This window comes from Rhizobium sp. BK529, from assembly GCF_014194105.1.
In the GTDB taxonomy this organism is placed as follows: domain Bacteria; phylum Pseudomonadota; class Alphaproteobacteria; order Rhizobiales; family Rhizobiaceae; genus Rhizobium.
On record NZ_JACIAU010000001.1, the window covers coordinates 225,866 to 280,729 of the forward strand.

At 60.0% G+C, this 54,864-nt stretch carries 57 protein-coding genes, 1 tRNA gene and 1 pseudogene (2 of these 59 only partly in view); 27 read left to right on the forward strand and 32 right to left on the reverse strand.

All coding sequences use genetic code 11. From position 1 onward, the window contains the following. Window positions 1-123, reverse strand: the 5' end (the start) of a protein-coding gene (locus tag FHX08_RS01100) for a DUF423 domain-containing protein (RefSeq protein ID WP_184326786.1). It extends 249 nt beyond the left edge of the window; only the first 123 of its 372 coding nucleotides appear in the window; its start codon is at window positions 121-123; the stop codon falls past the left edge of the window. A gap of 2 nt (window positions 124-125) precedes the next feature. Beyond that, window positions 126-515 (reverse strand): group II truncated hemoglobin, encoded by a 390-nt coding sequence (locus tag FHX08_RS01105; protein ID WP_184326787.1) that lies wholly within the window; start codon window positions 513-515, stop codon window positions 126-128. A gap of 158 nt (window positions 516-673) precedes the next feature. Here FHX08_RS01105 and FHX08_RS01110 point away from each other — a divergent pair, with 158 nt between their 5' ends. From FHX08_RS01110 to FHX08_RS01130, 5 genes and pseudogenes are all read left to right on the forward strand, one after another. Next, entirely contained in the window at window positions 674-1,237 is a 564-nt protein-coding gene (locus FHX08_RS01110) for a TetR/AcrR family transcriptional regulator (RefSeq protein ID WP_184326788.1), read from the forward strand. A 148-nt stretch (window positions 1,238-1,385) separates the two neighbouring features. Further along, window positions 1,386-1,727 carry a DMT family transporter gene (locus FHX08_RS01115; protein WP_132653447.1) on the forward strand — a complete coding sequence of 114 codons (342 nt, stop codon included), beginning with the start codon at window positions 1,386-1,388 and terminating at the stop codon, window positions 1,725-1,727. 92 nt (window positions 1,728-1,819) lie between these two features. After that, window positions 1,820-2,067: pseudogene (locus tag FHX08_RS01120) on the forward strand (trehalose utilization protein ThuA); the annotation flags it as partial. Window positions 2,068-2,076: 9 nt separating this feature from the next. Next, on the forward strand, window positions 2,077-3,120 hold the full coding sequence (locus FHX08_RS01125) for a Gfo/Idh/MocA family protein (protein WP_132653448.1): 1,044 nt from the start codon (window positions 2,077-2,079) through the stop codon (window positions 3,118-3,120). A gap of 272 nt (window positions 3,121-3,392) precedes the next feature. Next, entirely contained in the window at window positions 3,393-4,232 is an 840-nt protein-coding gene (locus tag FHX08_RS01130) for an aspartyl/asparaginyl beta-hydroxylase domain-containing protein (protein WP_132653449.1), read from the forward strand. A 33-nt stretch (window positions 4,233-4,265) separates the two neighbouring features. On the opposite strand, the gene FHX08_RS01135 is transcribed toward FHX08_RS01130, so the two are convergent. From FHX08_RS01135 to FHX08_RS01190, 12 genes are all read right to left on the reverse strand, one after another. Continuing rightward, the gene (locus FHX08_RS01135; RefSeq protein WP_132653450.1) at window positions 4,266-4,661 is read right to left on the reverse strand and encodes a DUF1236 domain-containing protein; all 396 of its coding nucleotides are present in this window, start codon (window positions 4,659-4,661) and stop codon (window positions 4,266-4,268) included. Window positions 4,662-4,833: 172 nt separating this feature from the next. Then, the gene (locus FHX08_RS01140) at window positions 4,834-5,946 is read right to left on the reverse strand and encodes an ABC transporter permease (protein WP_132653451.1); all 1,113 of its coding nucleotides are present in this window, start codon (window positions 5,944-5,946) and stop codon (window positions 4,834-4,836) included. Window position 5,947: 1 nt separating this feature from the next. After that, window positions 5,948-7,072 (reverse strand): ABC transporter permease, encoded by a 1,125-nt coding sequence (locus tag FHX08_RS01145; protein ID WP_132653452.1) that lies wholly within the window; start codon window positions 7,070-7,072, stop codon window positions 5,948-5,950. Further along, window positions 7,069-8,811 (reverse strand): ATP-binding cassette domain-containing protein, encoded by a 1,743-nt coding sequence (locus tag FHX08_RS01150; RefSeq protein ID WP_132653453.1) that lies wholly within the window; start codon window positions 8,809-8,811, stop codon window positions 7,069-7,071. Before FHX08_RS01150 ends, FHX08_RS01145 begins: the two co-directional genes overlap by 4 nt. Further along, the gene (gene hlyD / locus FHX08_RS01155; RefSeq protein WP_132653454.1) at window positions 8,808-9,815 is read right to left on the reverse strand and encodes a secretion protein HlyD; all 1,008 of its coding nucleotides are present in this window, start codon (window positions 9,813-9,815) and stop codon (window positions 8,808-8,810) included. The genes FHX08_RS01150 and hlyD overlap by 4 nt, the downstream gene beginning before the upstream one ends. Then, window positions 9,812-10,501 (reverse strand): CerR family C-terminal domain-containing protein, encoded by a 690-nt coding sequence (locus tag FHX08_RS01160; RefSeq protein WP_132653455.1) that lies wholly within the window; start codon window positions 10,499-10,501, stop codon window positions 9,812-9,814. The genes hlyD and FHX08_RS01160 overlap by 4 nt, the downstream gene beginning before the upstream one ends. A 523-nt stretch (window positions 10,502-11,024) precedes the next feature. After that, window positions 11,025-11,858 (reverse strand): SDR family oxidoreductase, encoded by an 834-nt coding sequence (locus tag FHX08_RS01165; RefSeq protein ID WP_132653456.1) that lies wholly within the window; start codon window positions 11,856-11,858, stop codon window positions 11,025-11,027. Beyond that, window positions 11,855-12,640 (reverse strand): hypothetical protein, encoded by a 786-nt coding sequence (locus FHX08_RS01170; protein ID WP_132653457.1) that lies wholly within the window; start codon window positions 12,638-12,640, stop codon window positions 11,855-11,857. The genes FHX08_RS01165 and FHX08_RS01170 overlap by 4 nt, the downstream gene beginning before the upstream one ends. A 218-nt stretch (window positions 12,641-12,858) precedes the next feature. Next, entirely contained in the window at window positions 12,859-13,446 is a 588-nt protein-coding gene (locus FHX08_RS01175; protein ID WP_132653458.1) for a protein-S-isoprenylcysteine O-methyltransferase, read from the reverse strand. Between the two features lie 58 nt (window positions 13,447-13,504). Further along, window positions 13,505-14,089: a hypothetical protein gene (locus FHX08_RS01180; RefSeq protein WP_132653459.1), complete on the reverse strand. Its 585-nt coding sequence runs from the start codon at window positions 14,087-14,089 to the stop codon at window positions 13,505-13,507. Between the two features lie 159 nt (window positions 14,090-14,248). Further along, window positions 14,249-14,371, reverse strand: a complete 123-nt coding sequence (locus tag FHX08_RS01185; RefSeq protein WP_132653460.1) for an ABC transporter — start codon at window positions 14,369-14,371, stop codon at window positions 14,249-14,251. Between the two features lie 163 nt (window positions 14,372-14,534). Next, window positions 14,535-15,131: a L,D-transpeptidase gene (locus FHX08_RS01190; protein WP_132653461.1), complete on the reverse strand. Its 597-nt coding sequence runs from the start codon at window positions 15,129-15,131 to the stop codon at window positions 14,535-14,537. Between the two features lie 210 nt (window positions 15,132-15,341). Between FHX08_RS01190 and FHX08_RS01195 the strand changes: the two genes are divergently transcribed. Next, on the forward strand, window positions 15,342-16,097 hold the full coding sequence (locus tag FHX08_RS01195) for an SDR family NAD(P)-dependent oxidoreductase (RefSeq protein WP_132654276.1): 756 nt from the start codon (window positions 15,342-15,344) through the stop codon (window positions 16,095-16,097). Between the two features lie 21 nt (window positions 16,098-16,118). On the opposite strand, the gene FHX08_RS01200 is transcribed toward FHX08_RS01195, so the two are convergent. From FHX08_RS01200 to FHX08_RS32000, 3 genes are all read right to left on the reverse strand, one after another. Beyond that, on the reverse strand, window positions 16,119-16,931 hold the full coding sequence (locus tag FHX08_RS01200) for a class I SAM-dependent methyltransferase (RefSeq protein WP_132653462.1): 813 nt from the start codon (window positions 16,929-16,931) through the stop codon (window positions 16,119-16,121). 258 nt (window positions 16,932-17,189) lie between these two features. Further along, entirely contained in the window at window positions 17,190-17,486 is a 297-nt protein-coding gene (locus tag FHX08_RS01205) for a hypothetical protein (RefSeq protein WP_132653463.1), read from the reverse strand. A gap of 10 nt (window positions 17,487-17,496) precedes the next feature. Beyond that, the gene (locus FHX08_RS32000) at window positions 17,497-18,075 is read right to left on the reverse strand and encodes a hypothetical protein (protein ID WP_409527385.1); all 579 of its coding nucleotides are present in this window, start codon (window positions 18,073-18,075) and stop codon (window positions 17,497-17,499) included. On the opposite strand from FHX08_RS32000, the gene FHX08_RS01215 reads away from it, so the two are divergent. The 3 genes from FHX08_RS01215 to FHX08_RS01225 all read left to right on the forward strand — a co-directional run bounded on the left by FHX08_RS01215 (window position 18,074) and on the right by FHX08_RS01225 (window position 20,051). Then, the gene (locus FHX08_RS01215; protein WP_132653464.1) at window positions 18,074-18,547 is read left to right on the forward strand and encodes an Hsp20 family protein; all 474 of its coding nucleotides are present in this window, start codon (window positions 18,074-18,076) and stop codon (window positions 18,545-18,547) included. The two genes, FHX08_RS32000 and FHX08_RS01215, sit on opposite strands and share 2 nt — an antisense overlap. A 58-nt stretch (window positions 18,548-18,605) precedes the next feature. After that, window positions 18,606-18,854 (forward strand): hypothetical protein, encoded by a 249-nt coding sequence (locus FHX08_RS01220; RefSeq protein WP_132653465.1) that lies wholly within the window; start codon window positions 18,606-18,608, stop codon window positions 18,852-18,854. A gap of 294 nt (window positions 18,855-19,148) precedes the next feature. Continuing rightward, on the forward strand, window positions 19,149-20,051 hold the full coding sequence (locus FHX08_RS01225) for a GNAT family N-acetyltransferase (protein ID WP_132653466.1): 903 nt from the start codon (window positions 19,149-19,151) through the stop codon (window positions 20,049-20,051). A 50-nt stretch (window positions 20,052-20,101) separates the two neighbouring features. Here FHX08_RS01225 and FHX08_RS01230 read toward each other — a convergent pair whose 3' ends face one another. Both FHX08_RS01230 and FHX08_RS01235 read right to left on the reverse strand, forming a co-directional pair. Continuing rightward, window positions 20,102-20,536 (reverse strand): DUF2721 domain-containing protein, encoded by a 435-nt coding sequence (locus FHX08_RS01230; protein WP_132653467.1) that lies wholly within the window; start codon window positions 20,534-20,536, stop codon window positions 20,102-20,104. 49 nt (window positions 20,537-20,585) lie between these two features. After that, window positions 20,586-22,310, reverse strand: coding sequence for a hypothetical protein (locus FHX08_RS01235; RefSeq protein WP_132653468.1), 1,725 nt, complete (start codon window positions 22,308-22,310; stop codon window positions 20,586-20,588). Between the two features lie 135 nt (window positions 22,311-22,445). Here FHX08_RS01235 and FHX08_RS01240 point away from each other — a divergent pair, with 135 nt between their 5' ends. From FHX08_RS01240 to FHX08_RS01260, 5 genes are all read left to right on the forward strand, one after another. Continuing rightward, window positions 22,446-22,718, forward strand: a complete 273-nt coding sequence (locus tag FHX08_RS01240) for a hypothetical protein (protein WP_132653469.1) — start codon at window positions 22,446-22,448, stop codon at window positions 22,716-22,718. 277 nt (window positions 22,719-22,995) lie between these two features. Then, the gene (locus FHX08_RS01245) at window positions 22,996-24,426 is read left to right on the forward strand and encodes a DUF1254 domain-containing protein (RefSeq protein WP_132654280.1); all 1,431 of its coding nucleotides are present in this window, start codon (window positions 22,996-22,998) and stop codon (window positions 24,424-24,426) included. Window positions 24,427-24,500: 74 nt separating this feature from the next. Continuing rightward, window positions 24,501-25,142, forward strand: a complete 642-nt coding sequence (locus FHX08_RS01250; RefSeq protein ID WP_132653470.1) for a hypothetical protein — start codon at window positions 24,501-24,503, stop codon at window positions 25,140-25,142. A 65-nt stretch (window positions 25,143-25,207) separates the two neighbouring features. Next, window positions 25,208-25,996, forward strand: a complete 789-nt coding sequence (locus FHX08_RS01255) for a hypothetical protein (protein ID WP_132653471.1) — start codon at window positions 25,208-25,210, stop codon at window positions 25,994-25,996. 107 nt (window positions 25,997-26,103) lie between these two features. After that, window positions 26,104-27,345, forward strand: coding sequence for an alpha/beta hydrolase (locus FHX08_RS01260; protein WP_132654282.1), 1,242 nt, complete (start codon window positions 26,104-26,106; stop codon window positions 27,343-27,345). 145 nt (window positions 27,346-27,490) lie between these two features. On the opposite strand, the gene FHX08_RS01265 is transcribed toward FHX08_RS01260, so the two are convergent. Beyond that, window positions 27,491-27,925: a MarR family winged helix-turn-helix transcriptional regulator gene (locus tag FHX08_RS01265; protein ID WP_132653472.1), complete on the reverse strand. Its 435-nt coding sequence runs from the start codon at window positions 27,923-27,925 to the stop codon at window positions 27,491-27,493. A 140-nt stretch (window positions 27,926-28,065) separates the two neighbouring features. Between FHX08_RS01265 and FHX08_RS01270 the strand changes: the two genes are divergently transcribed. Continuing rightward, window positions 28,066-29,670: an FAD-dependent monooxygenase gene (locus FHX08_RS01270; RefSeq protein WP_132653473.1), complete on the forward strand. Its 1,605-nt coding sequence runs from the start codon at window positions 28,066-28,068 to the stop codon at window positions 29,668-29,670. A gap of 197 nt (window positions 29,671-29,867) precedes the next feature. Here the strand turns inward: FHX08_RS01270 and FHX08_RS01275 are convergent, their stop codons facing one another. From FHX08_RS01275 to FHX08_RS31255, 3 genes are all read right to left on the reverse strand, one after another. Continuing rightward, entirely contained in the window at window positions 29,868-30,020 is a 153-nt protein-coding gene (locus FHX08_RS01275; RefSeq protein ID WP_165911884.1) for a hypothetical protein, read from the reverse strand. Between the two features lie 140 nt (window positions 30,021-30,160). After that, window positions 30,161-30,715 (reverse strand): alpha/beta fold hydrolase, encoded by a 555-nt coding sequence (locus FHX08_RS31250; RefSeq protein ID WP_210288164.1) that lies wholly within the window; start codon window positions 30,713-30,715, stop codon window positions 30,161-30,163. Then, window positions 30,712-31,023, reverse strand: coding sequence for an alpha/beta fold hydrolase (locus FHX08_RS31255; protein ID WP_210288165.1), 312 nt, complete (start codon window positions 31,021-31,023; stop codon window positions 30,712-30,714). Before FHX08_RS31255 ends, FHX08_RS31250 begins: the two co-directional genes overlap by 4 nt. A 352-nt stretch (window positions 31,024-31,375) precedes the next feature. On the opposite strand from FHX08_RS31255, the gene FHX08_RS01285 reads away from it, so the two are divergent. Continuing rightward, the gene (locus tag FHX08_RS01285) at window positions 31,376-32,569 is read left to right on the forward strand and encodes a succinylglutamate desuccinylase/aspartoacylase family protein (protein WP_184326789.1); all 1,194 of its coding nucleotides are present in this window, start codon (window positions 31,376-31,378) and stop codon (window positions 32,567-32,569) included. Window positions 32,570-32,591: 22 nt separating this feature from the next. On the opposite strand, the gene FHX08_RS01290 is transcribed toward FHX08_RS01285, so the two are convergent. Beyond that, window positions 32,592-33,275, reverse strand: a complete 684-nt coding sequence (locus tag FHX08_RS01290) for a hypothetical protein (RefSeq protein ID WP_184326790.1) — start codon at window positions 33,273-33,275, stop codon at window positions 32,592-32,594. A gap of 257 nt (window positions 33,276-33,532) precedes the next feature. On the opposite strand from FHX08_RS01290, the gene FHX08_RS32005 reads away from it, so the two are divergent. Beyond that, window positions 33,533-33,784 carry a helix-turn-helix transcriptional regulator gene (locus tag FHX08_RS32005; RefSeq protein WP_184326791.1) on the forward strand — a complete coding sequence of 84 codons (252 nt, stop codon included), beginning with the start codon at window positions 33,533-33,535 and terminating at the stop codon, window positions 33,782-33,784. After that, complete coding sequence (locus FHX08_RS01300) at window positions 33,772-35,094, forward strand: virulence-associated E family protein (protein WP_184326792.1); 1,323 nt, start codon at window positions 33,772-33,774, stop codon at window positions 35,092-35,094. The genes FHX08_RS32005 and FHX08_RS01300 overlap by 13 nt, the downstream gene beginning before the upstream one ends. Before the next feature lie 367 nt (window positions 35,095-35,461). On the opposite strand, the gene FHX08_RS01305 is transcribed toward FHX08_RS01300, so the two are convergent. Further along, a complete protein-coding gene (locus FHX08_RS01305; RefSeq protein ID WP_132653479.1) occupies window positions 35,462-35,725 on the reverse strand; it encodes a DUF982 domain-containing protein in 264 nt (87 codons plus the stop codon). A 954-nt stretch (window positions 35,726-36,679) separates the two neighbouring features. Here FHX08_RS01305 and FHX08_RS32010 point away from each other — a divergent pair. From FHX08_RS32010 to FHX08_RS01320, 3 genes are read left to right on the forward strand one after another with little or no spacing between them, the layout of a single operon-like run. Further along, window positions 36,680-37,213, forward strand: a complete 534-nt coding sequence (locus tag FHX08_RS32010) for a MerR family transcriptional regulator (RefSeq protein WP_184327344.1) — start codon at window positions 36,680-36,682, stop codon at window positions 37,211-37,213. After that, entirely contained in the window at window positions 37,210-40,296 is a 3,087-nt protein-coding gene (locus tag FHX08_RS01315) for a class I SAM-dependent DNA methyltransferase (protein WP_184326793.1), read from the forward strand. The genes FHX08_RS32010 and FHX08_RS01315 overlap by 4 nt, the downstream gene beginning before the upstream one ends. Further along, window positions 40,280-40,942, forward strand: coding sequence for a hypothetical protein (locus FHX08_RS01320; RefSeq protein ID WP_184326794.1), 663 nt, complete (start codon window positions 40,280-40,282; stop codon window positions 40,940-40,942). Before FHX08_RS01315 ends, FHX08_RS01320 begins: the two co-directional genes overlap by 17 nt. A 782-nt stretch (window positions 40,943-41,724) precedes the next feature. Here the strand turns inward: FHX08_RS01320 and FHX08_RS01325 are convergent. From FHX08_RS01325 to xylF, 4 genes are all read right to left on the reverse strand, one after another. Beyond that, window positions 41,725-41,801 (reverse strand) — tRNA-Arg (locus FHX08_RS01325). 190 nt (window positions 41,802-41,991) lie between these two features. Next, window positions 41,992-42,774: an ATP-binding cassette domain-containing protein gene (locus FHX08_RS01330; protein ID WP_132653514.1), complete on the reverse strand. Its 783-nt coding sequence runs from the start codon at window positions 42,772-42,774 to the stop codon at window positions 41,992-41,994. 14 nt (window positions 42,775-42,788) lie between these two features. After that, entirely contained in the window at window positions 42,789-44,099 is a 1,311-nt protein-coding gene (locus FHX08_RS01335) for a sugar ABC transporter permease (protein WP_184326795.1), read from the reverse strand. Window positions 44,100-44,352: 253 nt separating this feature from the next. After that, complete coding sequence (gene xylF, locus FHX08_RS01340) at window positions 44,353-45,393, reverse strand: D-xylose ABC transporter substrate-binding protein (RefSeq protein ID WP_132653516.1); 1,041 nt, start codon at window positions 45,391-45,393, stop codon at window positions 44,353-44,355. A 226-nt stretch (window positions 45,394-45,619) separates the two neighbouring features. On the opposite strand from xylF, the gene FHX08_RS01345 reads away from it, so the two are divergent. Next, window positions 45,620-46,843 carry an ROK family transcriptional regulator gene (locus FHX08_RS01345; RefSeq protein ID WP_184326796.1) on the forward strand — a complete coding sequence of 408 codons (1,224 nt, stop codon included), beginning with the start codon at window positions 45,620-45,622 and terminating at the stop codon, window positions 46,841-46,843. 259 nt (window positions 46,844-47,102) lie between these two features. Here the strand turns inward: FHX08_RS01345 and iolG are convergent, their stop codons facing one another. Further along, window positions 47,103-48,095: an inositol 2-dehydrogenase gene (gene iolG, locus FHX08_RS01350; protein WP_184326797.1), complete on the reverse strand. Its 993-nt coding sequence runs from the start codon at window positions 48,093-48,095 to the stop codon at window positions 47,103-47,105. 154 nt (window positions 48,096-48,249) lie between these two features. Here iolG and FHX08_RS01355 point away from each other — a divergent pair, with 154 nt between their 5' ends. Then, window positions 48,250-48,522: a hypothetical protein gene (locus FHX08_RS01355; RefSeq protein WP_184326798.1), complete on the forward strand. Its 273-nt coding sequence runs from the start codon at window positions 48,250-48,252 to the stop codon at window positions 48,520-48,522. A gap of 80 nt (window positions 48,523-48,602) precedes the next feature. Here FHX08_RS01355 and FHX08_RS01360 read toward each other — a convergent pair whose 3' ends face one another. Together FHX08_RS01360 and FHX08_RS01365 are read right to left on the reverse strand one after the other, a co-directional pair. Continuing rightward, window positions 48,603-49,067 (reverse strand): hypothetical protein, encoded by a 465-nt coding sequence (locus FHX08_RS01360; RefSeq protein ID WP_184326799.1) that lies wholly within the window; start codon window positions 49,065-49,067, stop codon window positions 48,603-48,605. Window positions 49,068-49,125: 58 nt separating this feature from the next. Further along, complete coding sequence (locus FHX08_RS01365; protein ID WP_184326800.1) at window positions 49,126-50,139, reverse strand: LysR substrate-binding domain-containing protein; 1,014 nt, start codon at window positions 50,137-50,139, stop codon at window positions 49,126-49,128. Window positions 50,140-50,409: 270 nt separating this feature from the next. Between FHX08_RS01365 and chvE the strand changes: the two genes are divergently transcribed. The 4 genes from chvE to araD1 form a co-directional block, all read left to right on the forward strand. Continuing rightward, the gene (chvE, locus tag FHX08_RS01370; RefSeq protein WP_132653522.1) at window positions 50,410-51,474 is read left to right on the forward strand and encodes a multiple monosaccharide ABC transporter substrate-binding protein; all 1,065 of its coding nucleotides are present in this window, start codon (window positions 50,410-50,412) and stop codon (window positions 51,472-51,474) included. A 96-nt stretch (window positions 51,475-51,570) separates the two neighbouring features. Beyond that, entirely contained in the window at window positions 51,571-53,109 is a 1,539-nt protein-coding gene (mmsA, locus tag FHX08_RS01375) for a multiple monosaccharide ABC transporter ATP-binding protein (RefSeq protein ID WP_132653523.1), read from the forward strand. Continuing rightward, the gene (mmsB, locus tag FHX08_RS01380; protein ID WP_132653524.1) at window positions 53,106-54,317 is read left to right on the forward strand and encodes a multiple monosaccharide ABC transporter permease; all 1,212 of its coding nucleotides are present in this window, start codon (window positions 53,106-53,108) and stop codon (window positions 54,315-54,317) included. The genes mmsA and mmsB overlap by 4 nt, the downstream gene beginning before the upstream one ends. A 107-nt stretch (window positions 54,318-54,424) precedes the next feature. Then, window positions 54,425-54,864: the start of an AraD1 family protein gene (gene araD1, locus FHX08_RS01385; RefSeq protein ID WP_165911910.1), read on the forward strand. It continues 556 nt past the right edge of the window; the window shows 440 of its 996 coding nt (coding positions 1-440); the start codon lies at window positions 54,425-54,427; its stop codon lies off the right edge, out of view.

Consider the following 54,864-nt stretch of genomic DNA (forward strand, 5'->3'; position numbering starts at 1 on the left):
CGAGGCGGCGAGATGCGCGTCGCCGCCGCCATGGGCGGCAAGCGCGGCGAGGGCAACGCCCGCAAGACCGAAAAGACCAGCAAAAAGGAAGAGCACGGGCTCGATACGCGCGTTCAGGCTCATGACTATTCCTTGTTCTGCATGTGATGGGCGAGCCGTTCCACCGGCGCCCAGATAAGGTCGCGCAGCGACTGGCTGACGATGGTCTCATCCATTGCCTGGCGGAAGCAGAGCAGCCATTCGTCGCGCTCGACGGGGCCGATCTCGGCAACGAAATGACGGCTGCGCAAGCGGGGATGGCCGCGCTTGTCGGTGTATAGCGGCGGGCCGCCCAGATAGCCGGTCATATATTCGTAGAATTTCTCTTCGCTGCCTTCAAGGCTAGGCGGGTGCACGGCGCGCACGTTTCTCGCCTCCGGCAGCGTATCCATCAGTTCGTAGAAACGATGCGTGAGCGCCCGAACGGTCGGATCGCCGCCGATCGCCTCGTATAGTGTAATGACCTCTTCAGGCACGAAACCATCCCTTAATACCCGTTCCTACATGCACCCGATCAAAAAGGATCGCAACTGTCATCAAAACACCGCGGCATTTCGCGCATAATCCCTTGTGGAGCAGGGGCTCCAGCAGAATATCCTTGACAAAAACGTCCAGACGGTATCTTTATAACTCCATGTCAGACGCTCATCATCGCAAGAAACAACCCGTGCTCGTGCGCCAGCAGTTGCTGGAGGTGGCGGCGCGTCTTGCCGGTGAGCAGGGCATGAGCGCTGTCACGCTCGATGCGGTCTCGGCTGCGTCAGGTGTGAGCAAGGGCGGCCTGCTGCATCACTTCCCCACGAAGAATGCGCTGCTGGACGCCTTGTTCGAAAGCCTGCTGGAGAAGTTCGACGCCGATATAGACGAGCTGATGCGCAGCGATCCGCTGCCGCAAGGCCGGTTCTCCCGCGCCTACCTCCAGGCGGTGTCCGGGCTGAAGGATCGTCCCGACGATTCCAGAAGCTGGACGCAGGTGACGATCGCTCTGCTGGCCGAACCCCGGCTGCGCCACCGCTGGCGCGAATGGGTGGCGGCGAGGGCTGAGGAATATATCGGCACCGACTCCGCGCTCGACACATTGATCGTGCGTTTTGCCGCCGACGGTCTGTGGTTCGCGGATACGTTGGAAAGCCATGATATCAGCAGCACTCTCAGGCGGGACCTGATCGCCCGCCTCATCGAGCTGACCCACAAGTAAGCCCGGAGCATCCCCGTTTTTCTGGAATGCTCGATCTCTTTGTTTCGTGGAACTCCGCATGCAAAACCACCTCCCAGTTTTGCCGGAGTTCAATTTACGCAATTCCACACCAGACTTTTGCTGGAGTTGCTCGAGAAGGAATACCGCGATGAATCCAGCTGCCGTATATGGGTTGCTCATTGCAGCCATCGTGCTCGAAGTTATCGGCACGACCGCACTTCAACTCTCCCAGCAGTTCACCCGTCTCGGGCCGACGGCGCTCGTCGTCGCCTGCTACGCGGCGGCTTTCTATTGCCTGTCGCTGACGCTGAAGCATATTCCCGTCGGCATTGCCTATGCGATTTGGAGCGCTTTGGGAATCGTGCTGATTTCCTCTGTCGGCCTCGTGTTTTTCAAGCAGCGGCTGGATACGCCCGCCATCATCGGCCTCGGTCTGATCATATCGGGCGTGGTCGTCGTCAACCTGTTCTCCAAATCCGTTTCCCATTGATGTGAAAAGCGATTTTTGCCCGCCAAGAGGGCCTGGAAAATCCCTTTTGTCAAAGGGCCGGTAAAAGTCTATGTCTTCGTAGAACACGGGAGAGAAACGGCTTCGCTGGCATTTTCCATGGTGGTTTGCATTCTGCTTTTCGCCCCGGCCACGAAACCTACCCGACCTACGCGGCTAACCTGCAGAAGGTGCTGATCGATGGCGTGGATTGGACGTATAACCCCGAGCGTGCGTTGACTGATATCACCGATGCCCCAAATGTGCCGATAGAAAAAAACCTGGAGCCGATGTCGAACGCGGCCCGAGACTGCACCAGGCCGGCGAAGCCGGTTACCGTTGAGGAGCATCCATGCGACTACTCGTTCTTGGTACGGGCGTGATGGCCAGAAACCAGCTCGCCCATTTCGCGAATATGGACGGTGTGACCGTGGTCGGCGCCGTCGACACGGATAGGGACCGGCTTGCCGCCTTTGCCGATAAGTTCAATATCGAGAAGCGGTTTCTGACGCTGGAGGAGGCGATCACCTGGGGCGAGTTCGATGCGGCGACCAATATCACGCCCGACCGGATCCATCACCCCACGACCATGGCGCTGATCGCGGCCGGCAAGCATGTGCTTTGTGAGAAGCCGCTCGCGGAAAACTATCCGAAAGCGCTGGAGATGACGGAAGCGGCTGAAGCTGCCGGCGTCATCAATATGGTCAACCTCACCTATCGCAATGTCGCGCCGCTGCAGCGTGCACGCGAGATGGTGCTGGCGGGCGAACTCGGTACGATCAAGCACGTTGAGGCCTCCTATCTTCAGAGCTGGCTCGTTTCGCGCGCCTGGGGCGACTGGCGCACGGAGTCGACATGGCTGTGGCGTTTGTCTACTGGTCACGGGTCGAACGGCGTGCTCGGCGATGTCGGCATCCATATCCTCGATTTCGCAGCCTACGGCGCCGCAACCGATATCGATCATGTCTTTGCGCGGCTCAAGACCTTCAACAAGGCGCCGGGCGGCCAGATCGGCGAGTATATGCTCGACGCCAATGACAGCTTCACGATGTCGGTCGATTTTGCCAATGGTGCGCTCGGCGTCATTCATGCCAGCCGCTGGGCGACCGGGCACCTGAACGAGCTGAAGCTGCGCATCTATGGCGAGAAGGGCAGCCTTGAGGTCATCCACCGCCCAAGCGGTTCGGAACTGCATGGCTGCCTCGGTGAGGACGTGGAAACGGCGACTTGGCGGCCGGTCGAGGTGCCGCCGGTTCCGACCAACTATCAGCGTTTTGCCGAGGCCGTCGCGAATGGCGCGCAGCATGATCCGAATTTCCGCCATGCGGCGAACCTGCAGAAGGTGCTCGACCTTGCCATGGTAACTGAACGCGAACGTCGCGAATTGAAGGTCTAATCCATTCGAAAAGGTGCCGCCGTGTTGTTGCAAGGCGGTATCCTGCGGCATTTGATCACTAAGCCTGCACTTGAGATGCCATTGGGACTATCCATATTTATTCAATGGCCTACGCGGGGGCTCCTGCGCGGAAGGCCGTATCGTTTCCAAGAGCATTTTCGTTTTTCTTCGAAACACGGAAGCGCTCTATTTTCTTCGTTTTGACGCAATTCCGGAGGCAAAACTGCTATGCACTTTTTGCTGGAATCGCCCTAATCCGCAATGGAAGACTCATGACTGACGGTATCGCCAATACGCCCCTTCCCCAAAAACCGGCATCCGCTCCTGAGACGCAGCAGTTCGAAACTGCCGGGATCGCCTCCTTAAATCGGCCGAGCGCGATCACGCGCTTTTTCATGAGCATCGTCGCCTGGGCCGAAGGCCTGAATTTCAAATATGCGAAACTCGGCAATCCGCCCGTCTATGACAACTCCGTTTTCCCCTGGGCCAGCGATGTCGAAAAGGCCTGGCCGCAGATCCGCGCGGAACTCGACCGCGTGCTGGTGCGCCAGAGCGAATTGCCGAGCTTCCAGGAAATCTCCACCGACGTGCAGACCATTTCCAAGGATAACCGCTGGAAAACCTTCTTCCTCGTCGGCTTCGGTGTGAAGTCGGAACAGAATATCCAGGCCTGCCCGGAAACCTGGAAGGCAGTGCAGAAGATCCCAGGTTTGAAGACGGCAATGTTTTCGATCTTCGAACCCGGCAAACATCTGCCGGCGCATCGCGGCCCCTATAATGGCGTGCTGCGCCTGCATCTCGGTATGATCGTGCCGGAACCCGCCGACAAGCTCGCCATTCGCGTCAAGGACCAGATCTGCCACTGGCAGGAAGGCAAGGCGCTGATCTTCGATGACGCCTATGAACATGAGGCCTGGAACCATACCGACAAGACACGCGTCGTTCTCTTTGTCGATTTCGTCAAACCGCTGAAACTCCCGGCGCGGCTGATCAACTGGATACTGCTCAATCTTGCAATTTTCACGCCGTTCATCCGCGAAGGGCTCGATAATCACAAGGAGTGGGAAAAGAAGTTTTATGCGCAGGCGGAAGCCTTGCGGAATCGCGCATAAGGAAAGGCCCCGCCGCAGCGGGGCCTCTTGCCTTTATTCGATCACCTGAACCACACGATGGGTCTGCGGCTCGACGATCACATGGCGGTTGTTGACGACGGTATAGGCATAGCGCGGATTATCCGGCACCGGAATTACCTGGACATCTGCGGGCAGCGGCTTGCCGACCACGATCGGCTGCTGCACCACCACTGATGACGGCGGGGCCGGCTGCTGTTCGACATAGGTCACGACCTCGCGTGGCGGCGGATCGACCACCGCACCGGCTACACCGCCGGCCACGCCGCCAATTGCAGCGCCTACCGGGCCGCCGACGATAGCCCCGGTGATAGCGCCGCCCGCAGCACCGGTCACGGCTCCATCAGCCATCGCATTCGTAGCCAGGGATGAGAGCGCAAGCGCACTCGATACGAGGATGATCTTGTACATTTTGCTTCTCCTTAATTCCATATCCTTGTTTTTCCAGAAATTTCGGCGCGAAAGTCACTTCACGCTCTTGCTGGAATTTGCATAGGAGTAACGAGCCGATCCTGTCGATGTTCCGGCCGGAGAAGCGTTAGGGAGTCACGGTTTGGGAGCTCGGTTCATATAATGTGACGCGCTATTCCAGCCTTAGGCGGAACAACCAGGCGGCAGCGCCAAGTGTCGCCGAGGCAATCAGCGCCAGCGGGACGGTCTGGTTCAATACCTCGTCCGCAGGGATATCCTTGAGGAACACGCCTTTGACGATGATGAGGAAATAACGCAGCGGATTGATGATCGTCACCGGCTGCAGCCAGTCCGGCATGTTCTCGATCGGCGTCGCGAAACCGGAAAGCAGCATGGCCGGCACCATGAACAGAAAAGCGCCGAGGATCGCCTGCTGCTGTGTCATCGACAGCGCCGAGATGAAGAGACCGAGGCCCGCTACCGAACCCAGGTAGAAGATCGAACTGCCGTACAGAAGCAAGAGCGAACCGCGCAGCGGCACTCCGAAGATGAAGACCGCCGCCAAGATATAGAGCGTCATGTGGAAGAGGCCGATCATCATGGGCGGAATGAGCTTTCCGATCAGGATTTCATGGACGCGCAGCGGCGAAACCATCAGTTGGTCGAACGTGCCGAGTTCCCGTTCGCGGGCGATGGAGAGCGCGGTGACGATGAGGCCGATCAGGAGGGCTATGCTGGCGATCAGGTTCGGCACCATGAACCATTGATAGGTGAGGTTGGCGTTGAACCAGTTTCGAGGTACGGTCGCCACCGTTTTTGCCATGGCGCGTTGGCCGGCAGGTGTTTCCGCCGAGAGCGTCATGCCGATCTGGGTGAGATAGCCGGAAACGATCTGCGAAGCATTGGAGCGGCGGCCGTCAAGGATGATCTGCAGAGGGACGGATATGCCTGCCTCGATATTGCGCGAGAAATCAGGGCCGATCTCGATTGCCGCAATGACCGACTGGCCATCGATCGCCTCGCGGATATCGGTCTGGTTATCGGCGGTCTCGATGCGGCGGAATGTCGGCGAGCCCTGGATGCGCTGGATCAGCTCCTGCCCCCAATGGCCGCTGTCGCGGTTCAGCACCATGACATCGACGTTGCGCACCTCGAGTGTCGCGGCATAGGAAAAGACGAGCAGTTGCATGACCGGCGGCACAATGAGCACGAAACGCCCTTTGGGATCGCGCAGGACGGCGAGCAGTTCCTTTGTCATGAGGGCTTTCAGGCGAGTCCACCACATCTCAACCGATCCTCTTCCTGTTAGCGCGGGCGGCCAGCACGAACATGACGCCGCCGATCGTGAGCATGACGGCGATGGAGCGAGCGAACATCGGCCAGATATCGCCGGCCAGGAATACCGTCTGCAGGCTGGGGATGAGATAGCGCGCCGGCACGATGACGGTGATCCACTGGATGATCTCGGGCATGGAATTGATCTCGAAGATGAAGCCTGACAGCAGGAAAGCCGGCAGGAAGGCAGAGATCAGCGCGATCTGCGAGGCGAGGAACTGGTTCTTCGTCGCCGTTGAGATCAGCAGGCCCTGGCCGAGCGCGGGGATCAGGAAGGCGGCCGACAGCGCATAGAGCGCGAGAATGGAGCCACGGAACGGCACGTGGAAGAGGAAGACGGCCAGGAGCACGCAAAGCGTCATGGAGGCAAGGCCGAGCAGGAAGTAAGGTAGGATCTTGCCGGCCAGCAGTTCGGCTGATGTGACAGGTGTCGCCATCATCGCCTCCATCGTGCCGCGTTCCCATTCGCGGGCGACGACGAGCGAGGTCAGCAAGGTTCCGACCAGCGTCATGACGATGGCGATGGAGCCGGGAACGAGAAAGTTACGGCTCGTAAGTTCCGGATTGAACCAGAAGCGCTGCTCTATCGAGATCGGTGGACCGGCGGCGACCGCTTCGGACCGCCGCTGGCGTTCCCAGTTGGCGACGGCGCCCTGCGCGTAGTTCTGAACGAAATTGGCGGTGTTCGGATCAGAGCCATCGACGAGAACCTGGATCTGCGGATGGTTGCCGGCGGCATAATCGGTGGTGAAATCGGCGGGAATGACGACGATACCGCGCACGGTGCCGCGCACGAGATCCTCTTCGAACATGCGCCGATCGCGCCCGACCGTGACGGAGAAATAGCGGGAAGCCTGGAAACTTGCGGCGAGATCCTGCGTGAGCGGCGTTGCCTGTTCGAGCACGAGACCGATACGGGTGCGGGTCGTATCCAGCGATACACCGTAGCCGAAGAGGAAAAGCAGGATCAGCGGCAGCACGAAAGCGATGAGGATGGTGCTGGGATCGCGGATCGCCTGATAGCTTTCCTTGCGCACGAGGGCAGCGAAGCGGCGGGCTCTGGAGGAGGTGCTCATGCGGCCTTCTCCGTTTCCGATTCCTGAATGAGCGCGACGAAGGCATCCTCCATCGTCGGATCCGGCTGCTCTTTCGTCGCCACGCGCGCCTTCAGTTCATCGGGCGAGCCAAGGGCGATAGAACGGCCGCGATAGATCAGCGAGATTCGATCGCAATATTCCGCCTCGTCCATGAAATGCGTCGTCACCAGCACAGTGACGCCCTTTTCGACGAGCGCGTTGATATGCGTCCAGAATTCGCGCCGGGTGATCGGATCGACGCCTGACGTGGGCTCGTCGAGAAAAAGCGCGCGCGGCTCGTGCATGACGGCGCAGGCAAGCGCCAGCCGCTGTTTCAGGCCGAGCGGCAGGTCTTTTGCCGAATGGCGCGCATAGCGGCCGAAATCGAAGATCTCGGTCATCAGTTCGATGCGCTTGCGCCGGCGGCCGCCGGAAAGACCGTAGACGCCGGCGAAGAATTCGAGATTCTGCATGACGGTGAGATCGCCGTAGAGCGAGAATTTCTGTGCCATATAGCCGAGCTGGTTGCGCGCCTCGGCGGCATCCTTGCGCAGGTCGAAGCCGGCGACGCGGCCTTCGCCGCCGGTTGGCTTCAGGAGGCCGCAGAGCATCTTGAAGGTGGTGGACTTGCCAGCGCCGTTGGGTCCAAGGAGTCCGAAGATCTCGCCGCGGCTTATATCGAAAGTGATGTTATCGGCGGCGGTGAAATCCCCGAAACGCTTGGTCAGGCCGTGGGCTTCGATGACGGGACGCTCGCCTGTCTCGCTCGGTGGCGCCTGCGCTTCGGCGAGTTTCGAACGTCCGCCGGGGCCGCCGCCGAGCATGTCGATGAAGGCATCTTCGAAACGGGGAGGGGTGGGTATCAGCTTCGCTTTTGCGCCGGCGCTGCCGATGTCAGGGGGCTCATCCCGCGATGTCACGAGACGGATGGCATCACCCTGGATGACGCCGTCGATGACGCCTTTCGTCTGCAAGAGTTCGGCCAGCACCTGTCGCCTGCGGCCCGTCACGCCCGAGACCTTGAAGACCCGGTCTTCCACGCGGCCGGTCAGATCATGCGGCTTGCCGGAAAAGAGCAGCTTGCCCTGATTGAGCAGCAGCACGTGATCGCAAGCCTCGGCCTCGTCCAGATAGGCCGTCGACCAGAGCACGCCGATGCCTTCCTGCGTCAGGTTCTCGACCATTTTCCAGAGATCGCGGCGCGAGATCGGGTCAACGCCGACACCCGGCTCATCGAGCAGCAGCAGACGCGGCTTCTTCAGCAGAGCGCAGGCAAGGCCGAGCTTCTGTTTCATGCCGCCCGAGAGCTTGCCGGCGAGCCGCGTGGTGAAGCGCTTGAGGTCGGTGAAAGTCAGAAGCTCGTCGAAGGAGGCGGCGCGCTCGCCCTTCGGCAGGCCGCGGAGATCGGCATAGAGATCGAGATTTTCCTGAACGGAGAGGTCCTCATAGAGGCCGAAGCGCTGCGGCATATAGCCGATCGATGCCTGGATGGCGGCCGGGTTCTTGCGGGTATCGAAGCCCAGCACCTCGACCGCGCCGTTTTCCGGCAGCATGAGGCCGGTCATCAGTCGGATCAACGTCGTCTTGCCGGCGCCGTCAGGGCCGACGAGGCCGGTGATTGCGCCGCCCTTGACCTCGCCGGAGACGGCATCGAGCGCGGCGGGGCCATCGCCGAAGCGCTTGGTGACGTCGGCAAGCCGGACCAGCGCTTCATCCGTCGAGGTGGGGGAGGGGCTCATGGCGCGGCCAGAGAGGGAAAACGAATGGTGACGGGCATGCCCTGGCGCAGATCGGGTCCGGGCTTGTCGATGACGATGCGCAGGCGATAGACGAGGTCGGTGCGCAGTTGCGGCGTCTCGACCGATTTCGGCGTGAATTCCGCCACCGGCGAAATGAAGCCGATCGTGCCGTCATAGGGTTTATCGGGATGCGTATCCGAAGTCACCTGAACCTTCATGCCGGGATGCAGGCGGCCGAGGTCGCCTTCCGCCACATAACTGCGCACCCAGACCGGCTCAGTCAGCGAGAGCACATAGACGATATCGGCGGGTGAAACGATGGCGCCTGGCTCGCGCACGCGAGAAAGGATGACGCCGTCATTGGGGGCGCGCAGTTCGGTATCGGCAAGCGAGATACGGGCGGAGGCCAGCGATGACTGCGCGGCTGTCAATTGCGCTTCGGCAGCGGCAATGTCTTCTGCACGGCTGCCTTCCTCCAGGAGTTTCAGCGCTTCGCTGGCGGATTCGGCACGGGCTGCAGCCATCGAGCGGTTGGCGGTTGCCTGATCGAGACTGGCCTCCGAGATCGTGCCCTGGGGGCGGAGCTGGCGGGCGCGGTCATAGGCGAGATTGGCATTGTTCAGCGCCGCAAGGCTTTCGTCGTATTGCGCGCGGGCCTGGGCGATTTCCGTCTGGCGCGGGCCGGCCTTCAGCTTGTCGAGTGTTGCCTGAAGGGCTGCGACATTGGCTTCTGCAGAGGCAACGGCGGCCTCGAAGGGCGCTGCGTCGAGCTTGCCGAGCACCTCGCCGCTTGTGACCGTGTCGCCTTCATCGACAGCGAGCGAGGCAATCCGGCCATTGACGCGGAAGCCGAGGGAAACCTGGCGGATATCGACGTTGCCATAGAGCGCGAATTCTCTTGATCGTTCCGGCAGCCAGCCAAGCTTCTGGGGCAGGCCATACCACCAGGCGGCGGCTGTCCCGGCAAGCAGAATGATGATGGCGAAGGGGACAATCCGTCTCATCGAGTATTTCCTTTCGCCGGCTGCAACTGGCCGACAAGTTCTGCAACGAGAGTGCAAAGGGTCTGAAGTTGTTCGGGGCCGACCGACTGCCATTCCATCTGCGCGAGAACGGCGGCATGAGCGACGCGGAAGATCAGGATGTTGCCGACGAAGGCAAGCGTGCGCAGCCGCACGTGCTCTGAGGCCGGGTCGTCCTGCAGGATGGTGCCGATCAGCCGGCGCGCAATCCCGATCATCGGGCCCATCAGGCCCTGATAGACACGGGCGAAGGCCTCTGTCGGTTCCATCTGCTCGCGGATGACGAACCGTGCCCAGGGCTCGGATTCCTTGCTGACGAAGAGGCTGACCATGGTCGTTGCGATCTCCGTCAGGAGAAGTCGCGCCTCGTCTTCGCTCAGCTCCTGCCCGGCAGCAGCAAGTTCCATGAGACGGGCGCCGATCCGCTGCCGCAGGCCGCCGACATGGCGCTCGATGCGTGAGACCAGATAATCCGATGTCGCGACATAGAGGCCTTCCTTGCTGCCGAAATAATAGGGAATGGCCTGCAGGTTGACGCCCGCAGCCTCGCTCAGCTGCCGCGTCGACGTGCCGTCGAAGCCATAACGGCCGAAGACATCGAGGGCTGCGGACAACAGCTTTTCCCGCGTGATCTCGGCGCGATTTGGCTGGGTTTTTTCGTCTGTCATGGCTCGTATATAAACCTGATGAAACTTTCAGTCAATCGAATGAATGCTTCTTTTGCCGGGCCTGCCCTTACGTGTATGAGGACTGCGAACGCGAACGGGCAGTATATTTCGTTTACTGCCGCGCATTCACCTTTTTGTACTTCCGCAAACGCTAATATTCTGGCTGAATAGGCTGATGAGAAACCAGCACGTCACGGCCAGGGTGAGGCGACATGTGTGGAGGGCGCTCGTAACCGGCGCTACTCTCGCTCTTCCCCTGACCGTGGCTTGCGCCGATGATGCCGGCGCGCAAAAAGGCGGCCGCCTGCACAATGAAGTCCTGAAGCCGGCGCCTCACGACGGGCAGTTGACGGCGCCGCACCTCACTGCGGTCTGGTGGCTGCGGATCAGAGAGGACGCATCGGGAGGGGATGACACGGAGAGTTCGAAGCAGGTTTTCGTGCGCAGCGAGAAGCATCAATGGTGCTCGCCGGAATCGGCGGCGTATTGGGATGCCGACAGTGCCTGCGCCGCTTTCACAACGTTATCCGGTCCCCGTCCCTGATCCGTGAGGACGCGGATCTCTGCTTCTGCGCTGAACCCGACCGATTAGCCGGAGAGCGGCTGCCGTCGGCAAAACCGTGGCGATGAACGCTGTCAGCTTGGCAGAGATGCCGGGAACAACGAGGCGACGGCCTGACTTGAAGCCGCGCCATGCCTGCTCGGCCACATAATCTGCATCGAGCTTGGGCAAGACCTTGAAGAGGGCCGTGCGATTGGCGCCGGATTTTTCAAGAAAGTCCGTCGATACCGGGCCGGGCGCCACGCATGTCACGGTGACGCCGAAGCGGCGAACCTCCTCATGAAGTGCGGCCGAAAAGGAACGCACGAAACTCTTGCTGGCATAGTAGAAGGTCATGTAGGGCCCGGGAGTGAAACCGGCGATGGAGCCCAGATTGAGCACGCCGCCACTCCGGCGAGCCACCATTCCAGGCAGAAAGCGAAGGGTCATGTCGGCCAGGGCGCGGATATTGAGATCGATAATGCCGAGTTGGTCGTCCGCGGGAAGTGACGTTGCTGCGCCGCGCAGTCCATATCCAGCGCTGTTGACAAGAACGTTGCAGGCCAAATCATTGGCAGCCAGAAAAGCCTCGAGGCGAGCCGATGCGTCTGACGCAACGAGATCGAGGGCGATCGTGAAAGCCTTGCCGCCGGCCTCCTCCACCTCGGCCGCCGTCGCCGCCAGCCCCTCGGGGGAGCGGGCCACGAGTACGATGACATTGCGCTCCCGCGCAGCAACCTTGGCAATTGCCCGCCCGATGCCTCGGGAGGCACCAAGAACGACGACGGCCGAGCGAGGCTCGCCGCTTGATGTCATTGAGAGGCTCCTGCAATCGCCGCACCGGTAGGACCCCGATAGTGGGAGAGCCCTTTCAACTCGTCAACGACCTCGCCGTTCAAAATCCGTTCAAAACGTTCCAGCGCCCGTGCGATGCTGGCCCCGTCCATGACCCTGTGATCATAATGAATGCGAACGGTGACCGTCCCGTTCTTGTCGATCGGACCGTAGTTCAGGAGCGTGGTCAAAGGGGTGAGGGGATTGAGAGATTCCGCGCCGAGGCCCGAATAGACCGATAGCTGAAACGTGCCGAAATAACGCGCGCGTTTTCGCCCCAGGTTGAGCCCGAGCCACATCAGCGACCATCTGAGCAAAGCCGGTGCGCAGGCAAGCTTGAGCGAGCGGCGAAACTCCTTGATCTCGGCAATGGGAAGCGACCGCGCTTCGTGGATCAGCTTTTCCAGTTCGGGGATAGGGCGCTGTTCCGGGCTTTTGATCGTGCTCAGGAGAACGATCCGCTCACCCTCATGTTCACGCTCATGAGCGATGGAGGCCACGCTTTCGGGATATTCGTAGAGTTGATGGCGCGGAAATTTGATGTAGGCACGCCGCAGATCCGGAATCTCCTTTGACAGGAGCGCATATCCCTTCAGAAACAGCACGGTCCATGATGGGCGGGGATCGCAGCCGCTCCTGGCATCGAGCAGCGCGCGGATGTTCATCTGCCGCTGAACGGTGACGCGTGGTATGCCGATCGAAAATCTCATCAGATCTCCGACGAGCCGTCTTGCGGCCGAAAGCCTGATCGTTCGTCCCCTCATCCTTGTCCTCCCCCTACAGCGCCGCGCGTCTTTTCATACGCGCAAGGGACGCTGTAGCACTTGAAACTGCTGCATGATTTTGTCGTTAAATCGATTCCGGTTTAAGGAATCAGGCAGCAGATCGCTTCCATTTTTCTTCGAAAGACGCAAATGATCCATCTCTTTGTTTTCACGCAATTCCGGGCGCAAAACCGCTGCACACCTTTGCTGGAATTGCTCTAATAGAGATAAGGAATGATCCGCTTCGTCTTGTCCATATAGGCGCGGTACTCAGGACCGAAAACGTCGAGCATCATACGCTCTTCCTTGTCCACTCGCAGGAAGAACAGCACCGCAAAACCGATGAGGCCTGCAAGACCAGCCACCCAGTTCGACAGGAGAAAAGCCTGTGCAAGCCCCATCAACATGAAGGAAGTGTACATGGGGTGGCGCACGAGCGCGTAGGGCCCGGCGCAGATCAGCTCATGCTTCTGGCGGATTTCCAGCGTGATGGACCAGTTTCGCCCGAGCTGCTTATGCGTCCTTCGAAAGACCCACATGGCGAGCACGAAGACGATTGCGCCCACCAGAACCGCCCAGGACTGTGCAGGATAATCGGCGGCTTTCGGAATGCCCGTCGCGACATAGAAACCCGGCACGATCGCGAGACCTGCGAGAGCCGCCGCAAGCGCTATCTTCTCCGACGCGCTCCGCCGATTGCTGACGACAGGCACCCGCTTGCCGCGACGCTCAAATGGGTATCGAATGACGTACCATGCAATAATTCCGACGACCCAGACGATCTCGCCAATGGTATGAACTGACAAGCTCAAATCGGCACCAGAACCTTTCTACGACCCGTTTTCGGGATCGCCCTGCTTTTTATCAACCCGTGTTCATCTCCCGCAGTTTTGTAACGAATTGCTGCGGCCGAAGCCAGATACCCGGCGTCTTATAGCCCATATGACGCGCGATGTCGGCCACGAAGGCGTTGCAATTGTAGACGGTTGCTTCCCAGAGGCGGCTTCGCGCCTGCAGGCCTCTGATATAGGCGACCGTGTCATTATATTGGTCATCCGTCAGCATCACGCGCCAGCTTGCCGAGCGGTATTGCTCTTCGAGGTCGCCGTCCGTTGCACCCGTCGTGGCGGGGACAGGAATGAAGTGGCCGATGACGTAGGGCGCCGCATCTTCCGATGCCGGGGCAAGCCCCGCAACCTCGGGATTGATCATTCTTCCATTCTTGTCTGCGCGCCCGAAGACGACGTAGGTGTGACCGTAGGTCAGCGCATAACGCGAGCGGAATTCAATGAAATGCCGGTTGGATTTTTCCGCAGCCGTAACAGGTTTCTTCAGGTCGCTGGCGTCGGATGTGTAATGCGGTTGGGGGGCTTTGTCTTCAGTCTGGCACGATGAGACAATGACCGCCAGAACAGCGACCAGGCACAAGCGGCTTCTTCCAGGCGCCATCAATACGCTCCATGTGCAAGCTCCTCAAAATGCGAGCTTGACGCCAGATAATGAGCCGTTCCCGCTTGCTGAATGGCAGGTGGATCAAGCCTGGCTGGTTTTTAGGATGTAAGGAAGGGGAAGGGCCTGTCGAGCCCTTCCGAAGTATCGTTGCGAATTTTACTTGTAGACGGCCGTTGCCGCAGGCGGCGGAGCTTTCCCCTTGCCTTTACCAATCGACCCGCAGGCACTCAGATTGGCCACCGCAAGCGTTGCGAGGATCAAAAATAAAATTCTGCTCATTAAGTCCTCTCCTCATCCTAGCGCAGACCTGAAAGACTGCACCTCAAAGTTTGACGATAATCGGCACCTTGGACAGTGCGGGAGTGATGCAATGTGCAACGAATCTACTTTAGCAGATACTTACCGGTGTGGCCAACCCCGCAATTTCAAATGGTAAACGCGATCAAATGACCACCACACGCGTTCCCACGCGGGTGCGGCCGTAGAGATCCATGATGTTTGCGTTCGTCAGCCGGATGCACCCGTTCGAAACGGCGTGGCCTATCGACCAGGGCGCGTTCGTTCCGTGCAGCCGGAAGAGGGTGTCCTGTCCGCCCTGATAGAGGTAAAGTGCTGCAGCGCCGAGCGGGTTGTCCGGTCCTCCCGGTACGCCGTCGGCATATTGCGCCAGACGCGGTTTGCGCGCGATCATGTCGTCGGTGGGCTTCCAGGACGGCCACTCGGCCTTGCGGCCGATCGTGGCCACGCCCTTGAAGCTCAGCCCTTCTTCCCCGACGGCGACACCGTAGCGCGTGGCAATGCCATTGCCTTCGACGAAGTAGAGATAGCGTGCCCCGGTATCGACGACGATGGTACCGGCCGGCTCGCTTCCGGTATAGGCAACTTCCTGGCGCCGATAGCGGGGGTCGACGTCCGGATCGCTCCCGAATACACGATATCCGATTGGCGGACCATCCGATGTCGTACTACATCCGCCAAGCATGACGGCCAGGCTGCCCAAGATCAGGCCCCGGCGCTTAACAGCAACTTGTCTATCCATTTCCACCTGCCAAAATAGTTCGGACGGCCCCTGATTTCCGACCGGTAGTGCATCGTTTTCCGGCCGGGACATTCGCTTTGCAGAACCATACACTTGTCAAATTACAAAGTGCGCAACTTATAATGGTGTGTAATTTTATTGACCCGCGAATCTCCTTGCGTCAAGTCGGTGTTTCGCCTGAGTATTAGCATACTGAGATGGATGGACATGATGAAACTTTGCCTGGAAGGAAAAGTCGCACTTGTGACGGGCGCAGGTTCCGGCATCGGGGCTGTGGTTTCCCGGCAACTTGCCGATGAGGGGGCTGAGGTCGTCGTCGCAGATATCAACGCCGATGCAGTGCGCGAGACTGCGGCGGCAATTCAGGCCAGCGGGAAAAGCGCCCACGCATTTGTCGTCGACGTGAGTGATGCAGGGGCCGTGCAGGAACTTGTCGATTTTGCCGTCGAGACATGCGGTGGTCTCGATCTGGCTGTCAACAATGCCGGCATTGACGGGGTACGAGCAGCGGTTGGGGACTATCCGCTGGAAGACTGGCACAGATTGATGAATGTCAATCTGAACAGCGTCTTCTATTGTGTGAAATGCGAGATCCGCGCGATGCTGAAACGGGGCGGGGGTGCGATCGTCAACATGTCTTCCACCCTCGGTTCCGTCGCCCTGCCGACCGCGGCAGCCTATACGGCTGCCAAGCACGGGGTTGTCGGGCTGACGAAGGCTGCTGCGATAGAATACGCGCGGTTCGGCGTCCGGATAAATGCTGTCGGTCCCGGCTGGATCGATACTCCACTCCTGTCGGAGCATCTGGAGGCCGCAAACTCGCGCCGCATGGCAGCTCTTCAGCCCATGGGCCGGCGCGGAACGCCTGATGAGGTCGCCGATCTCGTCTGCTTCCTGCTATCCGAACGGGCCAGCTTCATCACCGGTGCTCACTACCTGGTGGATGGCGCCTATACCGCGCATTAGAGGTCAGGCGCGTGGCCGGGTTTACGCCACAGCCATGATGACATGTGCCTGAATTTTTGCAGCAACCTCGCCGCTGCCATGTCTGGCTGCAATCGCGGATGCGGCGTGTTCGATAGCAGCGTCGAGTTTTTCGGCGTCTCTCGCCTCTATTTCCGTGCGAAGAAGGGTACCCTGACAATAGGCGACGGCAGGAAGACGCGGCGAGGGCGCCCGGCTTTGTTCGGCTCTCGTCTCGATCGTCATATGCGAGAAACCCGCCTCCTCCAGATCGCGGCGGATCAGGGCGATATCGTGATAGCCGTGCGGCGTGCGCGCCAGAAAGCGTGGCGGATCGTCCGGAAACATTTCCGCAAGAGCATTCGTCACGTCATGCGCAAAGATATTCTCCTCGATGCGATCCCAAACATTGAACAGGAAATGCCCTCCGGGTTTTAGTACCCGTCTCGCTTCGCGGTAGCCGGACATGCGGTCGGGAAAGAACATCACTCCGAACTGACAACAAACGAGATCAAAGGCTGCGTTTTCAAACGGCAGCGCCAGGGCATCCGCCTGGCGCCATCTGATGCGGCTGTCGGGAGGCTGGCGCGAAGCGGCATAATCGAGCATAGGCTGGTTGAGGTCGGTTACGGTATAAGTTGCGTCAGCGGATAGTTTTGGCGCCAAGATGCGGGTAACCGCCCCTGTGCCCGCGGCGATTTCCAAGACGGTATCGGGCGACAGGGATGCTGCTCGTCGCGCAAGATCTGCTGCGTATGGCTCGAAAATCAAAGGGACCATATAGCGGTCGTAGTTTTCCGGAATCGAGCCGGCGAATATCTTGTCCGTTTCCAGCATTGCTGTCCCACCACCCGATTGATGGGGTATGAGAATAGCACATAATCAGCCGTTCCTCCGGCTCATTTTCCCAATCGTCCACGAATAGGCTGCCGTCTTCCGCCCTTCGGGCAGCATCCTATGCAGGTCTCACTTCAATTCTGTCGGTCCGCATGGCGCAGAAAATCCCGATGTCAAATCCGCTTGGTGCCTGACAGGGACGACGCCGATCGCCTCGCACCCGAAGCGGGCTTTCATTCAGTGACATCGACCAAACGTTCAATGCAGGATCGACGCTTTTGCCTTGCGGTCGACCAATGCTTCCACGATGCCGATCAGCCGTGCCGCGCGTCTCAGGACTTCGACGCCCGCTTCGTTGATCGCGATCTCGTCGCTCATCCGCTCCATGCACCTGGCGATCTCCATCAATTTCTCGCCGAGATCGGCGTGATGGAGCCGGTCAGCGGCGCGCGAAAGCCGGCGCAGACATTCCTGATATCTCGATGCGAGAACAAGCCTGTCGGTGATCGGGTTGCCTTGCGGAGCGGCTGGAGACTGTAACGCCTTCTGTCGCATTCCATTCTCCTTATCCGAAGATCCAGGTTGGCTTGCGGGCCTGCTCCCGACTGCTCATGGCGAAATCCTGCCGGTCCAGGGACTTCAGAGCAGCAAGGATATCCCGGTAGCGGATGGAGCAGGCGACACCAGGAGGGTGACGCAGTTCAGGACAGGATTCGACCGCGTGAAGGTCGGACGCCCACGATGCGAGGATCGCGCGCTTCTCTTCGGTCGTTATCTTGTCCGAAGCGAGGACTTCGTCCGGATGGGAAAAATGTTGCTGGGGATGCAGGATATGCGACGCCGAGATGGCATCGAGGACATTTGCCGAGCCAACTGCTGCCGTGCCTTCGATAGTCATGTTCGATCTCCTAAAAACTTTCGACAGGTGAAGAAAATCTCCAGGCGGATAAGAGATTGTTTCGGTGTTTTCGGCGTTCAAGTGGACCGGAGCGGCGTGTTCAAAAAAATTTTGCAGGCCCTCTTGAAAGGCGAAAACAGCCAAACCAAATCGATTTTTGCCGGCAGCCCAGCAGGGGGCCGGAAGCCGGAGACGCAGTTTCCGACGCGTCTCCTTTCCAACTCGCTTTACGGAGGATTTGGTCATGAGAAACGAATTCGACTTCGCACCCTTCTACCGCTCGAGCATCGGCTTCGACCGCGTTTTCAACCTTCTGAACAATCCGCAGCGTCTGCAGGCCATCGACACCTGGCCGCCCTACGACATCGTCAAGACCGGCGATAACGATTATCGCATCCAGATGGCGGTCGCAGGTTTTGCCGATAGCGATCTGGACGTCACTCAGGAACGCAACGTGCTGGTCGTGAAAGGCGAGAAGAACGAGGAAAAGCAGGGCGACTATCTGCATCGCGGCATTGCCGGCCGTTCCTTCGAACGGCGCTTCGAACTTGCCGACCATGTCCGCGTCGAAAACGCCTCGCTGACGAACGGCCTTCTGACCATCGCGCTGAAGCGCGAAATCCCTGAAGAGATGAAGCCGCGCAAGATTGCAATCGGCGCCGCCGAGGGCTCCCATGCGCCGATGCAGATGATCGAAGGCGAAAAGAACGTCGCTTAATCGGAGGGGGAGCGAGGAGCCGGTGCGATAAGGTGGCGCTGGCTCCTATCTGCAGGACATGAAAACGATCGATGTTCGAAAACCGCAGCCGTTCGACGCGCACGATCTTTCCGTCTGCCAGCCTGTTTTCGATACTGTTGTAAAAGAGGCAGGCATCGACAAAGCCTCTGAAGAGGCGGCGCGGATTGCCGCAATCATGGTGGAGCTTTATCGGCAAGGCGTGCGCGATCCGGAGCATCTGCGGATCATGGTTGAAGGCGCTCGAGGTCTCTTCAGCCGTCAGGAGACTGTCGACGCAATCGCTTGACCGGTGACTGGCTGAGCCCGCTGACTGGCTGAGCAGTGTGAGCGACCGCCTGCTGCGAGCAGGCGGCGGAGATCGCAAAGTCGAAGGCCAATCAGCTCGCTTGCCACCAGCCTCGTCGCTGGTGCCGCGGCGATTTGCTTCCATTGCAAGACGGTGAGATTGATATCACACTGACTGCCGCTCATCGGAGAATAGAGAGTGCCGAAAGCGACGCGTCGCCCGACGGTCATTCGATCGCCGATGAGGCCAACGTTGCGGCTTGCTCTATCGCGAAGCACTTGCGGGGGTCATCCAATGTCGCTTGTCTACAGACCTGCACGGGCCGACGATCTGGCCGCGACCGATGTTCTGGTGGTTGCCAGCATCAACGATCTTACCGTTCGGCATGGCTTTGGCAGGATGGCTGCAGCAAGCCCTCCCAATTTTCAGCTGTTTTCGCTGCAGGACGACCCTGATGGCCTATGGGTCGCGGAAGAGAATGGGGAAATTCTCGGCTTTGCCTGGAGCTGGGTTTGCGGCGATGTCTGGTTCCTCGCCCAGCTGTTCGTCGATCCCGCCCGGCAGGGGCAGGGCATCGGAAACGAACTCCTGGAGCGAACCATGGAGCACGCCCGCAAATCGGGGGCTATCCACAAGGCGCTGATCACCTTCACTTTCAATCGCGTGTCGCAGGGTCTCTACATGCGGCACGGCCTCTTTCCCAAGACGCCGATCTACTTTTTCAATGCCACGCGCGAACGGGTGAAGCAGACGCTGCCGGAACCGCCATTGCGTGCCATCGCGATCGACAGCAGCGCAGCGACGATGAACAATCTTGCCGAGATCGATCTCCGTGCCATAGGCGCCTCGCGGGAGAAGCATCACCGCTACCTGCTCAGTGATCCCGCGACCACAGGGGTTCTGCTTTATGCCGGCGATGGCCCTGTCGGCTATGGCTACATCAGCTCCAATGGGCATATCGGTCCCCTCGCGGTCATGCGGACCGACGTTCTTCGCGATGCCTTTGCGACCATGTTGACGCTGGCGGCAGATGGCTCTGCCGAAACGATATCGGCGTTCCTGCCGGGCACATGCGACAGCGCCTTGAGCCTCGCCATCAGGCAGGGCATGCGGATCACCTTTCCGATGTTATTGATGGCATCGCCCGGCTACGGCGACTGGATGCAGTATCTGCCGCGAAATCCAGGCTTCATGTGATCTGCGATCTGCCAGTGCCGCGCGCAATGGCTGTAAAGCGCAGCCGATATTCACACATAGAAATCGAGGTCGTGCAGTGCGGCCCTTACCTCGAGCAGCAAGGTCACCAGGGAAGCGGCGAAGAACAGAAGCGCGATCGAGAACATGAGAGCTGCGCCGTATTCATGCCTGAAATTCAGGAATGAGCTCGCGAACGCCAATATGACGAGCACGGTCGTGAAGATTCCGCTCATCACGGCGTATTCTATTGCCTTGTTGAGCAATCGCGCACGCCGCTTCAATCGCGGAAGGACAGTTTTCATGTGGCTGCGGCCAGGGTCGCCGTCAGGCAGAGCGTTTAAAACATTACTGCGATCCACGATCCGGTTCATGCGCGTGATCAAGACCGAGATGAATGCTGCTACAGCACCCAACAGAAAGGCAGGGGCAGTCGCCTGCGAGATCACGCGTGAGATCTGTTCAGCGGTCGCTACTTCGCTCAGCATAATATTTCCTTTTGATTGTTTATTGGCGCCTCCGCGCGATACCTTGCAATCACTCCGAAAATTGCAAGCCGGCCTTCTTCAGCGAGCCCAGGAAAGATGCGATGTCTTCGGGCCGGGTGAAGCGCAGGGCCGCTTCGGCGCGGAGGTTCCGCACCAGGGCCGGCTCATGCTCGACGAGCCAGGCGCGCTCGCGATCGGCAAGCGCTTCGTCACCCGTTTCGGCGAAAATCGCGATCGCAATGACGTGATAGAGAGCGTTTGCAGGCACATCCGCCTTTCTGATCCACATCGCTGCCTCCTCATAATCCCCATGGAAATATGAGCAAAGGGCGAGTGCCGCTTCATAATATGCAGGAGGCCCCGCATTGCGCTCCCACGCCTTCGCCACCAGGGCGCACCCTTCGTTCCAGTTTCCGGACATTGCCAGCCGATAGCCGTATTCGCCCATGAGCTCGGTATCGTTTGGATTGATAGAAATCGCCCTGGCGCCCACTTTCATGGCTGCATCGACTTCCTTCCGGAGATAGAGCGCGAACATCTGCGCCTGCAGCCCCCGGACATTCAAGGGTTCCAGTTCCACCGCGCGCCGTGCAGCGGTAAGGGCCTGATCGATCAATGCCGGCGATCGGACAGGATCGATAGGGTAGCCAAAGCGGGCCTCGTCGATGAGCGTCAGCGACAGTAGCGCCCAGGCGGTCGCGTAGTCGGGAAAGCGTTCTACGGCCTTCTCGAGACACGAGCGGACCGACGGGCGAACTCTTCCATCGAAGCTGGCGCGATAGGAATAGTAGGAAAGCGTGCAGGCATAGGCGGCCCAGTCGTCCGGAGGGTTCGGAACGGCACGCTTCGCATCGGCCTGAAAGATGACCCCGTAGGCCTGCGCCAGGGTTGTTGCTACGTTGCTGGCAATGTCGGCCTGGGACTTCAGCAGATCGCCAACGGTTGTCGCGCCGTCATAGCTCGCGGCCCAGAGCACGGTCCCGTTCGGACTGCTGCGGAGGCTGACCTGCAGCCGGAAGGTATCAGCCGACGTATAGAGGCTTCCGCCGAGCACGTATCGAACCTGGCGTTCGGTCTCGGGACCGGGGGATTGAACGACGACGATGTCCTTGAATTTGGACAGTCCGCTGACGACCTCCTGCGTGAGGCCGCGAGCCAACGCTGCGGAACCTTCCTTGCCGGACAGGTCCTCGAACCATTCGACCGCCAGATGCGGTCTTTCCGGACCGCTCGCGATGGGCCGAGGAGAAATCACCTGCCACCACAGCATGAGAACGGCAGCGGCCACTATCGCTGCTGCAGCCATGCCGGCTGCCATCATCACAGGCAGCCGGTGAACTGTCCTTGCCGGCGGCGGCGCCATCGGAGGGGCGGCGGACGCCTCCTGGTCGCCGGGACTTGGAGAGCGATGCAGGGAAAACGTCGGAACATAGGCGCCCTTCGGTATGCTGATGTGGATGGGGTCAGCCAGACCGGCGGTCAGATAATACCGTTCGAGCGAGCGCCTGAGATGGCCTGCCTCGACACGGACAATGGGATCGGCCTGCGGATCGAAGGAGGCGTCGCGGCCAAATACCTCCACGGCGATCGAGTAGGCCTTGATACGCATTCCGCGCCCGCACAAGGTTTCGTTCACGACATAGCTGAGAAATCGGCGCTCCCGATCGGTGGCGTCAAAATCAACGCTGCCAAGTATCAGGGCAAGCTGTTCGCGGCAGGCGTCGACGGGAAGACCCGACGCATCGGTTGCGCCGTTTCGGGTTCCTGCTTCCATGACGAACGCCCCCCAGCTTCGCATAGCGGGGCTCGACCGTTTCCGACCTTTACCCCTATATTTCATGTTAATTACATGCCATTTCTGGGTGCGGCAAGAGTTTGGAGTATAGTAATCGCAATTTTGGATTGCGATATGACGACCCTAAAGGAAACCAGGCAAGCAATTCTGTCGTCGGTCCTTCGCCGGTTCCCCGAGCGCGAATTCAATATTCGTCGGATGATGGAGAAGGATCAGACCTTCTTCGATCTATGTGAGGAACTTGCCGTCGCTGAAGATGCCCTCGCAAATGTGGATCAGTTTCCTCCGGCAATACGTTCGGAAAGACGGGCCGAGTGGCAGGACCTCGTCGACCGCCTGGCAAAGGAAATAGACGGCGCGCTGCAGAATACGCGAAATCGCATCTGATCCATTCGCTCGAGCGCTCGGACTGCGGCAGCGTCCTCGTGCGCGGCCCAGACGATGCGCGCCTGCAGGGCCAACAGCAATTCTCTATCGAGTTCCTGGCGGTTGGCACTAAGCGCTTGCGGATGACATCGCACGTTCTCCCGCCGCCGGCAGTTCAAGAACCTCGGGCTCAGCCTGGCCGCCACGCCCACGCGCACAGTTAATAACTGTAACATACCTCCACAACTCCCGGTGGGCTGTCCATGGTGCTGTCGGTATTTCGCAGCAGGAGCTCATGATGAATATCACCCGTCGTAACCTGACTTTCGCCGGCCTCGGCCTACTCGCCGGAACCGCAATCTCTCCAGCCCGCGCGGAATTCGGCGAAGGAGGATTGCAGATCGGCGAGGATCTGGAGGACTTCTGGATCGCAACCGACGCATATATCTATGGCTACCCTCTGGTGACGATGGAGATGACCCGCCGCGTCATGACCAACGTTCCCGAGGTCAAGGGTACCCGTGGTCCCATGGGACATATCATCAAGCTGCGGGAGTACCCGGACGCCTCTTTCAAGGACGTGACGGCACCGAATGCCGATACCCTGTATACGACCTCCTTCTTCGATGTCGGCAAGGAGCCCTACGTGCTGAGCGTGCCGGACATGAAGGACCGCTATTTCCTGCTGCCGATGCTCGATGGATGGACGAATGTCTTCCAGGTGCCGGGCAAGCGGACGACGGGCACCGGCGCGCAGACCTACGCCATCACGGCTCCCGGCTGGAGCGGGACGCTTCCCGAAGGGATCACGAAATACGAGTCCCCGACCAATTTGGTCTGGCTGCTCGGCCGCATCTACTGCACGGGAACGCCCGAGGACTATGCCGAGGTCCATAAGCTGCAGGACGAATTCAAGCTGGTCCCGCTCAGCGCCTATGGCAAAGACTATACGCCGCCACCCGGCAAGGCCGATCCGTCGATCGACATGAAGACGGCCGTGCGCGACCAGGTCAACCGCTTGAGCGCGGTCGAATATTTCACGCTTCTTGCAGATCTGATGAAGACGAACCCGCCGTCAGACGCCGATGCGCCGGCCCTGGAGCGCTTTGCGCGGATAGGATTGGTCGCGGGCAAGGACTTCGACGCCAGCAAGCTGAAGGCGGACTTCCAGAAGCGGATCCCCGCCATCGGATTCGATCGGATCATGCTGCAGTTCAAGATCAACAGTCATGTTCAGGACATCAATGGCTGGGCATTCACGACTAAGACCGGGCTGTACGGAACTGACTACCTGATGCGGGCGCTCGTCACGGCGATCGGTCTCGGCGCCAACAGACCCCAGGACGCCGTCTATCCGACGTCCCAAAAGGACGCTCATGGACGGCCTTACGACGGCCGAAAGAAATACGTCATGCACTTCGAAAAGGGGAAGACGCCGCCGGTTTCGGGCTTCTGGTCGCTCACCATGTATGACGAGAACTACTTCTTCGTCGCAAACCCGATCAACCGCTATTCGATCAGTCCTCGGCAGGATCTGAAGTACAATGCCGACGGCTCATTGGACCTCTTCGTGCAGCACGAGTCTCCCGGCGCCGGCAAGGAATCGAACTGGCTGCCTGCGCCGGCCGGCAAGTTCTACCTGATGATGCGGCTGTATTGGCCGAACGAGAATGCCCCTTCGATCATCGACGGCACCTGGAAGATCCCGCCGGTCGAGGAATTGGGCTAACCCGGCTCAGCCCGTCGTTCGGTTTGCGGACGACGGGCTGGATCGCTGTCTCGTCAATCGAAGGAGAAATGCTCATGACCTTCAGAAAAACTGCATATGCCGCGGCAGCTTTGACAGGGCTTGTCCTTTATGCCGGCGCGACGCTGGCTGAGGACGCGATTTCCGCCCCCGCGACAAAGATCATCGGCACATCGAGCACGCAGAAGACGGATCTGGTTCCCTCGCTGATCGTGATGAATTCCGGCGGCGCGACCCTGAAGGGCGACACGCTCACGCTGACGGGCATTTCCAGCAATTCGATCCTGTTTGCCGACCGGCCTGTCCGCTCCGCCGGCCATGCGCTGACCACGCACCTGCTGGAAGAGTGGGCTCAGGGCGGCAGCTTCGAAAAGGATCCGCCGAACGCCACTATTTCGGTACTGAACAAGGACGCGTCCAGCGTCGAGGACGCCGTCGTCGTTCTGAAGGAGCCGAAGCTCGAAGGTCCGAACCTGACGTTCAAGGTGGATGTTCTGGAGGGCAGCTTCGCCAAGGCGGACGGTCCGGCATCGATCTTCATCGACATCATCGGGATGCCGAGGACGCCCCTGTCGTTTGCGGGTGTAGCACGAAGAACGGCCTTTCGGGGCGCATGGTATGCCGGAGCAGCGGCGGGCGCTGCGGCCGCTTACGGCCGGCCCGCATGTGGCCTCTATCCATATCCGCCGTGCTACTAGGCCCTGTCCCACGGGCACCGGACCTATTCATCGCGACGCTGGCGTTTAAGCCTTAGAGGGGACTTATGGGACTGAGACTTTGGACGATTTCACTGACTGCGGCGCTGGCGGCAAACAGCGCCGTATTTGCCGCCGACATGGCTCGCACCGTCACGCCTGAAGCCAAACAAATCGAGACCGAAAGCGGCTGGACCTTTACCTTCGCTCCCTACTTCTGGGGTGCGGGATTGTCGGGTGACGTTGCGCAGTTCGGCCTGCCGTCGGTGCATGTCGACGCCTCGTTCGGCGATATCTGGGACCACCTCGACTTCGGCGCGATGGCCACCGGCGAGGCTCGCTACGACCGGTACAGCGTTTTCGGCGACATCATCTACACGAAGATATCCAGCAGCGAGGGGACGCCTTTCGGCGTTCTGGCGGACGAGGCGAAGCTTGATACAGAGGTTTTCACCGGACTTGTGGGGGTCGGATATTCGGTGCTGGACGATGCGGCCGGCCACCTCGACGTTGTCGGCGGTGCACGGGTCTGGTCGGTCGACACGAAGATCTCGCTGGAGGGCGGGCTCCTCGACGGCAGATCGAGGAGCGATGGCGACACCTGGGTCGATGCCGTCGGCGGGATCAAGGGAACCTATGCGCTGACCCCGAACGTCTTCCTCACCGGGTGGGGGCTGGTCGGAGGTGGCGGCGCCAACCTGGACTGGGACGTTGCGGCAACCATCGGCTACAAATTCAACGAAACCGTCTCCAGCGTGATCGGCTACCGGGCCATCGGCGTCGATTACGAGAATGATGGTTTCGAGTTCGACGTCGTCGAACAGGGGCCCATCCTCGGCCTTGTCATTCATTTCTAGCTCGAAGCTGCGGACCCCCAGGAATGATCGGATTGAGGCGGCACGTTTCCCGAAGCATCGCAGGCAGCGTGCGATTCTGGCTTCGCTTTCTCTGCGCGCTTGCCTTCATGACGCTGCTCTGCGCGTGCGCGGGTCGCCCCTCGGGCGTGCTCGAGCCGGTGGCAGCCAATCCTTCTGCAAGTCAGGTCGAGATGCTGGTCGCAACGACCCGAGAACGTGCAAAGACGCCCGGCGAGATGTTCAGCGGCGAGCGCTCCCGCACCCCAAACTTCGCTGACATCACGGTATCGATTCCACCCGACAAGGTCCGCAAAGCGGGCGAAGTCGCCTTTCCGCGAACCTTGCCTCCAAATCCGGCGCGGGATTTTGCAGCGCTGAAGGCTGAGGAAATCGACCGCGCAGCAGCCGAAAAATGGTTGCACGATCATGTGCGCAAGAGCCCGGACGGCAGCGTCCTCGTCTTCATACACGGGTTCAACAACCAGTTTGACGATGCGGTCTTTCGTTTCGCGCAGATCATCCACGATTCCGGCGCGCACAGCGTGCCGGTGCTCGCAACCTGGCCGTCACGCGGGAAGCTCTTGGCCTATGGCTACGATCGCGAAAGCACCAACTACACGAGAAATGCTGTAGAAAGCCTGTTCCAGTATCTGGCGCGTGATCCCCAGGTGAAGGAAGTATCGGTCCTGGCCCATTCGATGGGCAATTGGCTGGCGCTGGAATCCTTGCGTCAAATGGCAATCCGCAACGGAGGGCTGCCGGCCAAGTTCAAGAACGTCATGCTGGCGGCGCCTGACGTCGATGTGGACGTGTTCGGTTCCCAGATCGTCGACATGGGCAAGCAACGGCCGCAGTTCACGCTCTTCGTTTCCCGCGACGACCGCGCGCTTGCCGTCTCTCGCCGCGTGTGGGGCAACGTTCCCAGATTGGGAGCGATCGATCCTGAACAATCGCCCTATCGGGAAGAACTGGAAACGAATAAGATTACCGTCATCGATCTCACGAAGCTCAAGGAAGGGGACAGCCTCCATCACACCAAGTTCGCCGAGTCGCCCGAGATCGTACAGCTGATTGGCAGACGTTTGTCCGATGGACAGACCTTGAGCGACAGCAGGCTGGGACTTGGCGATAATATCATGGTCGCGACGACGGGGGCCGCGCAGGCAGTCGGGACCGCTGCAGGGCTGGTCATTTCCGCTCCTGCGGCAATCGTCGATCAAAACACGCGGGAAAATTATGGCCACTACGCCGAGACGCTCGTCGCATCTCCCGGTGAACCGCAGTCAGAGTCAAGTACACGCAGGTGTCAAACCATCAGCAAGACGGGGCCTGCAAACTGTAATCGTTAGACCGGCAAGCCAGGCGACAGATCGGACGCGGACGAAATTGAGCGTCTGCACGAGGCTTCGCTGGCCTTGAAGCTGCCCCACGCTTTCGCGATCTCTCCAATTGCTGCACCGGGCGGATCTGAGTGCACCGCGCCGGGCGGCGCGATCAGGCGCCTTCGGTGCGCAGCTTCCCGAAAATCCTGACGAGCGCATCCAGATCACCGGCCGACAGGCTTGCCAGTTCTGCCGGCGGCTCGTGATAGGCCGCCAGCAATTCGTTCTTCGTTGCGGTTCCCTTTTCTGTTGCCCGCACGAGCTTCACACGTCGATCGCCGGGTGAGGGAATGCGGTCGGCGAGGCCGGATCGCTCCAGCCGGTCTACCAGCCATGTTGCCGTCGAGGGATCGCAGCCCCAATCGCGCGCCAATGCCCCGATCGGTTTACCGTCCTTATCGAGCGAGAAGAGGGCGCGGGAATCGTTCGGCGTCAGCCCATGCCTTTGCTGTGCGGCCAGACGCTGCGGCGCCGAGCGCATCAGAAAGTTGAACATCAAGCGCCAGGCCTCCTGGGCAGGATCGGGCGCATTCCGGGGGGGCGTCATGTCTTGGTTCCGTGCTGCTTCGCTAACTTGACATAGTTTGATTCATCAAATATTTTTGTCAATCAAAATAATAATAATCGCCATTTGCAGCCCGGCTTTGCCGGGAATGGATCCGCTTGCCCCAAACGCTGGAGAAACTCATGAGCACGCATATCCCGGTTCTGATCATCGGCGGCGGCCTGACCGGCCTCACCGCCGCCGCACTCCTCGCCCGTCAGGGTGTCGGCTGCATGGTGGTGGAGCGCCATGCCGACACGTCCATCCAGTACAAGTTCGCCGGCATCTCGCCTCGCAGCATGGAAATATTCCGCAGTCTCGGGCTGGAGGCGGAAATCCGTGCCAAACGCACCGGCGACCAGCAGGGCGGCGGAATTGCACGGGCCAGAAACCTGGCCGATCCGGATGTTCAATGGGGCGGTCAAGCATGGCCCGATGCCAGTCCCTATAGCCCAACGCAGCCCGCGACCTGCGACCAGCATGTCCTGGAACCCATCCTGCGCCGTTGCGCGGAGAGGGCTGGCGCCGACACCCGCTTCAACACCGAGTTTTTATCGCTGGAGCAGGATGCCGCCGCTGTTTACGCCGTCATCCGCAATCGCGAAACCGGGAAGGAGGAAACTCTTGTCGCCGACTATCTGATCGCTGCCGACGGCGCCAACGGCACGCTGCGCGAAAAACTCGGCATCGACCGCAAGGGCCCGGGCGTGTTGCAGCACTGGATGAGCATCATCTTCGACACCGACCTGTCTCCCGAGATCGGCGGCCGGCCGCTTACCTCCTGCTTCGTCAGCGACCTCAACGCCACCATTACGCCGCGTCCCGGAGGACGCTGGCTGCTGGCGCTGCAATATTTTCCGGAAAAGGGTGAGCGACCGGAGGACTTCGACCGTAACCGTTGCCGGGAACTCGTCGAAAAGGCAGCCGGCCGAGCCGGCGTCAAGGCAGAGCTGGTCGATGCGCGCTCCTGGGAGATGGCGGCATTCCTTGCCGACCGCTTCAGCGCGGGCCGCTGCTTCCTGATCGGCGATGCCGCGCACCTCATGCCGCCGACAGGCGCATTCGGCGGCAATTCGGGCATCCACGACGCGCACAATCTGGCCTGGAAGCTCGCCATGGTCGTCCGCGGCGAGGCGAATGCCCGCCTGCTCGACACCTATGACGCAGAGCGCCGGCCGGTGATCGCCGCGACGCTGGCGCAAGCGCTCGCCCGCCTGCAGCAATGGTTCAGGGATCCTGCGGGGCGGTTGCCGCCTGCCGTTGCCATCGTGAATGACTATGATGTCGTGTTCGGACAGCGCTACGACAGCGGTGCATTGGTGCCCGAGGATGGCGCTCCCGAACGGGCGTTCGAACCGGTCGCGGAACTTGCCGGCATACCCGGCACCCGGGCACCGCATCTCGTCATCGAGCGTGACGGCGAAACGCTCTCGACGCTGGATCTCTTCGGACGCGATTTCGTGCTGCTTGCAGGCGATGCGAAGTGGCGCGCCGCGGCAGATCGCCTGCGCAAGGACGGCGGCCTCCCGCTCGCATGCCATGTCCTCGGCATATCGGGCGATCTTGCCCCGGAGGGACGCTGGCCCGGCGCCTATGGCGTGGAGGAAAGCGGCGCGGTGCTCATTCGCCCCGACGGATTCGTGGCATGGCGTGCGCCAGGTGTGGAGACGGATATCGCAGGTCGGCTCGTCCAGGTTCTGGAGGAGGTCGGTATGCGTATCGGCCATCGCGACGGGACGCGTCGGTGACGGCAGAACCAGATTGCTTCCGTTTCTCGGCCCCGAGACGCTGTCATTCGCTGCGGCTTCGCTGCTCCCTGGCGGAATCCTTCCTGCCGGCAGGGACGCGGACGCACCAGGACCCTCCATGCCGGTTCGAACTGACGCGGAATTGGGGCTTCATCTGATCCGTGGGTGGATCAGCTCTCAATGGAAATCAGCAGCTATCAATAGCCGCCGATATTGCCGTTGGCGCGAACGGCACCAATCCCCATCGGAGTTGCGTAGGTCGTGTTGTCGCCGCCGGTGCCGCTGGTTGCGCACCCTGAAAGGCTCAGAAGCGTGATCGCCACCGCGGCCAAAAGGTATTTTACAGGCATGACATTATCCCCCTATCGGTCACGGCGCAGGCCTTCAGGACCAGAGCACGAATATTCCCTAAACCATCGGTGTTGGCAACTGTAGCGAGTATTGTTCGACGCAATTGACTCAATGACATTGTCGCCGTCGCAAGACTGTCTCAGGCTTCTGTTTCAAGCCTTGCCCGGAGATCGCGCAGCACCTGACTAAACTGTGCCGGTGCCTCGAGCGGAACATATTCTCCGCAATTGCGGATGACGCGGCTCTCCAGCCGCTGTGCGCCGACCGCGCGAAGACCTTCGACGTAAGGTCCGATCTCGCGCCCATCGGCGTCGCCGCGCAGGTAAAATAGCGGCGTATCGATGGGTTTCACCTTCGCGTTGTGGCGGGCATCCCGTTCGAACGCGCGATACCAGTCGAAGCCGGCCTTGAGCGCTTCGGGACGCTCATAGGCTTTTACCAAGGCAGCGCGCATGTCTTCGGTGAGGGCGGCCTTGTTCCCGGCCAGAATGTTGAAAAAGAACTCGAAATAGGCGCGTTCCCGGCCAGCGACCAGCGTCTCCGGCAGATCCGGAACGGCGTGAAATGCAAAATGCCAGATGCGGGGATCGGCGATGAGTTTCGACCACGGCTGGACGCCGGGAAGGACCGTATTCATGGCCGCGGCGCCGGCGATGCGTGCGCCATGGTCGCGCGCGGCAGCAAAGGCGATCATCCCGCCGACATCGATGCCGCAATCAGGATCGAGCTTGCGCCGAGCGATTCCGCGGCGGTGAGCATGAGATCTGCGAGAACATGCTTTTCGGCCGACGGCGGCGGCCCCCGCGAGCCGCCGATATCAGGCAGATCGAACGCCAGCACGAAGGCATCGTCACTGAGGTCCTCGATGACCCCGTCATAGATGCTTCTGGAGAACGGCCATCCGTGCAGCAGGACGAGCGCCGGGCGTTGCGGATCGCCGGCGCTGCTGCAGGCGAGCGTGACGCCGCCTATTTCTATGGATCTTCCTCGCTGGTTTCCCATTGCACCCGCTTTCGGGATGGATAGGCGGTTGTTACCGGCCTACGCACTTCTTGCCGCCGCGTCGAAGGTCTTGCTTACGCCGCCAACTTTCATCCAGGAACGAGTTGGTTTCGTCCTCGTAAACGGAATAGCGAAGGCACGGTTCCGGCAGCGCTGCGGCGGCGATCGCCGATGTCCTGCGCATGCCTGCGTCGCGCTGCCTCCGGATATCGCCGAACCGACAAACCTTGCGAACGCGGCGGCGTGCCCTAGTTTCGGCAGCATACCTTAGGTTGAGGTCTTGCAGGACTTTGCGACCGATGCGCATGCCATTGTTTTAACGCAACTTTTCAAATCACAAAGGGCCTCCATCATGTCGGACAAATCGAAGAACGGTATCGATCGCCGTAATTTCATGATTGCATCACTTGCAACGGTCGGCGCGTCGGCCGGTCTTGCCGCCGCCGCTGATGCCGCTGATGCCCAGGACACAGCGACACCCGCTTCCAATCCAGGATCAGGAACGGTCTATACCGGCGATACTATCGAGGGAAAAAAGGTCGTCAGCGCGCTCGACGTCAATGATTTGGAGCCCGGCAAGAAGCATCTCTTGTATTTTCAGGGCGTGGAGATGCCGACCGGACAGTACTGGTACGTGTCCGTGACAGTCGCCAAGGGAGCAAAGCCAGGCAAGCGCGGCGTCCTGACCAGCGGTGTGCATGGCGACGAAATGAGCAGCATCCATACGGTCCAGACGGTGATGAACCAGCTCGATCCGGCGCAGATGTCGGGCACGGTGATGGCGGTCACCGACGTGGCACGCCCGGCCATTGAGGGCATGCAGCGCAGATGGCCCAATCAGGGTAGGGGCATCGACCTGATCGATATGAACCGGGAGTGGCCCGGGAACGAAAACGGACTGACTGCGCCCAGCCGGCATGCCGGGCTTTTGTTCAACCGGCTGCTGCGGCCGAATGCCGACTTCGCGATCGACTTCCACACCGGAACAACCGGATTCGAAGTCACCGCATTCAATATTGGCGGCCTGGACGTGCCCGAGGTCAAGGCGATGGTGGAACTTTATCCCGTCGGCCAGATCTTCGACAACCATGTCTATCCCGGTGTCCTGCACAATGCGTTCATGGACGTGGGCATCCCATCCTTCACGCCGGAGATCGGCGCCGCACGCGTGCTGGACCTCGAAATGATCTCGCTGTTCGTGGAAGGGACGATGAACGTCCTCAAGCATCACGGCATTGTTGCCGGGCCGATGGGCCGAACGGGTAAGGACGTGAATGTCTTCGTCGGCAACAGTGCCTTTCCGATCCTGGCGACACAGGGCGGGATCGTCGAGCATCTGGTCAAGCTCAACGACAAGGTCGAGCCCGGACAGAGGGTGGCCATCCAGCGCAACAGTTTCGGCGAGGTGGTTGCGGAATATACGAGCGGCGTGGCCGGAGAGATTACGGGCCAGCGCAGCGATGCCATGTCCGAGCCCGGCAACCCCCTGGCATTCATCCTCTTCCACAAAGTGGCGCCGGAGGAGGGCCAATCCTATCCCGAGTGATGCGCCATGCCTGGTCTGATGTTCAGCGTCCGTCGTCACCCAGCATGTGATCCGCAAGCCTGTAACAGTGGCTCGCCTGGTAGGCGTTCCGGCCACGGTTCATGTGCGTCAGGTTGAATGCCCGGATTGCCTGCAACGCACGGGGCGTGGCGAGAAATTTGCCGATCGAGGAGAAGCCGCGGATCTTGACGCCGAAAATGTCCTCGCCTCGGGGGAAGACATAGCTGACGTCTTCCGGCGCCAAGACGCAGTGCTCGAGGAAATCCTCGTCCACCTGGCCGTCATCGAGCGAGTGGTCGGTGGTGAAATCGGAAAGATGCACCAGGAACAATGCGCGGATATCCTCACCATCCGCATAGAGCGAGAAGAGCTCCATCCAGCTTGCATTGACGCGAACGAGCGCCTTGCCCGGAGTGGACGGCAGACAGGAAACCGACCAGTAGTGCCGCTCGGTCCGGCGCGGGATCGGGATGCAGTCGCTCCCATAGCGCCGGAGAATCTGCAGAACCGCTTGTGCCTGCGGCCGGCGCAGCAGCTTCTCGAACCTCGCGACGTATTTGAGGCGCAGTTCCAGGGATTCCGGGCGCTCATCGGCGTCCTGCAGGATCGTCTCGCCGTGCATCCAGTCGCGCTGCTGCTTTAGATCGAGGAACCGTCGCAGACCGGCGGTGTTCCGGCGGCGCGCCGCGCTCGCGTCATCTACCATGAAAGCAACCTCAGGCTCCGCTTCTGAACCGCTCCTCGCCTTGTCGCGGCGACAGAGCTTTTTTCCCTGGCCATATATCCACCATTTGCCGGCATGGGCAAAGGGCGGTGGGGGCCGAAACGTCCGTGGATAAACGGTGGGCTGATATCGATCGTTGCACGCCATCGCGATCCCTTCTTTTCCGGTCTGATTTTTATTTGCCAACCGTTTGCAACTAGGTCTGACGAGGTCCGAAACATTCCAGAAGGAAGCGGTCAATGACATCAAGGATTCTCCGTCGCCCGGAGGTTCAGAACAGGACGGGCCTTCCCACCTCGACCCTCTACGCTGCCATTGCCGACGGGCGGTTTCCGCCGCCGGTGAAGATCGGCAAGCGGGCGGTCGGATGGGTGGAAGGGCAGGTCGAGGCGTGGATTGCGGACCGTGTGACTGATGCCGCTCCCCCTTCTCCCCCAAGGGAGAAGGGGACATCACTCCATCCCGCGCGGATAATCCAATGCCACAGATGACTGCACATGCGCCATCGCGCGACTGGCTCGCCATGCTCAAGACGAATGACAAGGGCAATCCCCTTCCTGGCCTCACGCGCAACTGGACCGTGATGCTGGAACACCACCCCGACACACGGGGAATGCTCGCCCTCGATGAATTCAGCGGCCGGACGATGTTGCTGCGCCGGCCGCCGTGGGAATTGCGGCAGGGCGACTGGAAGCCTCGTGCCGTCGGCAACAATGATCTCGCCGAAGCGGTGGAATGGCTGGAAGGCTTTGGCCTGACGCCGAAGGTTTCCAACATCAATCCCATCATCGACAAGGTCGCCGGCCGGCATCCCTACCATCCCGTGAAAGACTGGCTGTCGTCACTGCCGGCATGGGACGGGACGCGGCGTGTCGATACGTTCCTGACTTACTATCTCGGCGCCGAGGACACGCGGCTGAACCGTGCCTTTGCGCGCAAATGGCTCTCAGCGCTTGCCAGACGCGTCTTTGAACCAGGGTGCCAGTTCGACTACGTACTGACCCTGCAGGGCAGGCAGGGGCTTGGAAAATCGTCGTTCGGCCGGGCGCTCGTTCCGATCGAGGAATGGGTGACCGACGGCCTGACGGTGGGCGAAAGCGCGCGCGAAGTGATCGAGACCACGCGAGGGCGTTGGGTCGTCGAGCTCGCGGAGCTTGCAGGCCGGTCGACCCGGGAGATCGAGACGATCAGGAAGTTCATCACGGTTCGCGTCGATACCGCGCGCGGGGCATATCAGCAGAGGCCCGACGACGTGCCGCGCCAGTTCGTGTTCTACGCCACGACCAACGCCGATGAGTTCCTGACGGATACGACCGGCAATCGCCGCTGGTGGCCGGTCAGGCCCACCGCGATCGATCTCGCGGCTATCAGGGCCGACCGTGCGCAGGTTTGGGCCGAAGTCATGACGATCTACGAGCATGAGACGCTGTGGCTGGACGACCCGGCATTAAAGGCCGATCTTGAAGCCCTGCATCACGGCGTGATGGATTTCGGCCCCACCTACGAGATCATCCGCGACCTGATCCCTGACGGCGACATGATGGTGCCGTGCGCGGACGTGCGCAAGCTCCTGAGCGGCGGAAGCGAGGATGCCAGCCGCCTGCCTTCCGGCTGGCGCGCCAACCTGCAAAGGGCGCTTGTCGGGCTAGGGTTCGAACCTCAATCGGCGGTTTTCAATCGCGGGCGTGAGGCTGTGCGGGTTTATGTTCGCGGGGATGTGAGCGGCAGGCCCTGGGCGCGATGGGCTGATGGACGCATCGCGTTCGAGCACGGCCGGCGCGGGCAGGGCCGGAGCTTCTAAGAGGATGCGCGCGCAACATCCTCGCCGGTCTTCTGCCGGTGTTCCTTGCGAACGGACCTGCAGAATTGCTTAGGGCGCTTACGATTGCTTACACGAACTTTGTAAGCGCCTTTCCCCAGTCTTTTCAATTATTTATTGCTCTGCTTACAAGCTTACAGAGACAATGGGAAACTCAGGTGAAGAAAACGGGTCTTCCAGGGACCTTCGCTATTCTCACAAGAGTTGGAAACAGGCTGTAATTTCGTAATATTGTAAGCGCTATCGCTAAGTACTTGATATGCCTTGCTATTACGCTTACAAAGTTTGCGGGACAAATCGCGGCGATTACGAAAAGGCATCGGGCCGCCATTTCCGCGAAGGCGATGACTTAGTGAAGCACGGCGATGAAGGTAATCCCAGCCTCGGCTGCAGCGCGAATAATCGCCGCTCTCAATTCCTCGGGCTCAGCATTGCCCTGCACGACATCAAGACAGATCTTGATCGCCGCAAGAAATTCCTCCCCGTCATCCGAGGGGAATTCCTTCATGAGCGCATTGGCGGCTCCAATGGCCGTTCGCACGGACAGGAGCCTATCCGGATCGTGAAACATCAGGATCACAGGATCGAATTCGATTGGGGTGTCCCATTCCATGACACAATACTCCCGATGGGATGGCGTATTGTTAACTGTGCAAGAGGCGTGCCAGGCGAGGCGCTATCCAGCGCTACATTTGCTCTCGGCCCGATGTCGTGGCGTCAATCTGAACGCGGCCGACAACGTCTTCCCCGTCACGGCCGCTGCAATCCCATGCCTTCTTCCGGCAAGGTTTCACGTCATTTGTACTTCGGTTGATATTCGTGACGGATCTTGTCCGCTCGCGCTGGAACCTAAGTCTTCATCCGGAGTTAAACGCCGGACCGTGCGGCCGGGGGACCTAATAGCCCTGACCCCACTAAAGTCGGCTGTGCGGTCCGCCTGCCATCAATCGCTCTCAGCCAGTCGTCTTCCGTTCGGTTTTTGATCGTCCGGCTCCCCGCTCTCCGTTGACACTGCAGACTACGCCATGAATTCTATGTTTCGAGCTATTGCTGCGGGGTGAGCGTGATGAGCAGAGTTCGGACAGTTATGATCGCTGCCTTGGTTACCGGCTTAGCCATCCTGGCTTCGTCATGCACGACACACCGAAGCTCAAACAGCGCCGATTTCCAATATCAGCCTGGGCATTCGAGGAACCCGGCGTGCAGCCAGGGCTTTAGACCGACCAATGCTTTGTCTTGCGGGTATTGAGCGCACCGCGGCGCGACAAGTTTGCCCGATAGTCCCCAGCTTATTCTAGCCCCGTCTAGCGGCGGGTGTAGGAATTCGTGCGGGAAATCGGCCGCAACTTTCCACAACTGGCGCCGGAGGCTGTCACGGCCAAAGCGCACATCCAAGAGCCCCACTCAGACGCTCGCGTATCCCGTTGGACTCGGCGCGATCAATCACTACCTAGCTTGCGCGTTTTGTCCCGTTTTTGTTCTCTTTTTCCTTTCTAGACAAGTTCGGGTATGATACCCATTCTCCCTATGAATTGGTTATCATACCGGATCTGGAAGGGGCGATGTGGTGAGGCTTTTGACTACCAGGGCTGCTGCGCGGCTGACCGGTCTATCGACCAATCAACTGCGTGAGTGGACGAGCAGGCGAGCATTGATCCCGGCTGACGTCCTGCATCGCGGTCGCGGGTCGCCGGCACAATATAGCTGGCAGACGTTGCTCTTACTGCGCATCGCGGCGGTTCTCAAGAACCGCTTCCGTCTGGAGCTTCATGCTCACCGCGAGATTTTCGCCGGAATGCGTGAGTCCTTCGGCAGCACCTCATTCCTCCGGCTTTGGGGCAATTGCGTTGTCATCTACGGGACAGACCGTTGGCAGCTTATCGAAGCCGCCGCAAGTCGCTTGAATGCAGACGACGGTATTGTCCTTCACCTGGATAGTCATCTTAGAGTTCTGAGCGCGGAATTCCCGATGTCTACGCCAGCGTCTGCGGCTGGACAGCTCGAATTGTTTCCAGCTCGGCTGGTTCGTCGCGAAAAAAAGGCCACGCTCGAGAGAGGAGCGACTCCGACACAGTCGTCCCCGAAGCGGCGAAGCGCATGAGTTCCGCCGCTTTCATACGTGCCCTCCAGGCAACCGGATACTTGGGGCCAGAGCGTCAGCCTGCTCCCGGCTTACTGACGCCTGACAATCCAGAAGCGGCGCGCTTGCGGGCCGCGATGAAGGATCAGCGGATTGGGCTTGAGGCAGATGCTGTGTTTACCGCGCAAAACAGCGCCACAGCCATATTCAAGGATGCCGGCGATAGTAGCCCGAATGAGAGCGATATCGCGCATTGGCATGAAGCGGCTTGGAACATCGGACTCGCACCACTTCTCTGGATCATTACTCCGACCGAAGTCCGCCTCTACGACTGCTACGCTTCGCCGCGACACGGAGTGGGTGGGAGCGCAGCCGCGACGCCGCTTGAGCGATTCGATCTGGCGGCAGACGATCGGCTACGCGCTCTTGACGCCATGTGCGGTCGGCTTGCGACTGAGACCGGCGTATTCTGGTCGAGCGCAATCGGCAAGAAGATTGATCGCCAATTCCGTGTCGATCGTGAGCTGCTTAGCGAAATAAACGCTCTTGAACAGGGGTTGACCGAGCTGCCGCCGGCGCACCTCTCCGCCCGTCTCGAAGGCAGCGCTGAAATCGCGGCTGCGCGCGGCTTGGCTCAACGCCTCATCGGTCGATGCATTTTTACATGGTACTTGCTCGACCGCGGTATTGCCCAGCCGTTCCTGCCAACTTCACTTCCCGCCGACCTTTTGGCAATTATGTCGACGCCCGATAGTGCTTTCGAACTCTTCGACTGGCTGCGAGAGACATTTAACGGCGACTTGTTCCCGATGGACGATCCCGGCGCTGAGCGTATGCGTCTTGGTGACACGCATCTGTCGCTTATGCGGGACTTTATCGAAGGGCGCAGCCTGGTTCCCGAGAATTATGGTCAGGGTCGTCTATTTCGCTTCCGCTTCGATGCTATTCCTGTCGACCTAATCAGTTCGATCTATCAGCAGTTTGCACGATCTAGCGCTGAGGAAAAGGCACGTTTACAGGGATTACACTACACCCCCGTTGAACTCGTGCATCTGACCTTGGATCCGGTTTTCGAGAACTTGCCGGCGACCGCTCGAATCATTGATCCAACTTGTGGTTCGGGTGCATTTTTGGTCGAGGCGTTCCGTCGTCTCGTATGGCGCCGCTGCGGTAATGAAAGGGCATCGCGAGCTATCGTTCGCGATATTCTGTACCATCAACTGTTCGGGATCGACATCAATCCATCTGCGCTGGGGATCGCCGCCTTCAGTCTGTATCTGGCGGCTCTGGAATTTGACGAAGAGCCTGTAAGCGATATCGGCGACCTGAGGTTCGACAAGCTAATCGGGACAACATTGTTTGAAGCCGATACAGTTGGAGGCGACTTACCAGGCGCATTGCTTACGCAGCCTTTCGATGCCGTGGTCGGAAATCCCCCGTGGACATTCGACAAGAGTAAGAAGGCAAAGCCGAGAAAGAAGGGCTCCGTTCGCGCACTGCGCCCTCGAAGAAGCCCGGATTGGGCATTCTTGGATGTGGCTGCGGATCTTGCTGGCGAGACTGGCCGTCTTGGCATGGTGATGAAGGCTTCTCCGTTTTTCTCCAAAGATGATCATGCCATCGAAGCTCGCGCTGCGCTCTTGACGCGGCTGAAGCCAGCAGCCCTGGTAAACCTTTCTGCGCTGCGTAAGGAATATCTCTTCCCGGACGCTACTGGCCCAGCCCTGCTGTTGTTCGCCAGATGCTCGTTGATGCCGGCGGCAGATCAGCTCCTCGTCGGGTCTATTCCATGGACACCGGATTTTGTCCGCAACGGTCATTTTCAAGTTGGTCCGAGCGAACTGCGTACAATCCCCCTCAAGCGTGTTCTGCGAACGCCTGCCATGCTTAAAGCCGCCACCTTCGGCACTGTCCGCGACAGTTGGTTGATTGAACGGCTTGAGCGTGAATTCCCCACATTGGAAAAGAACCTCGATGCGATCGGCATCGCGGCGACGGTCGGACGTGGTCAAGGCTACCAAGTCGAGGGTAACCTGAATCCACCGCCGGAGCATTTTTATGATCTTCCGACGCTTACACCAGATGATTATGCACCATTCAGCGTCGACCTAGACACGCTGCCCTTGTTCGACCAGCCGACGTTGCATCGCATCCGCAGCGAAACCATCTATCGCGGTCCGCTGCTGGTTTGCCCGAAAGCAAGCTTCAAGGCAGGTGTCGAGGCTGGGCGATATAGCGCCGCACTGTCAGATGGGGATATGCTTTTTACGGAGAGTTTCTATGGAATCTCTTTTTCCAACCACGATTCGACGCTTGCGCCGATCATTTCCGGCATACTGAATTCATGTGTCACCACATTTCAGCTCGCCTATGGCGGCGGCGCCTGGGGCCTAGAACGCTCAACTGTCGAACCCAAGGATCTGCTCTCGCTGCGTGTGCCAGATCTGCAAAGGGTCGAAGCGCCTATTTTGCAACGTGTTGCGGAAGCTGAGCGAACGGCAGCAAATGCCCCCTCTTCAGAGGCTCTAGAGGCACTCGACGAAGCGGTTGCAGAACTCTACGAGTTTGATCGTTTCGAGCTGGTTTTGGCGCGCGAGAGCATTGAGCGCGCGCGGATGCTGATTTTTGAGGGACGAAACCGTCGTCGGGCGTTTGTGAAGCCGCCCAATCGCGAGCCGTTGCACGCCTACGCATCAGCGGTCGCGAGTGTCGTTGACGGTTATCTTCGGACAAGAGGTACAAGGCATCTGGAAGCGGCTGTCTTCTCAAAGCCGCTGATTAGTGCAAATTGGGTGGACGGCGCTGGTGGACTCACGGCCGTGCGATTTCGGATGGGTGCCGGTGCTCCGCCTCGCGAGCCGGCAATCGAACTCGGTGAGGATACCGAATTGCAGGCGTTGGCGACGCAACTGAAGGGATGGATGAAGACCGAGATCCCCCCCTACCTCAACGAACGCCGCAACCTGCGGCTTTACCTCGGAGACAGTCTGTTCGTCGTGAAGCCATCCGAGGTGAGGTACTGGACCCGTACTGCCGGCCTCAATGACGCCGACATCATTCTCGCCGACCATTGGCTCAAGGCGTCGCATGCGGCTCACGGTTGATACGCCGGCGGGCGTCCCATCGTTCTCGCTTGAGGACGACGAGATCGATACCGTGGTCGATCTCATTTGCAGAGGTGCGCATGAGGCTCGCCAGCACCTGACGCCTGGCCTTCTCGAAGTCCCGATGACGATTATCGTCAGAAAGGCGATGAAGCGTATCAAACGGGAATTGGGGCTCACGAACCTGGAAGTATCCGGGGAGGTGGAAATTGATGAAATGTCTTCAGCCGGGGCAGAGATCGCGGGACGAATTGACATCACGCTGAAGTTCTTGCGCCAATTTGGCAATGAAGAGGACTATGTTGGCGTAGAATGCAAGCGCGTGGGAGCTGGTAGCGCCTATAGTCAGCTCAATACACGCTATGTCACGCAGGGTGTTGTCCGATTCATAAATGGACAATATGCGGCGGGTCATGCTTGGGGCTTCATGCTCGGTTATGCTCTTTCTCTGCCCGGAGAAGAGATCGTTGACGCTGTCAATCAACGGCTTCAACAGACTTACGGCACGTCCCCGGTCTTGGTAGCCACAGCCCCTCATCAGCATGCCCTTGAGATCCATGACGGACATCTTCAGCAGGATAATGGAACCCAAATCAAGGTCCGCCACATCATAGTGGACATGGTTCCTGCTGCCGCCAGAGTATAGGTTTCCAATGACCAGCGCGGACGAGAAGCGCACCATCTGGACGATCGACGACCTTCGCAGGCTCGACACGAAATACGCCGAAGAGGGTGTCTATGCGTTCCCCAGTTGCCGCCCCCTCCGTTCCCATGTTTCTGCATAGATTGTGTAACCCATTTCCCCGCGCGGATGTTCCTTCGCCCAAGTGAGAACTTCGTCTGTCGGCACCACCAACCGCGTCTGTCCTGTAGATTCCCAGCAGTTCTTCCCCGACTTCATGTAGAAGTCGCCGGAGCTTCGAACATTGATGCGGCCACTCCTAGACCTCCTCAGGTCGAACCTCGAGACCTCATAGATCAAGATGCCGCCGTGTGTGCGCCGAACCACTGCAACAGATCCTTCGGGCTCATTGCGGTAATAGGTTTCAATCTCTGCTGCAGTCTGGTTAGCGCAGGGCGAGAGTTTCGTTTGATACGTCAAATTGCTTCCTGTGTTTCAGCGCTACGTGGACCGGGAAAAGAAGCCTTACAACTGTGAACGACGCAAAGCTGCTCGCCTTTGAACTGCTTAACATGGAAAGCTCGACGCTTTCCTCAAGAAACTGAAGGATACGACGCGACGCGCGCCCACGACGTGGACATGATCAACTCGAGTTGATACGCGATTCAGCCCTGCTCTGGCGGTTGTACCTTTGCTCATTTGTGCCGAATGATAGGGCATTCACGAAGAGTCCCCCAAAAAATTGGAATCGCTCATATATGATAGCAAACGAGAAATAGGCTATTTGTGCGGCAATCGGCGGTATTTGGCGCACCCGACAGGATTCGAACCTGTGACCTTTGGAATCGGAATCCAACACTCTATCCAGCTGAGCTACGGGTGCATGCCTGACGAGGTGACTCGTCGTCCGATGTCGTGGTTCTTAGCCTAGCTTTGGCTCTGCTTCAATCGCGAAGTTCAGGGAATTTCTGCGGCTTGGCTTTTAAGGCGAGATTGGCCGCAGGCTGTTGCCGAAATGAAGACTCCGCCGGCCCATCGGGCGGCGGAGCTTTTCTGTCGGGCCTGTCTTTCGATCACACCTGCATGGCGCCGGGGCCGGGGATGGCTTTTGGCGGCACCTTGCCGAGGATGATCATGCCGAGCACTTCGTCCTTGGTGACATCCTCGGTGCGGGCGTGGCCGACGACCTGGCCGTTCTTCATCACCGAGACGCGGTCGGCGAGGTCGAAGACGTCGTGGATGTCGTGGCTGATGAGGAAGATGCCGATGCCTTCCTTTTTCAGCTGCTTGATGAGCTCGCCCACCTGCGCCGTTTCCTGGGGCCCGAGGGCTGCCGTCGGCTCGTCCATGATCAGGATGCGGGCGTTGAACAGGATGGCGCGGGCGATTGCCACTGACTGGCGCTGACCGCCGGAGAGCGCCTTCACCGGCTCCTTGAAGCGCTTGAAGTTGGGGTTGAGGCGGCCCATCACCTCGCGGGCTGAGGCCTCCATCGCGACGTCATCGAGCGTGCCCCAGCGGGTCTTCAGCTCGCGGCCGAGATAGAGATTGGCGGCGGCGTCGACATTATCGGCGACGGCGAGCGTCTGATAGATCGTCTCGATGCCGAACTTCTTGGCATCGCGCGGATTGCGAATGTCGGCCGGTTCGCCATTGATCAGGATTTCGCCGGCATCGCGCTTATAGGCGCCGGAGAGGATCTTGATCAGCGTCGACTTGCCGGCGCCGTTATGGCCGAGAAGAGCCACGACTTCGCCGGGATAGAGATCGACCGAGGCATTGTCGACCGCGTGGATACCGCCGAAGGAGATCGAAATGTTCTTCAGTTCGACGAGGGGAGTGCGTTGTTCAGCCATGGTTCGGACTCCTCTTACTTCGCACGGGAGCGATAGACAGTGTCGAGCCAGACGGCAATGACGAGCACCGCGCCGACGACGACGTTCTGGATGGGCGTATCGACATTGGCGAGGCCCATGCCCGACTGCAGCGACTGCATGACGAGCGCGCCGAGCATGGCGCCGGCGATCGTGCCGGTGCCGCCTGCCAGAGACGTGCCGCCGATGACGGCTGCCGCGATCGTGTAGAGCTCGTAGGTCGTGCCCTGCGAGTTGGCGGCGGCGTTGAGGCGGGCGGTGGAGATGGCGGCGGCGACGGCTGCGAGGAAGCCCATCAGCGCGAAGATGCGTACCGTTACCCAGCGGGTCTTGATGCCGGCGAGTTCGGCGGCTTCAGGGTTGCCGCCGATCGCGAAGACATAGCGGCCGAAGCGCAGACGCGTGGCGATGAAGGTCATGACGATGCCGACGAGGATGGCGATCAGCACCGGTACGGCAATGCCGTAGGGGATCATCAGGCCGCCTTCCGGCACGGTGATGTTGTTGGCCTCGGCATAGCGCTTGGCGATCGCCGGCGGCCAGTAATAGATCGTCGAGACCCAGATCGCGCCGAGCACCAGGGCGCAGCCGAGGACGCTGAGGAAATATTCGGCCCAGAGCGGACGGCGCGGGAAGTTGAAACGCCGGCGCTGGTGGCGGGAACCGATGATCGAGACGACGATCAGCACGCAGGCGACCGCACCGATGATCCAGCTCCAGGTGGCGCCGATCGCGCCTTCGGCACCGCCGCCCATGATGCGGAAGGTGGTGTCGAGCGGCGCGACCGTCTGGCCGCTCGTGACATACCAGGCAAGGCCGCGCCAGGCGAGGAAGCCGCCAAGGGTGACGATGAAGGAGGGCACGCCCATGAAGGCGATGATGACGCCCTGGAACAGGCCGATCGCCGTGCCGACGAGGAGGCCGCAGATCAGCGTGATCACCCAGGTGAAGGAATTGTCGAAGCCGAGATATTGCGGCAGGAACTTCGCCTGGACCACGCCCATGATCATGGCGACGAAGCCGAGGATCGAGCCGATCGACAGGTCGATGTTTCTGGTGACGATGACCAGCACCATGCCGGTCGCGAGAACCGCGATTTCGGTTGTCTGGACCGAGAGGTTCCAGAGGTTTCGGGGCGTGAGGAACAGGCCGCCGGTATAGAAGTGGAAGCCGATCCAGATGACCAGCAGCGCGGCGATCATGCCGAGAAGGCGGGTATCGATTTCCGTCGCCCGCAGGAAGCGCGTGAAGGGGCCTTCAACTGCCGAGCGCGGACCTGACGTCGTGGAGTGGGTGATGTCTGCCATGGGTTTGCCGTTTCCCCCATTTGTTTGGGCGCGGCCTGCTCCTGCGGGAGCTGCCGACGATCGCCCTGTTCTTGATGTGACCACCGGGACGCTTCCGAAAATAGCCGATGACAACGGCACTATTCTGGCAGGGAATCAAAGCATCCGCGGTGCGCGCGAGAATGGAGAAGCACCAGGAAGCGGGCTTCATCCGCATCCGGCGCCGCAGCGGAGAGCCGCTGCGGCGCCGGTATTTCCAATCAGCCGGCGAGGATTAGTCGCAAGCCTTGACGGAGCCGGGCTTGACGCCCTGGCAGGCTTCAGCCTTGGAGATCCAGCCAGCGTCGATGACGACGTTGAGGTTGTCCTTGGTAATGGCCTGCGGCTTCAGGAAGATGGACTGCATCTTCACCTTCTTCGGCCCGCCTTCGAAGGTCTGGACGCCGGCGATCTTGTCCATGGTCGTGCCGCCGGCGAGATCGAGAGCGATTTCGGCAGCGCGCTTGCCGAGCTCACGGCTGTCCTTCCAGACGGAAACCGTCTGCGTGCCCAAAGCGATGCGGTTCAGTGCAGCCTTGTCGGCGTCCTGGCCGGAAACCGGAACGGAGCCGGCCATGCCCTGGGCGTCGAGAGCGGCGACGGCGCCGCCGGCCGTGCCGTCGTTGGAAGCGACGACGGCGTCAACCTTGTTGTTGTTGGCGGTCAGGAACTGCTCCATGTTGCGCTGAGCGTTCTGCGGCAGCCAGCCGTCGGTATAGGCTTCGCCGACATTCTTGATCTTGCCGGCATCGATCGCAGGCTTGAGCACTTCCATCTGGCCGGCGAAGAGGAAGTCGGCGTTCGGGTCGGAAGACGAGCCCTTGATGAAGACGTAGTTGCCTTCCGGCTTGACCTTGAAGACGCCCTCGGCCTGCAGGCGGCCGACTTCCTTGTTGTCGAAGGTGATGTAGAAGGCGGCCGGGTTTTCGATCAGGCGGTCGTAACCGACGACCGGGATACCTTCGCTGGCGGCCTTTTCAACGGCCGGACCGATCGCGTCGGAGTCCTGGGCGAGAATGATGAGAGCGTTTGCGCCCTGCGAGATCAGCGACTCGACGTCGGTGAGCTGCTTTGCGGCCGAAGACTGGGCGTCAGCGGAAATGTACTTTGCGCCCTTGGCTTCGAGAGCCTTCTTGATGGCGGCTTCGTCCGTCTTCCAACGCTCTTCCTGGAAGTTCGACCAGGAAACACCGACCACGAGGTCGGCAGCCATGGCAGCCGTGTGCACGGAAACAAGAATAGCCGCGCCGGCCATCAGCTTAAAAATAGACTTCATATTGTCCTCCCGAGTGAAATGCGGCCGGCCCGGCAATTGCCCCTCCGGCCACCGCGAAAGCCTGTCCAGAAAGGTTCGGATTTTTTTCTCGACAGTCGAGAAATTTAGTGTCAGAGATTTTTTCAACTGTCAACACCGCACTACCGGCTTAATTCCTTTGACGAAAGGGGGCCGGAGATGCTGTGGCAAGTGAGGGGCGGAACGAACATGGAGAGGGCGGCTATACATGCTGACCAAATCGAGCACGGAGCTCGTACGGCAGAGAAACAGCGTGCTCGTGCTCGCCACTCTTCGCCGCCACAGGGCTCTTGCTCACACTGAGATATCCGATTTCACGCGGCTTTCGTCTGCGACCGTTTCTGCCATCACGGCGGATCTCGAAAAGGCGCAGATTATCGAGAAATCCGAGCAGCAGGCCGCAAGCGGGCGCGGGCGGCCGCGCGTGCTTCTGCGCCAGCGGCGCGACTGCGGCTATCTCATCGTCGTCATCATCTCCTCCGATGCCGTGCAATATTCGCTGGTCGATTATGCCGGCAAACTGATCGACCGTTTCAGCGAGGAGCGGTCGCATGATCCGGCGGGAGCCGCCCGCTTCGTGAACGGCGTGCGGAATGGGCTTGAACGTATCTTGTCGCGCTCGCGCATCGAACGGGAAAAAGTGCTGCTGATCTCGATCAGCAGCAAGGGGCTGGTGAATTCGGCCGAGCCGGTGCTCATCTGGTCGCCGATCTTCGGCAACGACCGGATCGATTTCGAATCGGCGCTCAAGCCTGAGTGGCAGGCGAAGGTCATCCTCGACAACGAGACGCTATTGGTTGCCGCCGCGCTCGGCGCGCGGGAGGAAAATGTCAAAGGCGCCGATTTCCGGTCGCTGGCGGCGCTTTCGCTCGGACACAGCATCGGGCTCGGGATCGTCAGGCGGACGAGCCATGGCGGGCGTGAAGTCTCCGCGCCCAATTTCGGGCATATGCTGCATATGGCCAATGGCGGGCTCTGCCGCTGCGGCACGCGTGGCTGCATCGAGGCTTACGCCGGCTTCTACGCGATCCTGCGCACGGCCTTCGAAGTGCCGCTCGATACGATCCCGGCGAAATTCGTGCCGCTTGCGGAGCTCGACAAGATCGCAGCTAGGGCGCGGCAGGGCCACCGCATCTCCGGCTTCGCCTTCCGGCAGGCGGGCTTGGCGCTCGGCAATGGGCTGTCGCGCATGCTGAGCCTGACCGAGCGCATGCCGATCGCCATTACCGGGCCGGGAACGCGGTTCTACGACCTGATGCGGCAGGGGATCGAGGAGGGGCTCGGCCAATCGCATGTCGTGCGCATGGAGGGCATGCCGGAGATCAGGGTCGTTGCGGACGAGCAGAACCTCGTCTTCGAGGGCCATCTGAACCGGGCGCTGGCGGTGATCGATGAGGATATTGTCGTGGCGGGTGTGCAGGGGACGGAGTGAGGGCGTGTGTTCCCCAAAAAATGAAGACCCCGCCCCAAACCCCTCCCCACAAGGGGGAGGGGCTTAAATTGCCGCACCCGCTTTCCAAACTTTCGATGTTTCGGAAGAAGCGAGGCGGTGCGGCCGGGTTAGTCCCTCCCCCCTGTGGGGAGGGGTTGGGCAGGGGTCTTTTTAAGGTTCGCCCTCACACGCATCAAAACGAGAAATGGCCGGGCGGGTGCCCGGCCATCTCATGGTGGCGACCGTCGGGAGAGGGCGGTCAGCCGATCTTGACGAGCTTGCCTTCCTTGACGGACTGGACGGCGGCATCGGCGAGCGCCAGCGCTGCAAGGCCGTCGGCGCCGGAAGGGGAGATCTTCGAACCCTTCTCGATCGCCGAGATGAAGCTTGCGATCTCGTTGGCATAGGCTTCGGTGTAGCGGGTCATGAAGAAGTCGTGCAGCGGCGGACGGGTATAGCCTTCGGCGTTGGCGACTTCGATCGAGACGGGGCGCTGGTTTTCCGCCGAGACGACGCCCTTGGAACCGTGCGCCTCGATACGCTGGTCATAGCCATAGGTGGCGCGGCGCGAGTTGGAAATGATCGCCTGCTTGCCGGAAGCAGTCTGCAGGATGACGGAGACGCTGTCGTAATCGCCGGCTTCGCCGATTGCCTTGTCGACGAGCACGGCAGCGGTCGCGACGACCGAGACCGGCTCTTCGCCGAGCAGGAAGCGGGCCATGTCGAAATCGTGGATCGTCATGTCGCGGAAGATGCCGCCGGAGCGCTTGATGTAATCGACCGGCGGGGCACCCGGATCGCGCGAGGTAATCGTCACCATCTCGACATCGCCGATCTTGCCCTCGTCGATGACCTTGCGCACGGCCATGAAATGCGGGTCGAAGCGGCGGTTGAAGCCGACCATCAGCTTGGCGCCGGTTTCTTCCACCACCTTGATGCAGGCTTTCACGCGCGCAACGTCGAGGTCGATGGGCTTTTCGCAGAAGATCGCCTTGCCGGCGCGGGCGAAGCGCTCGATGAGATCCGCATGGGTATCGGTCGGCGTGCAGATGACGACCGCATCGATATCCTTGGCGGCTTCAATTGCTTCAATGGTGCGCACGTCGCAGCCATAGGCGGAGGCGATCGCTTCGGCCGCCTGGGGGAAGGCGTCGGCGACGGCCACGAGCTTCGCATTGGCATCGCCGCTGACGGCTTTCGCATGCACCTTGCCGATGCGGCCGGCGCCGAGAAGACCAAATCTCACTGTCATAACTGCCTCCCTAGATTCGGAACAAATAAACCGAATTGATACAAGTTTAGAATTTTCATTCCATTTTCCGGTCGCCGCGTCAAGCCCGCGGCCCTTTCACATTTGTGAAATCCATCCTAAAGACAAGTGACTTCAATGCGACGACGAGTGAGAGATGCAGCTTATCGACCCCAACCATCCGGCCTATCGACACCTCTGGGTTCGCATCCTCATTGTCGCAGTCTGTTTTGGCTGGGCAGGTCTCGAATTTATCGGCGGCGATCCCTTCTGGGGCGTGCTTGCGGGTGCCGTCGGCGCCTATGCCTTCTATATGCTGATCTGGACCTTCGATCCCAAGCCGCCGGAGCCGGCGCCTGCCGTCGTCATCGATGAGGACGAGGAGGACGCTGATGAGCCTGCTACCAAGGAAGAGAAGAAGGCCGAATAATGAAAGCCTGGGTAGGAGCCACGCTTCAATTCCTTATCTGACGCAGGTCGTTATCGCCGCGCGCTCTTTCGCGACCTGCTTTAGCGCGGCAGCCGGCGCATCGCTTCGTCGATCAGGAGATTGGCAATCATCATGCGTCTGTTGGCATTGTCGCGGAAGGGCAGGGCGACGCCGTCGGGATGATTGGTCTTGGCGAAGGCGCGGCGCTTCTCATTCAATGTCTGCTGCGTATCGGCGGCGGAGATCATAAGTTCAGCGGCAACCTCTTCCGGCGCGGTGCGGGCCAGGTGTTCGGGCATGACCGGCTCGGGCGAAGGCGCGGGCGGTTTGGGCGCCTCGATCACAGACTCGGGGCCGAGATTGTCGAAATAGGCTTCGCCGACGCGCTGCGAGGCAGCCGAGACACCTTCCATCACATCGAAGGCAAGGCCCGTCGAAAAGCCGGACACGCGGTGGGCAGCCGGCTCTTCCGTTTCGCCGGTCGCGTCTTCTTCCGCTTTCAGCCGTTCGAGAACGGATTGGAATATCGATTGTCCGAACAGCATGCGCCTTCCCTTGCGAAGGGGCGCATTAGACGAGGCCAAGTTGGCGCCGGGCTGGATTTTATCCCTTCGCCTGCCGAGTGCTCTCTTCCAGGATGAGACTGTAGAGCAGCCGGGCGCTCGGCGGCAGCGCCCGTTCGCGCACGGTGATCAGGCTGTAGGGCTTCACATTGATCTCGAAGTCGATCGGCAGGATGCGCACATCCGATGCATTCGAACTCTGTGACGCGAGGAACTGGGCGACATCGATGGCGACGGGGGCGATCGCATCCGTCGCGCAGATGATGGCGCAGGTCAAAAGCAGCGAGGAAGTGTTGACGACGTTTTCCGGAAGCTGGACGGCGCGCGACAGGAAGATGTCCTCGATCGTGCGGCGGAGCAGCGTGCCGGGCGGCTGGAACACCCAGTCATAATCCCTGATCTCCTCGAGGCTGCTCGGCTTCTTCTTCTTCTTTAACAGAGGATGGCCGCTGCGCACGATCAGGCAGGCCCTCTCGATGCCGATCTCGCGCACCTCGAAAAGGCGTGGGTTCAGGTCATCGGGTATGCGGCTGATGATGAAGTCGTGGCGGGCGGCCAGTAGCTCGCGGGCAAGCACATTGCTGGTCTCGACCTGGATGCTGACGTCGATGCCTGGGAAGGTCTTGCGCACCATGTTGATGGCGGGAACGACGAGGCTCATGGCGGGCGCGGTGACCGCACCGATGAAGACCGAGCCGCCCTTGCCGCTCTTCAGTTCGCCGATCTCGCGGCTCGCCTCGCGAAGTTCCAGAAGGATCTTGCGCGCACGCCTGGCGAGTGCCTCGCCGAAGGTCGTGAGCATCACCCCGCGCGCCACCCGCTCATAGAGCGGAGTCTTCACGATCGATTCCATATCGGACAGCATTCGGGACGCCGCCGGCTGCGAGATATTCAGCACCTCGGCGGCGGCGGAAATCTGCCCGCTATCTTCGATTGCGACAATCATACGCAGGTGATTCAGCTTAAGCCCCGCGCGCAGAAGGCCATCATCGCCAAAATTGTCGCTGTTTATGTCGACATGTTCCAACGAAAACGGCTCCGAGATAATCGTCATGGTTGCAGCCTCCCCGCTGCGCTCCATCAAAAGTAATACTTTTTAACGATATACCAAAATTGTTATGCACATTACCAGTTATTCTATTTGACAGTTATAGGAATCCATACCAGTTTGCCGCCGTGTGCTGGTTGGCACTCAACACGTGTGAGATCGTGGAGGAGACCTACTTCGTTTCTCACCATCTGAAGTAACTATCCAATACGGAACCTGCCACAGTTTCGGGGCGGGCGATTTTTCGTCCGTCAATCTTTAACAAGGGAGAGAGAAATGAAATCCATTATCTCATTGATGGCTGCGGCTGCCTTCGGCGTCGCTTCGTTCGTTGCGCCGGCTATGGCAGCGGACAAGGGCACCGTCGGTATCGCAATGCCGACGAAGGCTTCGGCCCGTTGGATCGACGACGGCAACAACATCGTCAAGCAGCTCCAGGCTGCCGGTTACGGCACCGACCTGCAGTATGGCGACGACGACATTCCGAACCAGCTTTCGCAGATCGAAAACATGGTCACGAAGGGCGTCAAGGTTCTCGTCATCGCCTCGATCGACGGCACCACGCTTTCCGACGTTCTGCAGAAGGCCCATGACGCCGGCATCAAGGTCATCGCTTACGACCGCCTGATCCGCGACTCGGCCAACGTCGACTACTACGCCACCTTCGACAACTTCCAGGTCGGCGTTCTGCAGGCAAACTCCATCGTCGACGGTCTCGGCCTCAAGGATGGCAAGGGCCCGTTCAACATCGAACTCTTCGGCGGTTCGCCTGACGACAACAACGCCTTCTTCTTCTACGACGGCGCGATGTCTGTCCTGCAGCCCTACATCGACTCCGGCAAGCTCGTCGTGAAGTCCGGCCAGACCGGCATGGACAAGGTCGGCACGCTGCGTTGGGATCCGGCAACGGCCCAGGCCCGCATGGACAACCTGCTCTCGGCCAACTACACCGACGCCAAGGTCGATGCCGTTCTGTCTCCCTATGATGGCCTCTCGATCGGCATCATCTCGTCGCTGAAGGGCGTCGGTTACGGCACTGCGGCTCAGCCGCTGCCGATCGTCACCGGCCAGGACGCTGAAATCCCGTCGGTCAAGTCGATCATCGCTGGCGAACAGCACTCGACGATCTTCAAGGACACCCGCGAACTCGCCAAGGTCACCGTTGCCATGGTCGATGCCGTCATGTCCGGCAAGGAGCCCGAAGTCAACGACACGAAGACCTACGACAACGGCGTCAAGGTCGTTCCGTCCTATCTGCTGAAGCCGGTTGCCGTCGACAAGAGCAACTACAAGCAGATCCTCGTCGACAGCGGTTACTACACCGAAGACAAGCTGAAGTAAGTTGAACAGGAGGCCGGAGCCCGCGCTTGCGGGTTCCGGCCTTGGATTTTATGATCGCCCAGCCGGTTTTTGGCTGCAGGCGCTGGAACTTTGACTATGGACAACACCATCCTAGAAATGCGGAGCATCACCAAGACGTTCCCGGGCGTAAAAGCTCTGGAGAACGTGAACCTCAAGGTTCGCAAGGGTGAGATTCACGCATTGGTAGGCGAAAACGGGGCCGGCAAGTCGACCCTGATGAAAGTGCTATCGGGCGTCTACCCGACCGGAACTTATGAAGGCGATATCGTCTATGAAGGCGAGACCCGCCACTTCAAGGTTCTGAAGGATTCCGAAGAAATCGGTATCGTCATCATCCACCAGGAGCTGGCGCTCGTGCCCCTGTTGTCGATCGGGGAAAATATCTTCCTCGGCAACGAAAACGCCAAGAACGGCGTCATCAGCTGGGACGAAACGTTCAACCGCACGAAGCAACTGCTCAAGAAGGTTGGCCTGCAGGAATCTCCGAACACGCTCGTCACCGACATCGGCGTCGGCAAGCAGCAGCTCGTCGAGATCGCCAAGGCGCTGTCGAAGAGCGTCAAGCTGCTCATCCTCGACGAGCCGACGGCCTCGCTCAACGAAAGCGATTCCGACGCTCTGCTGACCCTGTTGATGGAGTTCCGCAAGCAGGGCATCACCTCGATCATCATTTCCCACAAGCTGAACGAGATCCGCAAGGTCGCCGACCAGATCACGGTCCTGCGCGACGGCATGACCGTCAAGACGCTCGACTGTCACAAGGACGAGATCAGCGAAGACATCATCATCAAGAACATGGTGGGCCGCGACCTCGAAGACCGCTATCCGCCGCGTTCGGTGCCGATCGGCGAGACGATCTTCGAAGTCAAGAACTGGAATGGTTTCCACCAGCAGCACCGCGACCGCCAGGTCCTGCACGATATCAACCTGAATGTCCGAAAGGGCGAGGTTGTCGGCATCGCCGGGCTGATGGGCGCCGGCCGCACCGAGTTCGCCATGAGCGTCTTCGGCAAGACCTATGGCCACAAGATCAGCGGCGAGGTCTTCGTCGGCGGCAAGAAGGTCGATACATCGACCGTTCGCAAGGCGATCGACGCCGGTCTCGCCTATGTGACCGAAGACCGCAAACATCTCGGCCTCGTGCTGGGCGAGTCGATCGTCCACAATACGACACTCGCCAATCTGCAGGCGGTATCGAATGCCTCTGTCATCGACAGCGTCAAGGAATCACGGGTCGCGGCCGACTATCGGTCCAAGCTGCGTATCCGTTCCTCCAGCATCTTTCAGGAAACGGTCAATCTTTCCGGCGGCAACCAGCAGAAGGTAGTGCTGTCGAAGTGGTTGTTCTCCGACCCCGATGTCCTGATCCTGGACGAACCGACGCGCGGCATCGATGTTGGCGCAAAATACGAAATCTATACTATCATCAACCAGCTTGCCGCCGATGGAAAGGGCGTTCTGATGATCTCATCGGAAATGCCCGAACTGCTTGGCACTTGTGACCGCATCTACGTGATGAACGAAGGACGCATCGTCGCTGAACTGCCGAAGGGAGAAGCAAGCCAGGAAACCATCATGCGCGCTATCATGCGCTCAGGGGAGAAGAAACAATGACGCCGATCAATCAACCCATCGCCGAGCAAGGGCGTGTCGTCTCCATCGGGGACTACCTTCGCGGCAACATCCGCGAATATGGCATGTTCATCGCGCTCATCGCGATCATGGTGTTCTTCCAGTTCTCGACCGGTGGTGTTCTCTTCAAACCGCTCAACCTGACGAACATCATTCTGCAGAACTCGTTCATCGTCATCATGGCGCTGGGCATGCTGCTGGTCATCGTCGCCGGCCATATCGACCTTTCGGTCGGATCCGTCGTCGGCTTCATCGGCGCCATCGCCGGCGTGATGACGGTGCAGTGGCACACCAATTACGTTCTTGCAGGTATCGTCTGCCTTGCTCTCGGCGCGCTCGTCGGCGGCGTCCAGGGGTATTTCGTCGCCTATCACAAGATCCCGTCCTTCATCGTTACGCTTGCCGGCATGCTGGTCTTCCGCGGCCTGACGCTGTTCGTGATGACGGCTTCGGGAACCGGCACCAGCATCGGTCCTTTCCCTCCCGCTTTCCAGCTGATCAGTATCGGTTTCCTGCCCAACCTTTTCGATATGGGCGGCATCAACTCGACCTCGATCATTCTGACCGTTATCGGCGCCGTAGCTCTCTTCTACCTGGCGTGGCGCAAGCGCCTGTCGAACGAGAAGCATGGCAACGACGTCGAGCCGCTCGGCTTTTTCCTCGCCCAGAATGCGCTCGTCACCTTCGCCATTCTGGCGCTCGGCTATCAGCTGTCGATCTATCGCGGCTTCCCGAACGTGCTCGTCGTCATGCTGGCCCTGATCGCAGCTTACGCTTTCATCACGCGCCGCACGACGATTGGTCGCCGTATCTACGCCATGGGCGGCAACGAGAAGGCGACGAAGCTTTCCGGTATCAATACCGAAAGACTGACGTTCCTGACCTTTGCAAATATGGGTCTGCTTGCCGGCCTGGCTGGCCTCATCGTCGCGCTGCGCCTGAACTCGGCAACGGCCAAAGGCGGCTTCGGTCTTGAACTTGACGTTATCGCAGCGTGCTTCATCGGCGGCGCGTCCGCCCAGGGCGGCGTCGGCAAGGTGACCGGCGCTGTCATCGGTGCTCTGATCATGGGCATCATGAACAACGGCATGTCGATCCACGGTCTTGGCACTGACTCCCAGCAGATGGTCAAGGGTGCGGTGCTGCTCGCTGCCGTGTTCTTCGACGTCTACAACAAAAACAAGGGCTGAGCGCAGGCTCGACCCACGCATCGCAGTCATATGAAAATTGAATTCCGGCTCCGGATGGAGCCGGAGCAGCGAAGCTTTGCGATCGCCAAACGAGAAGGATGAAGACCGTGCTTATTTCGCAGATCAAGGGCGCAAGCGGAGAGATCATCGTCGCCGTGCGCGAACCGGGTGCCGCCGCCAAGGCCGTCAAGGGCGCCGAGAGCGTCTACGCCCTGGCGATGGAAGCCGCAAACAGCGGCAAATCCCTCGCCTCCGTCATCGAGGCTCACGGATACGGCGATACCGTCGATCTGGAAAAGGCCTATGCGGAAGGCCGCTTCCTGGCGCCGATCACGCATCCCGATGCCGCGCATCTGCATCTGACCGGCACGGGCCTGACGCATCTGGGATCGGCTGCGACGCGCGATTCCATGCACAAGAAGACGACCGAGGCGGCAGAGGAAACTCTGACCGACTCGATGAAGATGTTCAGGATGGGCCTCGAAGGCGGCAAGCCCGCCGCCGGCCAGAAGGGCGTTCAGCCCGAGTGGTTCTACAAGGGCAACGG

Excerpts from the sequence above, each read along its gene's own strand:
- FHX08_RS01125 (WP_132653448.1), top strand. The coding sequence starts at position 2,077 with ATGCGACTACTCGTTCTTGGTACGGGCGTGATGGCCAGAAACCAGCTC.
- FHX08_RS01225 (WP_132653466.1), top strand. The coding sequence starts at position 19,149 with ATGTCGCTTGTCTACAGACCTGCACGGGCCGACGATCTGGCCGCGACC.
- hlyD (WP_132653454.1), bottom strand. The coding sequence starts at position 9,815 with ATGAGACGGATTGTCCCCTTCGCCATCATCATTCTGCTTGCCGGGACA.
- FHX08_RS01185 (WP_132653460.1), bottom strand. The coding sequence starts at position 14,371 with ATGAGCAGAATTTTATTTTTGATCCTCGCAACGCTTGCGGTGGCCAAT.
- FHX08_RS01330 (WP_132653514.1), bottom strand. The coding sequence starts at position 42,774 with ATGGCTGAACAACGCACTCCCCTCGTCGAACTGAAGAACATTTCGATC.
- FHX08_RS01285 (WP_184326789.1), top strand. The coding sequence starts at position 31,376 with ATGTCGGACAAATCGAAGAACGGTATCGATCGCCGTAATTTCATGATT.
- FHX08_RS01170 (WP_132653457.1), bottom strand. The coding sequence starts at position 12,640 with ATGAGGGGACGAACGATCAGGCTTTCGGCCGCAAGACGGCTCGTCGGA.
- iolG (WP_184326797.1), bottom strand. The coding sequence starts at position 48,095 with ATGACAGTGAGATTTGGTCTTCTCGGCGCCGGCCGCATCGGCAAGGTG.
- FHX08_RS01355 (WP_184326798.1), top strand. The coding sequence starts at position 48,250 with ATGCAGCTTATCGACCCCAACCATCCGGCCTATCGACACCTCTGGGTT.
- FHX08_RS01250 (WP_132653470.1), top strand. The coding sequence starts at position 24,501 with ATGACCTTCAGAAAAACTGCATATGCCGCGGCAGCTTTGACAGGGCTT.
- FHX08_RS01220 (WP_132653465.1), top strand. The coding sequence starts at position 18,606 with ATGAAAACGATCGATGTTCGAAAACCGCAGCCGTTCGACGCGCACGAT.
- FHX08_RS31255 (WP_210288165.1), bottom strand. The coding sequence starts at position 31,023 with ATGGGAAACCAGCGAGGAAGATCCATAGAAATAGGCGGCGTCACGCTC.
- FHX08_RS32000 (WP_409527385.1), bottom strand. The coding sequence starts at position 18,075 with ATGACCAAATCCTCCGTAAAGCGAGTTGGAAAGGAGACGCGTCGGAAA.
- FHX08_RS01335 (WP_184326795.1), bottom strand. The coding sequence starts at position 44,099 with ATGGCAGACATCACCCACTCCACGACGTCAGGTCCGCGCTCGGCAGTT.
- FHX08_RS01110 (WP_184326788.1), top strand. The coding sequence starts at position 674 with ATGTCAGACGCTCATCATCGCAAGAAACAACCCGTGCTCGTGCGCCAG.
- FHX08_RS01300 (WP_184326792.1), top strand. The coding sequence starts at position 33,772 with ATGCCACAGATGACTGCACATGCGCCATCGCGCGACTGGCTCGCCATG.
- FHX08_RS01245 (WP_132654280.1), top strand. The coding sequence starts at position 22,996 with ATGAATATCACCCGTCGTAACCTGACTTTCGCCGGCCTCGGCCTACTC.
- FHX08_RS32005 (WP_184326791.1), top strand. The coding sequence starts at position 33,533 with ATGACATCAAGGATTCTCCGTCGCCCGGAGGTTCAGAACAGGACGGGC.
- mmsB (WP_132653524.1), top strand. The coding sequence starts at position 53,106 with ATGACGCCGATCAATCAACCCATCGCCGAGCAAGGGCGTGTCGTCTCC.
- FHX08_RS01345 (WP_184326796.1), top strand. The coding sequence starts at position 45,620 with ATGCTGACCAAATCGAGCACGGAGCTCGTACGGCAGAGAAACAGCGTG.
- FHX08_RS01315 (WP_184326793.1), top strand. The coding sequence starts at position 37,210 with ATGAGTTCCGCCGCTTTCATACGTGCCCTCCAGGCAACCGGATACTTG.
- FHX08_RS01205 (WP_132653463.1), bottom strand. The coding sequence starts at position 17,486 with ATGCGACAGAAGGCGTTACAGTCTCCAGCCGCTCCGCAAGGCAACCCG.
- FHX08_RS01360 (WP_184326799.1), bottom strand. The coding sequence starts at position 49,067 with ATGCTGTTCGGACAATCGATATTCCAATCCGTTCTCGAACGGCTGAAA.
- FHX08_RS01235 (WP_132653468.1), bottom strand. The coding sequence starts at position 22,310 with ATGGAAGCAGGAACCCGAAACGGCGCAACCGATGCGTCGGGTCTTCCC.
- FHX08_RS01230 (WP_132653467.1), bottom strand. The coding sequence starts at position 20,536 with ATGCTGAGCGAAGTAGCGACCGCTGAACAGATCTCACGCGTGATCTCG.
- mmsA (WP_132653523.1), top strand. The coding sequence starts at position 51,571 with ATGGACAACACCATCCTAGAAATGCGGAGCATCACCAAGACGTTCCCG.
- FHX08_RS01200 (WP_132653462.1), bottom strand. The coding sequence starts at position 16,931 with ATGCTGGAAACGGACAAGATATTCGCCGGCTCGATTCCGGAAAACTAC.
- FHX08_RS01160 (WP_132653455.1), bottom strand. The coding sequence starts at position 10,501 with ATGACAGACGAAAAAACCCAGCCAAATCGCGCCGAGATCACGCGGGAA.
- FHX08_RS01115 (WP_132653447.1), top strand. The coding sequence starts at position 1,386 with ATGAATCCAGCTGCCGTATATGGGTTGCTCATTGCAGCCATCGTGCTC.
- FHX08_RS01190 (WP_132653461.1), bottom strand. The coding sequence starts at position 15,131 with ATGGATAGACAAGTTGCTGTTAAGCGCCGGGGCCTGATCTTGGGCAGC.
- FHX08_RS01140 (WP_132653451.1), bottom strand. The coding sequence starts at position 5,946 with ATGTGGTGGACTCGCCTGAAAGCCCTCATGACAAAGGAACTGCTCGCC.
- FHX08_RS01255 (WP_132653471.1), top strand. The coding sequence starts at position 25,208 with ATGGGACTGAGACTTTGGACGATTTCACTGACTGCGGCGCTGGCGGCA.
- FHX08_RS01240 (WP_132653469.1), top strand. The coding sequence starts at position 22,446 with ATGACGACCCTAAAGGAAACCAGGCAAGCAATTCTGTCGTCGGTCCTT.
- FHX08_RS01180 (WP_132653459.1), bottom strand. The coding sequence starts at position 14,089 with ATGGCGCCTGGAAGAAGCCGCTTGTGCCTGGTCGCTGTTCTGGCGGTC.
- FHX08_RS01290 (WP_184326790.1), bottom strand. The coding sequence starts at position 33,275 with ATGGTAGATGACGCGAGCGCGGCGCGCCGCCGGAACACCGCCGGTCTG.
- FHX08_RS01270 (WP_132653473.1), top strand. The coding sequence starts at position 28,066 with ATGAGCACGCATATCCCGGTTCTGATCATCGGCGGCGGCCTGACCGGC.
- FHX08_RS01275 (WP_165911884.1), bottom strand. The coding sequence starts at position 30,020 with ATGCCTGTAAAATACCTTTTGGCCGCGGTGGCGATCACGCTTCTGAGC.
- FHX08_RS31250 (WP_210288164.1), bottom strand. The coding sequence starts at position 30,715 with ATGATCGCCTTTGCTGCCGCGCGCGACCATGGCGCACGCATCGCCGGC.
- FHX08_RS01130 (WP_132653449.1), top strand. The coding sequence starts at position 3,393 with ATGACTGACGGTATCGCCAATACGCCCCTTCCCCAAAAACCGGCATCC.
- chvE (WP_132653522.1), top strand. The coding sequence starts at position 50,410 with ATGAAATCCATTATCTCATTGATGGCTGCGGCTGCCTTCGGCGTCGCT.
- FHX08_RS01320 (WP_184326794.1), top strand. The coding sequence starts at position 40,280 with ATGCGGCTCACGGTTGATACGCCGGCGGGCGTCCCATCGTTCTCGCTT.
- FHX08_RS01215 (WP_132653464.1), top strand. The coding sequence starts at position 18,074 with ATGAGAAACGAATTCGACTTCGCACCCTTCTACCGCTCGAGCATCGGC.
- FHX08_RS01305 (WP_132653479.1), bottom strand. The coding sequence starts at position 35,725 with ATGGAATGGGACACCCCAATCGAATTCGATCCTGTGATCCTGATGTTT.
- FHX08_RS01365 (WP_184326800.1), bottom strand. The coding sequence starts at position 50,139 with ATGACGATTATCTCGGAGCCGTTTTCGTTGGAACATGTCGACATAAAC.
- FHX08_RS01165 (WP_132653456.1), bottom strand. The coding sequence starts at position 11,858 with ATGACATCAAGCGGCGAGCCTCGCTCGGCCGTCGTCGTTCTTGGTGCC.
- xylF (WP_132653516.1), bottom strand. The coding sequence starts at position 45,393 with ATGAAGTCTATTTTTAAGCTGATGGCCGGCGCGGCTATTCTTGTTTCC.
- FHX08_RS01195 (WP_132654276.1), top strand. The coding sequence starts at position 15,342 with ATGAAACTTTGCCTGGAAGGAAAAGTCGCACTTGTGACGGGCGCAGGT.
- FHX08_RS01265 (WP_132653472.1), bottom strand. The coding sequence starts at position 27,925 with ATGACGCCCCCCCGGAATGCGCCCGATCCTGCCCAGGAGGCCTGGCGC.
- FHX08_RS01150 (WP_132653453.1), bottom strand. The coding sequence starts at position 8,811 with ATGAGCCCCTCCCCCACCTCGACGGATGAAGCGCTGGTCCGGCTTGCC.
- FHX08_RS01145 (WP_132653452.1), bottom strand. The coding sequence starts at position 7,072 with ATGAGCACCTCCTCCAGAGCCCGCCGCTTCGCTGCCCTCGTGCGCAAG.
- FHX08_RS01260 (WP_132654282.1), top strand. The coding sequence starts at position 26,104 with ATGACGCTGCTCTGCGCGTGCGCGGGTCGCCCCTCGGGCGTGCTCGAG.
- FHX08_RS01135 (WP_132653450.1), bottom strand. The coding sequence starts at position 4,661 with ATGTACAAGATCATCCTCGTATCGAGTGCGCTTGCGCTCTCATCCCTG.